Source organism: Salmonella sp. K21076, assembly GCF_039650795.1.
In the GTDB taxonomy this organism is placed as follows: Bacteria; Pseudomonadota; Gammaproteobacteria; order Enterobacterales; family Enterobacteriaceae; genus Salmonella; species Salmonella enterica.
In genome coordinates this window covers 1-57671 of sequence record NZ_JBCLYA010000047.1, presented here as the reverse complement: position 1 = coordinate 57671, position 57671 = coordinate 1, and the positions used below count along the sequence as shown (strand labels likewise).

Below are 57671 nucleotides of genomic sequence, written 5' to 3'. Positions count from 1 at the left end.
AGCATACTGCGTCGGGTGCAGCGTCAGGAACGCGGCGCCGAAGCAGGCGGAGAAGGTGGGGGTCGGTTCGGTGACGCCGCGTTCGGTGCCGGCCAGTTTAGCGGTGAAACCCGACAGGAAGTGGTACTGCGTCTGGTTAGCGGTTAAACGGGAAACCGGCGGCAACACGCCGAAAGCATCCGCCGTCAGGAAGATAACCTTGGTGGCGTGACCTGCTTTGGATACGGGCTTAACGATGTTATCGATATGATAGATCGGGTAAGAGACGCGGGTGTTTTCGGTTTTGGAACCATCGTCGAAATCTACGGTGCCGTCTTCGCGCACGGTGACGTTTTCCAGTAGCGCATCACGGCGAATCGCATGATAAATTTCTGGCTCCGCTTCTTTCGACAGTTTGATGGTTTTGGCGTAGCAGCCGCCTTCAAAGTTGAACACGCCGTCGTCATCCCAACCGTGCTCATCATCGCCAATCAGACGACGTTTCGGGTCGGTGGACAGAGTGGTTTTTCCGGTACCGGAAAGGCCGAAGAAGACCGCGACATCGCCTTTTTCACCCACGTTGGCGGAACAGTGCATTGAGGCGATACCTTTGAGCGGCAGCAGGTAGTTCATTACCGAGAACATCCCTTTTTTCATTTCGCCGCCGTACCAGGTGCCGCCAATAAGCTGAATACGTTCAGTCAGGTTGAACGCCACGAAGTTTTCCGAGTTCAGCCCTTGCTCTTTCCACTGCGGGTTGGTGCACTTCGCGCCGTTCATGACAATAAAGTCAGGTTTGAAGCCTACCAGCTCTTCGTCCGTTGGGCGAATGAACATATTTTTAACGAAGTGGGCCTGCCAGGCGACTTCCGTAATAAAGCGCACGGAAAGACGCGTATCGGCATTTGCGCCGCAGAACGCATCAACAATGAATAAGCGTTTACCGGAAAGCTGATGCGTCACCAGACCTTTCAGGTGTTGCCAGGTTTCCTGGGAAAGCGGCTTATTATCGTTTTTACCTTTACCCTTATCGGACCACCACAGCGTATCACGCGTGGTGTCGTCGCGAACAATATACTTATCCTTAGGCGAACGACCGGTAAAAATACCGGTATCAACGGCAACAGCGCCCAGGTTAGTTAACACGCCACGCTCATAGCCTTCCAGACCAGGATTAAGTTCTTCCTGATAAAGGGTGTCGTAGCTGGGATTGTAAACGATATCCTGGACGTCGTTGATACCATAAGCCTTGAGATCTTGCGGGGTTAAATTGTTAACGCGCATATCACTGCTCCTTAGCCAATATATATTACCGAAAATAGTAAGGTTTTTTGAGGTTGGTTAACCGCGACAAGGCTCATAGATTTACGTATCTGGACAAAATCACGATTGACGAAAAACACTGTGACTCCTGTCACGCAGCGGCGGTTATTATGGCAGGAAACCTACTTTTGTTGTGGAAAATGTTCTGAAAACGTTAAAAGGAAGTGTTTTTGACCGACATAATGTGACTGTAATCGCATTCATGTAAGAAAGTTACGTAACACCAACATTAACAATATCGATTCACCTCTCTGCGTTTTTTTCTGAATTATGCATGACGACGCCTGGCGGTGAACAGATGGTGCAATAATGCGGCTTTCTCATCATTCTGGATAACGACATGGAAAGTGTAGCGCTTTCACGTACTACTCGCTGGGGTATGTTGCTCACTGGTTTGCTGCAGGGCGTCTTGTGCTACCTGCTGATGGCCTGGCTGGTACCACAAAATAGCGACTGGCTGTTCTATGGTATGCCTGCGACGATAGCGTTGTCGTCAATGCTATTGCTTACCGTGGTCTCTTTTAAACAGCGCGCGCTGTGGGGCTGGCTGGGGCTGATCTTTGTGGTCGTGCTGGCAATGAGCGGCTGGCTGAAATGGCAGGTTGAGGCGGTGGAGAAATGGCGCCTGGCCGAGCTCCTCTGGCTGTATGGTCTCCGGCTTGTGTTGATGGCGATGCTGGTATTACCCTGGATGCAATATCAGTTACATTCGCAAACCGGTTCGGCGCGTTATCCCCAGTTTTATCTGCGGTTATGGCATAACGTACTGACATTGTTTATCGTCCTGGTCGCCAACGGACTGTTCTGGCTGGTGCTTCTGCTCTGGAGCGCGCTATTCAGGCTGGTGGGCATCCGCTTTTTCAGCACCCTTTTCTTTGAAACTGAAGCCTTTATTTATGTGACCATCGGCCTGATTACGGCGCTGGCGGTCATTCTCGCCCGCACGCAGTCGCGCCTTGTGGCGGCGGTGCAAAAGCTGCTGACGCTGATCGCGACGGGTTTACTGCCAGTGGTGTCGCTGCTGGCATTGCTGTTTATTGTGACGTTACCCTTTACCGGACTGGAGGCGATTTCTGCGCGTGTTTCCGCTACGGGGCTGCTATCCACGCTGACGCTGATGCTGCTGCTCCTCGTGGCGATTGTCAACGAACCGCAAAAGCGCGTATTACCCTATCCGCGCGTACTACGCGGCATGATTAGCGCCTCGCTGTGCGTTGCCCCGATATATATGCTGCTGGCGGGCTGGGCGTTATGGGTACGCATTCAGCAATACGGCTGGACGCCGGATCGTCTGTATGGCGCGCTGACGGCGTCTGTCTTGCTGGTATGGTCCTTCGGTTATCTGATCGGTCTGTTACGCCGCGGACGCGACCCTGATGAGTGGCAAGGCAAGGTGATACTGAGCGTCTCTTTGTTGACGCTGGTGATATTGCTGTTGCTGGCCTCGCCTGTACTTGATGTCTGGCGTATTAGCGTCAACAGCCATATGGCGCGTTACCATAGCGGTAAAATTACTGCGGATCAGATCAGCCTGTATATGCTGGATCACAGCGGCAAACCTGGCCAGGAAGCGCTGAAATCGTTGCGGGATGACGAGGCGTTTACGCAGAACAGAAAGCGCAATCGTGAACTGATGACGTTTTTGCAGAGAAATAAGGTCCCTCCGACGGCGGACGATTTAGCGCGGGTGGTGATGATTGCGCCCGGTAGCCAGAAGCCGGATGCCGCATTTTGGGCGTTTGTCAAAGAGCAGAGTTATTCGGACGCTTCCTGCCTTGAACCGGATGCCTGCGTGCTGGTGAGTCAGGATCTTAACGGCGACGGTCAGCCTGAGCAGGTGCTGTATAACTTTATTGTTGCCGAGAGCCAGGTCTACGGCTTAAAAGAGGGGAAATGGACGCAGAAAGCGTTCGCCCGATTGCCGGACGGGTTTTCTAAGACGCAACTGTTGCACGCGATTGCCGGGCATCGGTTAGACTCAGCCCCCAAAGCCTGGCGCGATATCATTGTTGATGGTCAGCGGTTGGATGTGGATTACTACAACGAGTAAGCTTTTTGCCGGATGGCGGCATAAATGCCTTATCCAGCCTACGGAGCGGGATGCTGTAGGCCAGATAAGCGTAGCGCCATCAGGCAATGACGCTGCCGACTACGAGGCGATTAATGAACCTGTGGATCGGCAGGAGAGGCGTTGTTACGGATCTCCGCGATATCCATCGCATTGAACAGGTAATGATTGCCGCAGTAATCGCAGTGCATATCGATTTCGCCTTCTTCCGCCAGAATGCTGTCCACTTCTTCATCCGGCAATGTTTTCAGCGCGCCCGCGCAACGTTCGCGTGAACAGGTGCATTTGAATTCAACCTCTTGCGGATCGTAGAGCGTGACTTCTTCTTCGTGATACAAACGCCACAGCACGTCATTTGCCGGTAATGTCAGCAGCTCTTCGCTTTTAATGGTTTCCGTCAACATGGCCAGATGGTCGAAATCCTCCGCCTGCGCGTTCTGTGCCGGCATCACCTGGAGCAACATTCCACCTGCCGCCGGTTTACCGTCGACATCGCCGGTACGGATAAACAGGCGCGTCGGCAACTGCTCGGAGCGCAGGAAGTAATCTTCCAGGCACGCCGCCAGAGTATCGCCTTCCAGACCCACCACGCCCTGATAGCGTTCACCCTCTTCCGGCGTAATGGTGATCACCAGATAGCCGTTGCCAACCAGCGTTTTGAGATCCGCATTGTCAGGGATATCGCCCTGAACGCGAGCCACGCCGCGCATCTGCTGCTGATTATTGCCATTGATCACCGCCAGGCTTAACGGCCCGTCGCCCTGGAGCTGTACCGTAATGTCACCGGCAAACTTCAGCGTCGCGGTCAGCAGGCTAGTGGCGACCAGCAGTTCGGCCAGTACGGTTTTCACCGACTGCGGATAGTTATGATTGTCGAGGATCTGTTGCAAGGTTTCCGAAACGGTCACCAGCTCGCCGCGAACGGCAAAGTTTTCAAACAGATAACGATGTAATTGGTCATGTTGCGGCATAATCATCTCTCTTGCGGGTGACAGTTATTCGCTGTCGCCGTGTTTAAATCGTAACAGGTCGCGGCGCTCTTTCTTGTCCGGTCGCCTGGCCGGATGCGGCATGGTCAGGGCGTTAAGCTTGCGCGCCTGCGCCATTTTTTCGCGTTTTTCCACGCTTTCCGCCGTCTCTTCATACAGAGCGACGGCTTCGCTGGCCGGACGGCGCTGTTCGGTGATGGCTTTAACGATCACCGTCCGTTCGTCATTTCCCTGACGCAGGGTAAGGGTTGCGTTCAGCTCGACGATTTTGCTCGGCTTACTGCGCTGGCCGTTGTAATGCACCTTACCGCCTTCAATCATCTCGCGGGCCAGCGCGCGGGTTTTATAAAAACGCGCGGCCCACAGCCATTTATCCAGTCTGACCTCAACGGAGGACTTTTCTTTCATGGCGTCTCCTTCACTTCAGCGAGGGGATCAGACGGCGGTAGTCGTTCAGGGACGGATGGCGCGTATAGTGCTTTTCCGCCAGACCGGAATCGGGATTCGTCACGCCAAGACAGTAGCGAATACCAAACCGGGCGGCGGCGTCGAGAATCGGTTCGCTGTCATCGATAAACAGCGTTTTCTCTGCGCTTATTCCCGTTTCCTCAGTGACAGCGCGCCATAACCGCTGATCCTCTTTGGGATAACCAAATGTGTGGGTGGAAAGTAATAAATCAAGGTGTGAGGCCAGACCGGTATGCTCCAGCTTCACCGCCAGGTTATGTGGATGCGCATTGGTGAGCAGAATCCGACGTTTTCCGCTGGCTTTTAACGCATTCAGAAACGGTACGGTATCGTCGCGCAAAACGGCGCGCGGCCCTTGCGCCGTCGTCATGGCGCAAATATCCAGACCCAGACGCTCGCTCCAGTAATCCAGACAGTACCAGTTTAGCGTATGCTGTACGGCATGATACTGCTGGCGAATATATTCCTGCGCGTCCTGCGGCGAAATACCCTGCTGCGCGCCGTAGGTTTCCGGTACCAGCTTTTGCCAGAAATAGTTATCGAACGCGAGATCGAGCAGCGTGCCGTCCATATCCAGCAAAACGGTATCCACGTTTTGCCAGTCAATATCAATATGCATGGGGAACTCCAGGGTAACGCAATTTGCGCGACAGGGTAGCATACCCTGTCGCACGGCGGCGCTATCAGATGAGATTTTCCGGAGAGACGGTTAACCTGGGATTGAGGCAGCTTTCATAGTATTCCTGGATGTCCGCCATACGGGTACGGTGGCGTTGATAACGCCTGAACGCCTGAATGCCGTTGTAGACCGCGCTCACTATCATTGCCAGCATCAGCAGCGTGGTGCCGAGGTAACGCCACCAGCCGGATTTATCGGGGATACGATGCAGGCTGATATGCTGCGTGCCGTTGGCATCGGTATACACGCTGGTGACAATGCCCTCGGCGCTAAATGGCGTCTGCATGAGCGTTTGCGCCAGACGCTGGAAGGCGCTCCACTGTTCCTGCGCGGGATAGTCATACAGCGGCGTTGACGGCCAGGCCTGATCAACCAGTTCGCTGCCTTCATCGCTGGCGATCAGGAATCCGCCGGGAGCGGGGCTATTCAGCGACTGGGCGGCACGCGCGGTCTCGCGAGAAATAAACGGCGCCGTTGAGGTCGTGACCAGATTTTCCAGCGACTCTGCGCTTACGGGGCGTAGCAGCACGTTGACGCCGTCCAGTTTGCCGGCGTTCGCGCGTTTCACCAGCGCGTTCCAGTCCTTACTGTTACCGAGATTAACCAGCGCATTTTTCAGGCGCACGCACTCGTCTTCCGCCGCGCACAAATCAGCGGTTTTCAGAACAATATCGCCAAAGTCATCTAATAATACCATGCCCGATTTTTGGATCGCGGAGCGTAAAGATGCGCTTACGCGCGAGTCGTCTTCGGGTTTTGGATGGAGCTGACGATTTACCGCCTGGCTTAGCGCCATCGCTTTATTCACCAGATCTGATTCCGGCAGCGGTAGCGCAGGCGCGTCATTCCAGATGATTTGCGAGCAATCGAACGGCATAAACGGTGAGTTAGACTGCCCGCTCCAGGTCGCCCCGGAATGAATATTACACATTCCTTTACCGCTCAGGTGCAGCGTATCGCCCACCCGTACGCCAGCCTTTTCAAGCTGTTTTACCGTTGTCGCTTCAATGGTTTGCGCGCCTTTCATCCACGATAGCGTGAACTTGATTGGCATATCCAACGGGATCCAGAACAGCAGCATAAACAACACCAGCAGCGAACCGATAGCAATAACAGTGCTGCGTAACCAGTGCTGCAACGGGAAGTTTTTCACTTCATCATGCAGGGATAAAAAACGGCCCTGGCGGGCGACATGGCGATCAAGGTAAATATCAATATCCGTTTGTTGCCCAAGATCCTGCGTAATGTAAGGTTGCCAGTGGGCAGGGTAAATAAGGTCGATGATGCCCAGGGAAATATTGTTAATCTGCTCCTGATTATTCTCCCCAAACAGTCCCCAGCGGCGGGGCGTTCCCCGCAGACAGTGAATTTCCCGCAGCGCGCTTTTCGACGGCGGCGCAAAAAGCCCCCAAAGTCCGGCTGCCAGCAGCAGGATCGCGCCGCCTATCATCCACGGTACAAAAACGTCTGGCGTTATCAGACAGAAAAAGAATAACAAAAAGGAGGCGACGATTAACAATGCTTCGCGCAAGCCAGCCGGGCGGCTGAGCGCATATTCTTCGTGGGTCTCCTGACGGATGTTCAACAGCTCAATCTGCTCGCTCTCTTCGCCGCGAATCGACGCCTGCGTAGAGGCCGTATTCTGTAGCGCGTAGCCGCGCGACTCCTGCATATACTCTTGCAGCGTATGGCCGTTTAAAGAGATCACCAGCGGCAGCGTATCCGTGAGGATTAGCTCAACGTTGTTTTCATCATTGATGTACTGTTCCCAGAAAGGCGGCAGATGGACTTCGACGGAGTCGAGGTAGTAGCGCCATTTATTAGGATCGTCAGTGGTAATGCCGTAGCGGGTGATGGAGTGGGTCAGTATCACGACACTGTTGCTTTCCGCGTTCAGCGTCAGCGAGATGGGCGCAGCACTGGCGCCTGTCGGCCCCGGAACTTGCTGGATCTGGCTAAGGTTATCGAGATAGTTTTCTACCGCGCTGCGCTCTTCGGGCAACAGTTTACGCGTTTGCGCGTCCTGAAAGGCGCTGAACCACGGTAAGCTCCCTCGTCTGGACTTTACCCGGAACCGCCATATTGCCAGTAGAGAGCAGGCCAGCAAAGCAGCTATAAAAATCAGAATGGTGCTCATGCTTTCCCCATCTTACTAAGTCTGTCAGGCGTGGTCAGTCGCACCCTGTCCAATAAACATTTTTCTGTGGTTGGCTATCGGCAAGCGTGGAGTTGAACTTGAGCATTGTAAAGCGCATCCCAGTGAAGGCAAATCATAGCAATACCACCAAAAACGGAATATCAGCAAATTCCTGGAGTTATTTCAACCTATTGACTTTTAATTTGAAATAAGAATTAATTTTTATTACGTTACATAAATGTAAATAAACGGCAATTCGCATTGCCGAAACCGTGCGGTATGTCGCACAATGACCACAGATTACACTGCAAAGATTCTCACAATGAGCAAATCATTACAAAAACCCACCATTCTGAAAGTGGAAACCGTCGCACAATCCCGACTGTTTAACGTAGAAAGCGTGGATCTGGAGTTCAGCAACGGCGTGCGTCGCGTGTATGAACGTATGCGACCATCAACCCGTGAGGCGGTAATGATTGTGCCGATCGTTGATGAGCATCTGATTCTTATTCGTGAGTATGCGGTGGGAACCGAATCCTATGAGCTGGGCTTCTCGAAAGGATTGATCGACCCGGGCGAGACCGTTTTTGAAGCGGCGAACCGGGAGCTCAAAGAAGAGGTCGGGTTTGGCGCGCATAACCTGACCTTCTTAAAAAAACTCAGCATGGCGCCCTCTTATTTTTCCAGCAAAATGAATATCGTGGTGGCGGAAGATCTCTATCCGGAGTCGCTGGAAGGCGACGAGCCTGAGCCATTGCCGCAGGTACGCTGGCCGCTGGCGCATTTAATGGATCTGCTGGAAGACCCCGATTTTAACGAGGCCCGCAACGTCAGCGCGCTGTTTCTGGTACGCGAGTGGTTGAAAGCGCAGGGCCGAATTGCCTGATGGCGCGGCGTTGATCAAGCCAACGGAAAGTTTGTCTCCCCGTTCGCCGTCATCCGCTAAACACAATAAAAAAGGCGCCGGAGCGCCTTTTTTGATCAGAACAGTTCGTGTGTTTCACCATTATCAATAATGGTGGTTCCCACCTCGTGTACCGCCTGTTGTGTCGGCTGCGTGCCTTCGATGAAATACTCTTCACGGCTGTTACCGCCGCTCGCCAGTTGTCCGGTACTGCGGTCGATATTCACCGTGACGATGCCCGGCGGCGGCGTTAGCGGCTGTTCCGGCACGCCTTCCAGCACGGCTTTCATATAGGCGTCCCATGCAGGTTGCGCGCTCTTCGCGCCGCCCTCATAGCCGGAGATTTGATCTTTGATCGCGCCGGAAGCGGTGGTGCGGCCTAAATCACGGCGGTGATCGTCAAAGCCGATCCATACGGAAGTGACGACGCCAGGACCATAGCCGGAGAACCATGCGTCTTTCGAGCTGTTGGTCGTACCGGTTTTGCCGCCGATATCGCGACGTTTAAGGTCGCGCGCCGCACGCCAGCCGGTACCCATCCAGCCGGGTTCGCCGAAGATATTGGTGTTCAGCGCGCTTTTGATCAGAAACGCCAGCGGCGTATTGATCACATGCGGCGCGTACTCCTGCGTGCCGTTTTGCGCGACCAGCGCCTGGTTTGCCTGTTCCAGCTCAGGCATCGGTACGGCGCTGTTTTGCTGCTCTTGCGAAACCGCGACCTCTTCCACATTGGTGTTTTCCAGCACGTCGGATTTCTGCGTATTGCCGTAAATGACCGGGATATCGCACTCCGTGCAGGCGATTTTCGGTTTCGCTTCGAAGATCACGCCGCCCTGATCGTTCTCAATCTTGCTGATGAAATACGGGTCGATCAGGAAACCGCCGTTCGCCATCACCGCATAACCGCGCGCAACCTGCATCGGCGTGAAGGAGGCGGAGCCCAGCGCCAGCGATTCGGTATGCACGATATTCTGCGCCGGGAAGCCGAAGCGTTGCAGATACTCCGCCGCATAGTCGACGCCCATGGCGCGCATGGCGCGTACCATCACCACGTTTTTCGACTGCCCCAGCCCCTGGCGTAAACGAATCGGTCCGGCGTACTGCGGCGGAGAGTTTTTCGGACGCCAGTCTGAACCGGCCCCGGCGTCCCAGCGGGAAATCGGCACATCGTTGAGCATACTGGCGAGCGTCAGGCCTTTATCCATTGCGGCGGTGTAGAGGAACGGTTTGATGTTCGACCCCACCTGACGCAAAGCTTGCGTCGCGCGGTTAAATTTACTCTGATTAAAATCGAAACCGCCGACCAGCGCCAGTACCGCGCCAGTTTGCGGGTTAAGCGAAACCAGCGCGGAGTTCACTTCCGGTACCTGCGCCAGCCACCAGTCGTTATCCACCTGACGAACCCAGATTTGCTGACCTGTCTGGACGACATCGGTAACTTTACGCGGCGTCGGCCCCTGCTGTGTATCCGAGCGGTAAGGCCGCGCCCAACGCATTCCTTCCATATGTAGCGAAACGGACGTACCGTCGGCAAGCGCAGCGGTCGCCTCTTGCGGATTAGCGCTGGTGACCACGGCGGGAAGCAGCGGTCCGTAGGTCGGCAACGCTTTCAACGTATCGGTAATTTTTTTACTGTCCCACGCCGTTTCGCCCACTTTCCATAGCACATTCGCCGGGCCGCTATAACCGTGGCGCATGTCATAGTCCAGCACGTTATTACGCACCGCCTGTTGCGCGGCCTGCTGCACTTTGCGGGTGATGGTCGTGTAAATACGATAACCATCTTCATAGGCGCTTTCGCCATAACGGTTATACATTTCCTGGCGCACCATTTCCGACAGATAAGGCGCGGAGAAGGCGATTTCCGGCGCGTGATAATTTGCGTCGATAGGTTCGCTACGGGCCTGATCGTACTGCGCCTGAGTGATATATCCCTCGCTTAACATTCGTGAGAGCACTACGTTACGGCGCGCCACCGCCCGATCCATCGAGTAGAGCGGGTTAAAGGTAGAAGGCGCTTTAGGTAGCCCGGCGATAACCGCCATTTCGCTTAAACTAAGCTGGTCGACCGTCTTACCAAAGTAGACCTGTGCCGCCGCGCCAACGCCATAGGCGCGGTAGCCGAGATAGATCTTGTTCAGATAGAGTTCGAGGATCTCATTTTTATTCAGCAACTGCTCAATACGAATCGCCAGAAACGCTTCCTTGATCTTGCGCATCAGCGTGCGTTCGGGGCTAAGGAAGAAGTTTCGCGCCAGTTGCTGGGTAATGGTACTTGCTCCCTGCGATGCGTGACCGGAGAAGAGCGCGACGCTGGCCGCACGGAAAATACCTACCGGGTCAATACCGTGATGCTCATAAAAGCGGCTATCTTCGGTGGCGATAAAGGCGTTGATCATTTCCGGCGGAATTTGATCGAGCGTAACGGGAATACGGCGTTTTTCGCCATATTGCGCGATAAGTTCGCCATCCGCGCTGTAAACCTGCATCGGAATTTGTAAACGCACATCTTTCAATGTCGCGACGTCAGGTAGCTGCGGCTCAATATAGCGATAAAGGCCATAAATCGAGCCTGCTCCCAGCAGGATGCAACATACTGCAAGGATCAATAAATACTTTACGAACTTCACTGGAGATTTCCCATTTAGTGTCATTTGGGCAGTTTATAAACAAACGCGCGGTAGTATAAAGGCAAGCCAGACGCATTGATATACCCGTTAACGCGACGGGTGATAAGGAGATCGACCGTTATGGCTTTTAAAACCTGGCAAATAGGATTGCATATTCAGCAGCATGAAGCGCTGGCCATCGCCGTTATTCGCGGCGCATCGGGCTGGTCCCTGCAACGTTGGTGGCGACTGCCGCTGATGAACGCCTCCACGGCAGAGGGTACGATTCCTGACCCGCAATCGCTGGCTCACGTACTGCGACCCTGGAGCCGCGAGCTGCCGCTACGTCACCGTATTTATCTCTCTTTTCCCGCAAATCGGACATTGCAACGCGCTTTTCCACATCCGCCGATGCGTCTGCGGGAACGTGAGCAAGTCGCATGGCTTTCACAAACGATGGCGCGTGAGCTGGATATGGATCCGGACTTATTGCGTTTCGACTTTCAGGACGATGCGCTGAGCCCCGCGTTCAACGTTACCGCCGTGCAAAGCAAAGAAATTTCAGAGCTGTTAACGCTGGCGCAAACGCTCAATGTACGCATCGCTGCTGTAACGCCCGATGCCTGCGCGTTACAGCGCTTGCTGCCGTTTATACCTTCGGGGCGGCAATGTCTGGTCTGGCGCGATGAAAGCCAGTGGCTGTGGGCGACGCGCTATGCGTGGGGGCGTAAATCGGCGCGAGAGGCGATGACGCTGCATGACCTTGCCGCGACGTTATCCGTCGTGCCGGAACATATTTCGTTATGCGCCGAAGGCGAATTCGACCCCTGGCGCGCCGTTACCGTCCGCCAACCGCCGGTTCCGCCGGACGGTTATCGCTTTGCGATTGCGCTGGGTTTAGCCATGGGGGAGATACGCTGATGGCGCATTCTGTCAATTTGCTTCCCTGGCGGCGCCAACATTATGTAGCGCGTCTGCGGCTGTGGTGCGTGGTATGGGGCGCGTCCCTGCTGCTGATAGCAAGCCTCGCGACGATCGCCCGGTTGGTTTTTTGGCAGGAGGGGAGGATTAATGAACTGCTACTGACGGCGGAAAACGGACGCACGACGGCGCTTGCGGCGAACATACCGCAGTTGCAGCAGCGTCAGCGACAGCAACAGGCGCGATTACAACGTCAGGCGCAGCGTGAACTGACGCAAGCCTGGCAATCTATCTTGACTGACCTTGCCAACCTGTTGCCAGAGCAGGCATGGCTGACAAGCCTCAATTATCAGCAAGAGACGCTAGAGCTGGAAGGGCTGGCGAGAACGTTTGACGCCCTGCTCACGCTTGAGACATCACTTCGTCACTATGTCAGTTTTCCGCTAAACCGCACGGGCGCCACGCGGCAGGATGCGCAAGGGCGCTGGCAGTTCCATTATCAGTTAACGAGGAGCGCCGCCCGTGAACGCGCTCTTTGATATCTGGTACGGGATGTCGCGCCGTGGTCGGGTTTTTTGTTGGTGTGCAGGCGTGCTGTGCCTGACGCTGACGGTCGCGTTATCTGTGGGCTATCCCGGCTGGAAGACGCTGGATACGCAACATGCGCGGTTAAGCCAGCAGCGCGAGGCCGCCCGGCAACAGTGGCGTCATCTGCGCCGTCTGAGCGTCGCGGCTGAACCGCTTTTCGGGCGTACCATCGAAAATCCGCGTCCTTTTTCGCCGTTAGATTTCCAGGCGCCTCCCTTGCGTTTGCTGCACTGGCAGCCATCGGCGCAGGGGGGAGAAATGGCGCTGAAAACGTCCTGGGATGCGGTGCCGTCGCTGTTTGTCCGGTTGGCCGAAAGCGAGATGAGCGTAAGTCGGTTTTCATTGCGTAGGGAGGGGGCGGAATTATTGATAACGCTGCAACTGGAGCGACTGGCGAATGAAGGTTAGCCGCGGTGTATTGCTCTGTTTTTGTTTGCTGACGTTGACGGGAATGCGCGATCCCTTCCGCCCGCCGGAAGATCGCTGCCGGATAGCGGAACTCTCGCAGTGGCGATATCAGGGCGCGGTGCGTAAAGGCGAGCGATGGACAGGCATTCTTAAAGACAGCCAGCAAAAATGGCGGCGAGTGGAAGAAGGGCAGACGCTGGAAAACGGTTGGACGATTGTCCGCCTGACGGCGGAAGCCTTAACGTTAACGACCGGTAAAAATTGTGCGCCGCCGCAGTGGCGGTGGTTACGTCAGGGAGCGGACAATGAAGCGATGGATAGCCATAATACTGATAGTCTTGATGCCCGCCGCGCAGGCGGGAAAAGCGGCGAAAGTGACGCTGGTGGTTGATGACGTTCCTGTGGTGCAGGTTTTGCAGGCTTTAGCCGAACAGGAGCGGCAGAATCTGGTGGTGTCGCCGGACGTCAGCGGGACATTATCGCTACATCTGACGGATGTGCCGTGGAAACAGGCGCTTCAGACGGTGGTCAATAGCGCGGGGCTGGTGCTGCGTCAGGAGGGGAATATTCTCCATGTTCATTCACAGGCCTGGCAGAAAGAACACAGTGCGCGGCAGGATGCCGAGCGGTTAAGGCTTCAGGCTAATTTACCGCTGGAAAACCGCAGCATTAGCCTGCAATACGCCGATGCCGGCGAACTGGCGAAAGCGGGCGAGAAACTCCTGAGCGCGAAGGGAACCATCATGGTAGATAAGCGCACCAACCGCCTGCTGTTGCGCGATAACCGCGCGGCCCTGGCGGAGCTGGAAAAATGGGTATCGCAAATGGATCTGCCGGTGGCGCAGGTGGAGCTGGCGGCGCATATCGTCACCATTAACGAAAAGAGTCTACGGGAACTGGGCGTAAAGTGGACGCTGGCTGACGCGACGCAAGCGGGCGCGGTGGGTGACGTGACGACGCTTTCCAGTGATTTATCCGTCGCCGCCGCCACCTCACGCGTCGGGTTTAACATCGGGCGCATTAACGGACGCCTGCTGGATTTAGAGCTGTCAGCGCTGGAACAAAAGCAGCAGTTGGATATTATCGCCAGCCCCCGGCTGCTGGCTTCGCATCTACAGCCAGCCAGTATCAAGCAAGGCAGCGAAATTCCTTATCAGGTTTCCAGCGGCGAAAGCGGCGCGACCTCCGTGGAATTTAAAGAAGCGGTACTGGGAATGGAGGTGACGCCCACCGTTTTGCAAAAAGGGCGCATCCGCCTGAAGTTACATATCAGCCAGAATGTTCCCGGTCAGGTACTACAACAGGCTGACGGCGAAGTGCTGGCGATAGATAAACAGGAAATTGAAACGCAGGTAGAGGTAAAAAGCGGCGAGACGCTGGCGCTGGGCGGCATTTTTTCGCGAAAAAATAAATCGGGTAGCGATAGCGTGCCGCTGTTGGGGGATATTCCCTGGCTTGGTCAGCTCTTCCGCCATGACGGCAAAGAGGACGAGCGACGCGAATTAGTGGTGTTTATCACCCCCAGACTGGTGGCGACAGAATAATTTATGCATAAAAAAGCGCTGTTTTTGCACTGAACGCATCTGCGGGATTTGACGTGCGGATGTATTTAGCATACAAGGAGTACCGATTTGAGAGTCGTGCTTTTCGTTGCTTACGCATTGATTAATGCGCTTTGCCTTGCCGAAGGTGTGCATAAGACCGATGATAAACGGCTGAATGTCCGCTGATGCAGACGTATTGGTTCTGCGGATTGCGCACAATTGTTTGAAAGTAGAGCAATTTGTAGGCCGGATATGTTGTTCTGGTCGCCATTCGGCAACGCTAACTCGGGTTTTGCAACAATCAGGCTTGGTGATTTATTCAGTTGCCAAACCCGCTTGAGTATTGAGATAATTTTCAGTCTGACTCTCGCAATATCTTATGAGGTTTCAGTTCATGTCCTGCTGCGCTGGGTGTCTGTGAAGCGGGTTTACCATTAACGAATAGTCTTAGTAGTACCGAAAAAATGGCAGAGAAACGCAATATCTTTCTGGTTGGGCCTATGGGTGCCGGAAAAAGCACTATTGGGCGCCAGTTAGCTCAACAACTCAATATGGAATTTTACGATTCTGATCAAGAGATTGAGAAACGAACCGGAGCTGATGTGGGCTGGGTCTTCGATGTTGAAGGTGAAGACGGCTTCCGTAATCGTGAAGAAAAAGTTATCAACGAATTGACGGAAAAACAGGGTATTGTGCTGGCAACCGGCGGTGGCTCTGTAAAATCGCGTGAAACGCGTAACCGTCTCTCCGCGCGTGGCGTCGTGGTCTACCTTGAAACGACCATCGAAAAACAACTGGCGCGCACGCAGCGTGATAAAAAACGCCCGCTGTTGCAGGTTGAAGCACCGCCTCGCGAAGTTCTGGAAGCGCTGGCTAACGAACGCAATCCGCTGTACGAAGAGATTGCCGACGTCACCATTCGCACCGACGATCAAAGCGCTAAGGTTGTGGCAAACCAGATTATTCATATGCTGGAAAGCAACTAATTCAAGCAGAATACGCTGGGTAAGCGGGCACAAGTAACTAAGGTGGATGTCGCGTCATGGAGAGGATTACAGTCACTCTCGGGGAACGTAGTTACCCGATCACCATCGCGGCTGGTTTGTTTAACGAACCAGCTTCATTCTTGCCGCTGAAATCAGGCGATCAGGTCATGTTAGTGACCAACGAAACCCTGGCGCCGCTTTATCTGGACAAGGTTCGCGGCGTACTCGAACGGGCGGGCGTTAACGTAGACAGCGTGATTCTTCCTGACGGCGAGCAGTATAAGAGCCTGACGGTGCTGGATACGGTGTTTACGGCGTTACTGAAAAAACCGCATGGTCGTGATACCACGCTGGTCGCGCTTGGCGGCGGCGTGATTGGCGATCTTACCGGTTTTGCGGCGGCCAGCTACCAGCGAGGCGTTCGTTTCATCCAGGTGCCAACTACCTTACTGTCGCAGGTTGATTCTTCCGTGGGCGGGAAGACCGCCGTCAACCATCCCCTTGGCAAAAACATGATTGGCGCGTTTTACCAACCCGCTTCTGTGGTTGTCGATCTTGATTGCCTGAAAACGCTTCCCGCACGCGAACTGGCATCGGGACTGGCAGAGGTGATCAAATACGGCATTATACTCGACGCAGACTTCTTCACCTGGCTTGAGGGTAATCTGGATGCGCTATTGCGTCTGGACGGCCCGGCGATGGCGTACTGTATTCGTCGTTGTTGCGAGCTGAAAGCCGAAGTTGTTGCCGCCGACGAGCGTGAAGCGGGCTTACGTGCTTTACTGAATCTTGGGCATACCTTTGGCCACGCCATTGAAGCGGAAATGGGATATGGCAATTGGTTACATGGTGAAGCCGTTGCCGCAGGTATAGTGATGGCTGCGCGCGCATCCGAGCGTTTGGGGCAGTTCAGTTCTGCTGATACGCAGCGCATCATCGCGCTACTCGAACGGGCCGGGTTGCCAGTCAATGGCCCTTGCGAGATGTCCGCGCAGGACTATTTGCCGCACATGCTGCGAGATAAAAAAGTGTTAGCGGGGGAGCTGCGTTTAGTGCTTCCGCTGACCATAGGGAAAAGTGAAGTGCGCGGCGGAGTGTCGCACGAAGTCGTTCTTAGCGCGATTGCTGACTGTCAGCAGGCGTAACAACAAGAAAGGTCAGACTGATATTGCGTAGCTGTCAGTCTTTTAGCTTCAGGTTATGTGCAATGTCGTAAGCATTAACCTTTGAGTGGGGTGTTAAATGGATGAATTCAAACCAGAAGACGAGCTGAAACCCGATCCCAGCGATCGTCGTACTGGTCGTTCTCGTCAATCTTCAGAACGCGATAATGAGCCGCAGATCAACTTTGATGACGTTGATCTGGATGCCGACGATCGCCGTCCGACGCGTACGCGTAAAGCGCGTAGTGAAGAACCTGAAGTTGAAGAAGAGTACGAATCCGATGAAGACGATACGGTGGACGAAGAGCGTGTTGAACGCCGTCCACGTAAGCGTAAAAAAGCGGCCCATAAGCCAGCCTCTCGTCAGTACATGATGATGGGCGTTGGCGTACTGGTGCTGCTGCTGTTGATTATCGGTATCGGCTCCGCGCTGAAAGCCCCCTCAACGTCTTCCAGCGAGCCGTCGGCCTCTGGCGAAAAGAGTATCGATCTTTCCGGTAACGCCGCCGATCAGGCGAATGCGACCCAGCCTGCGCCGGGCGCCACCTCCGCAGAACAAACCGCGGGCAATACGTCGCAGGATATTTCGTTGCCGCCGATTTCTTCAACGCCGATGCAGGGACAGTCGCCTGTGGTCGCTGACGGTCAGCAGCGCGTGGAAGTGCAGGGCGATCTGAATAATGCGCTGACGCAGAATCCAGAGCAGATGAACAATGTTGCGGTGAACTCTACGTTGCCGACAGAGCCTGCAACCGTCGCGCCAGTTCGCAATGGCAGCACGACGCGTCAGGCGGCGGTTAGCGAACCTGCCGAGCGTCATACCACGCGTCCGGAACGTAAACAGGCCGTCATTGAACTTAAGAAACCGCAGACCACGGCGAAAACCACCACTGCGGAACCGAAGAAACCGGTCGCGCCAGTGAAACGCACGGAACCGGCAGCGCCAGCCGCGACGCCGAAAGCGACCACCACGACGGCTGCGCCGCAAGCGACGGCAAGCGCTGCGCCGGTACAAACCGCGAAGCCGGCGCAAGCCTCGACGACGCCTGTCGCAGGCGGCGGGAAAAGCGCCGGCAACGTTGGCGCATTAAAGAGCGCGCCATCCAGCCACTACACATTGCAGCTCAGTAGTTCTTCAAATTACGACAACCTGAACGGTTGGGCGAAGAAAGAGAACCTGAAAAATTATGTGGTATACGAGACGACGCGTAATGGACAACCGTGGTATGTGCTGGTAACGGGGATGTATGCTTCGAAAGAAGATGCTAAACGTGCGGTGTCCACCTTACCTGCCGATGTGCAGGCGAAAAACCCGTGGGCAAAACCGTTGCATCAGGTTCAGGCCGATCTGAAATAATCCAGGCTGTGTCCTGCAATTGCCTGTGAGTGTCGCTGACAGCTATTTTTTTTCAGGACAGGCGCGAGGGGCGCATTTGCTACCGTCAAATGCGCCGTAAAGCAACGCGGCACAGCCTAAAGCGCAGGATGCTGTCGGAGCTTTCTCCACAGCCGGAGAAGGTGTAATTAGTTAGTCAGCATGAAAAAAAATCGCGCTTTTTTGAAGTGGGCAGGGGGAAAATACCCTCTGCTTGATGATATCAAACGACATTTGCCAAAAGGCGAGTGCCTTGTCGAACCTTTTGTGGGTGCCGGATCGGTGTTTCTTAACACCGACTTTTCTCGTTATATCCTCGCCGATATCAACAGCGACCTTATTAGCCTCTATAACATCGTGAAGTTACGTACTGACGAGTATGTACAGGCTTCGCGCGAGCTGTTTATGCCTGAAACTAACCAGGCTGAGGTCTATTACCAACTCCGTGAGGAGTTCAACACCTGCCAGGACCCCTTTCGTCGGGCGGTACTGTTTTTATATCTGAACCGCTACGGTTATAACGGACTCTGCCGCTATAACTTGCGCGGGGAATTTAATGTACCGTTTGGTCGTTATAAAAGACCTTACTTCCCGGAAGCGGAGTTGTACCACTTTGCAGAAAAAGCGCAGAATGCGTTCTTTTACTGTGAGTCATACGCAGACAGTATGGCGCGTGCGGACAAGTCGTCGGTGGTCTATTGCGATCCGCCTTATGCGCCGTTGTCCGCCACGGCTAACTTCACAGCGTATCACACCAATAGTTTTAGCCTGACGCAACAAGCGCATCTGGCGGAAATCGCTGAGAATCTGGTCAGTAACCGGATACCGGTGCTCATTTCCAACCATGATACGGCGCTCACACGCGAGTGGTATCAACTCGCAAAATTGCATGTCGTCAAAGTTAGACGCAGTATAAGCAGCAACGGCGGCACACGTAAAAAGGTGGACGAACTGCTGGCTCTGTACCAACCAGGAGTCGCAACGCCTGCAAGAAAATAATTCTCAAGGAGAAGCGGATGAAACAGTATTTGATTGCCCCCTCAATTCTGTCGGCTGATTTTGCTCGCCTGGGTGAAGACACCGCCAAAGCGCTGGCTGCCGGTGCTGATGTTGTACACTTTGACGTCATGGATAATCACTATGTGCCGAACCTGACTATCGGCCCGATGGTGCTGAAATCCCTGCGTCAGTACGGTATTACCGCGCCTATTGATGTCCACCTGATGGTCAAGCCGGTTGACCGTATCGTGCCCGACTTTGCCGCCGCTGGCGCGAGCATCATTACCTTTCACCCGGAAGCCTCCGAACATGTTGACCGCACGCTACAGCTGATTAAAGAGCACGGCTGTAAAGCGGGGCTGGTATTCAACCCGGCAACGTCGCTCAGTTATCTCGATTACGTCATGGACAAACTGGATGTGATCCTGCTGATGTCCGTGAACCCAGGCTTCGGCGGCCAGTCTTTTATTCCGCAGACGCTGGATAAACTGCGCGAAGTGCGTCGCCGCATTGATGCGTCCGGTTACGACATTCGCCTGGAAGTGGACGGCGGCGTGAAGGTGAACAATATCGGCGAGATCGCCGCAGCTGGTGCGGACATGTTTGTTGCGGGGTCGGCAATTTTCGATAAACCCGACTACAAAAAAGTGATTGATGAAATGCGCAGTGAGCTGGCAAAGGTAAGTCATGAATAAGTTGCAGAATATTCGGGGCGTCGCCTTTGATCTTGACGGTACGCTGGTGGATAGCGCGCCGGGTCTTGCCGCGGCGGTGGATATGGTGCTGTATGCGCTGGAACTGCCGGTCGCGGGCGAGGAGCGCGTGATTACCTGGATTGGTAACGGCGCAGACGTATTGATGGAACGCGCGCTGACCTGGGCTAGCCAAGAGCGCGCCACGCTGCGTAAGACTATGGGGAAACCGCCCGTTGATGAAGATATTCCTGCCGAGGAACAGGTACGCATTCTGCGTAAACTGTTCGACAGGTATTATGGCGAAGTGGCGGAAGAGGGCACCTTTTTATTTCCGCATGTCGCCGACACGCTGGGCGCGCTGCACGCCAGCGGATTGTCATTAGGTCTGGTGACGAATAAGCCGACGCCGTTCGTCGCGCCGTTGCTGGAATCGCTTGATATCGCCAAATACTTTAGCGTGGTTATCGGCGGCGATGATGTGCAAAATAAGAAGCCGCATCCAGAGCCGTTGTTGCTGGTGGCAAGCCGACTGGGCATGACGCCGGAGCAGATGCTTTTTGTCGGCGATTCGCGTAATGATATTCAGGCCGCAAAAGCGGCGGGCTGCCCTTCGGTTGGCCTGACATACGGCTACAATTATGGCGAAGTGATCGCCCTTAGCGAGCCGGACGTCATTTATGACAGTTTTAACGATCTTTTGCCCGCACTTGGGCTTCCGCATAGCGATAACCAGGAAATAAAAAATGACTAAGCCCATCGTTTTTAGTGGCGCACAGCCCTCAGGTGAATTGACCATTGGCAACTATATGGGGGCATTGCGTCAGTGGGTAAACATGCAGGATGACTATCATTGCATCTACTGCATCGTAGACCAACATGCTATTACCGTACGTCAGGACGCGCAGCAGCTACGTAAAGCGACGCTGGATACGCTGGCGCTGTACTTGGCATGTGGTATTGATCCTGAAAAGAGCACTATTTTCGTTCAGTCCCATGTGCCGGAACATGCGCAGCTTGGCTGGGCGCTGAACTGCTATACCTATTTCGGCGAGCTGAGCCGTATGACGCAGTTTAAAGATAAATCTGCGCGCTATGCGGAAAATATTAACGCCGGCCTGTTTGATTACCCGGTGCTGATGGCGGCAGACATCCTGCTGTACCAAACCAATCTGGTGCCGGTAGGCGAAGATCAGAAGCAGCATCTGGAACTGAGCCGCGATATCGCCCAGCGTTTCAACGGGCTGTATGGCGATATTTTCAAAGTACCGGAACCGTTTATTCCAAAATCCGGTGCGCGCGTGATGTCGTTGCTGGAGCCGACGAAGAAAATGTCCAAATCGGACGATAACCGTAATAACGTAATCGGCCTGTTGGAAGATCCGAAATCGGTAGTGAAGAAAATCAAACGAGCGGTCACTGACTCCGACGAGCCGCCGGTAGTGCGTTATGATGTGAAAGAGAAAGCGGGTGTCTCTAACCTGCTGGATATCCTTTCCGCCGTGACCGGTCAGAGCATTCCTGAGCTGGAAAAACAGTTTGAAGGTAAAATGTATGGCCATTTGAAAGGCGAAGTGGCGGAGGCGGTTTCCGGAATGCTGTCTGAGTTGCAGGAGCGCTATCACCGTTTCCGCAACGACGAAGCGTTCTTGCAGAAGGTGATGAAAGACGGGGCGGAAAAAGCCAGCGCACGTGCGGCCGAAACGCTGAAAGCCGTTTACGAAGCCATTGGCTTTGTGGCGAAACCGTAACGGTAATTGCTTGCCCGATGGCGCTAGCTTATCGGGCCTACCAACGAACGTAAGTTGGACAAGGCACCTGTGCCATACTGTTTATCAGACCTGTAAAAAAACCGGGAAATCCCGGTTTTTTTGTATCTGCGCAGTCGTTTCTATTATTGATCGGCAGCCGGGCCGCAACCGCCAATAATTTTAGAAATAGAAATTGCAGGGTGCAGCAAATAATCGTAGCTGCAGTTATTTTTTTTGTTTTCGATATGACCAGTACAGGCGGTAAGCGTCGCCAGAACCCCTGCCACAACGGCAATTTTTACAAATTTAAACATGTCAAAATCCTTGTTGATAAAACGAATACTACTGGTGGAATAAATATAAGATCTATTTAGCGTATAGTACGATAGCAATTAATAAACAATGCAGGTAGTCCAAATAAGGACTTTATCTTTACCAGGGAATATGATTTAAAAAAGGCCGCTTAATAATAAGCGGCCTATATTAGTGTTATATAATGTCGTTTATTTAACGAAATGTTTTCTTAACGTTAAGCATAAAGCCTTTATCGCTGATACCGTCTTCCTTCCACTGGTATGCATCCAGATGTAGCGCGGTATCATTGCTGCTATATTTCACGCCGATGGTTGCCAGGCCATTAATGCCGCCGCCTTTTTGACCGTCATCCACGCCGAACGATTGACCCGCCGCACCCTGTAATGACGCTGTACGCTGGCTCTTGCTGTAGCTCAGGTTCGGGCCGCCTTCCAGGGTAGCGGTGGCGCTCCAGCCGTCTTTCCCGGCGTAATCCAGCTTCATACCCACAATGGAATCCACCGCTGTTTCGCTGCCAGAGTTCATCGACAGGTTAAAATCGCCAGCGTTGCGCTCTTTGTAGCCATCTTCCATGGTATGACGGAATTTCACCCCGGCATACGGCGTCACTTTCAGCGCATCGTCCATCAGGGAGAAGGTTTTCGCCCCCTCGCTACGGAACTCCATGTACTGCTGACGCGCATCGGAATCGGCAATTTTGTTAACATCGCCATAGGCGACAGAACGGCTGCTGTCGAGGTTGTGTACGTCATAACGCAGGCTGTTATTCCACGCCAGACCTTCATCAAACGCCATGCTGTGCTTCAGACCAAAGAACTGGCTGTAGCCGCCGGTCAGGCCGTTGTCGCCCGCTTTTTGCGAACCATCGCCGTCCAGACGGGCGATACCGTATTCCAGCGTCAGGTTCTGGTTTGCGGTTAAGTCCAGTTTCTGACGCAGCGCCAGCATGTCGTACTGGGTGTCGTTGCCCAGCTCGGCGCGCGGGTCGCCTTTCGCCACCACGTTAAACGCCAGGCCGTCTTTAATCTGCGGCGCGGCGTCGGCCAGCATGTTGAAGCGGTTGCTTAACACCCGGGCTTCACGGAATACCGTAGTGGCCTGGCTGCCGCTTACCTGTTTCAGCGCACTGTTGAGTTCGGCGGTGGTGCCTACGTTAAGGCTGGTGTACAGCTCGTTGTTGGTGTAGCCAGCGTCCAGCGCCTGCGCCACGTCAGACACGCTACCGTCGGTTGCCACATCGGCGTAGGCGTTTTTGGTCATGGTGACGTCAACGTTGCCGTCGCTGTCCTGACTGCCCTGGGCGTTCCACACCACGCTGGTGGACTGGATAGCGGAAGCGTCGGTGAGGTTGCTGCCCTCCACCACGTTGTCAAAGCTGACGGTGGTGTCGGCGGTGCCTGCGGTGAAGCCGGTATTGATACCCACGCCTTCCATGCTGGCGTTGCTGACCTTAAGCTGGCCTGCGCTGCCGTCGGCGTTCGTGCCAACCACGTAGCCGTTCAGGTTGTTGGACGCGCCGGACGTGTCGCCGGCGGCGAAGCCGGAGGTCGTGTTGCTGCCGGGTTCAACAGGCGTTTCCGGCAACGTATAGTCGGCATAATGCGCCTCGTCGCTGTTGCCGTTATTACCGTTTGTCCCTTCGACGTTAACGCTGTCACCCTGTTTAATAATACCGGAACCCGTTACGCCATCGGCAATGACTACCGTCCCGTTATTAACCACATGCCCCGCACCCGCCACGCTAAACGCGTAAGAGTTATTGGCGTAAATATTAATTGTACCGTTGTTCTCAATGACAGCATTAGCGGTAGCATTTTTATCCAGCGCCATCGCGACCATGCCTGTGTCGGTGGTGCCTTCTGTACCTAAATTGATCGTATTGTTATTGACCAGTTGTGCATTTTTGCCGCCATACATGCCGTAAGCGTTATTACCGCTGATATTCATGGTGCCGTCGTTGACCGCTACGTAATTGTTATAGGCGGAGAAATCGACGGCGCGGCCATTATCCGCATCGTAATTGATTACGCCGTTTGACTGGTTCCAGAAGAAAGCGTGTTTATCCGGGGCATTACCTGCGCCGCCCCCCGCATAAGCAAGCACCGCAGTAGTGGCATTTACCGTACCGTCATTGATAAATGCCGCTCCCGCGCCCCAATAGTTAATCGCGCCCTTATTGGAGGTTGCCGTAAGCTCCATCGTCCCGGTGTTGTACAGCGTTCCGTTATTCGCATTCAGGTGAATGACATTTTTGTTGTTATCAAGGATTAACGTACCGGTATTAAAGAATTGCGCGAAATCATTGATTTCCAGCATGGACGCATTTTTAGCGTCAGTCGCGGAGCCAAGATAGAACGTACCGTCGTTAATGATTGCACTGTTAGCGCCAGTCACTTTTGCGCCGGAAGCCATGGTGCCATCCGTGCGTTAGTTAATACGCCGTTGGTCGTCAGGCTACGGCTGTCAATGGTGCCATTATTAACGATATCGCCGCCATTTTGCGTCAGCGCACCGTTTATGACGCCGTCATTGACAAGGTTGCCGGATACCGTGGTGTTGCTATTGATAACGCCGCTGTCGTTGTTGGTCAGCGTGCCGCTATCCAGGACGGTAATGGACTCGCCGCTGACCACTCCGGTATTATTAACGTCTCCTGTCACAATCGCTTTATTACCAAGCGTTGTACTTGTTCCGGCATCGGCAATCGTAGCGCCGTCTGTGTAAGGGATAGAAACGTCACTGTTTGTTGGATTGTACTCGTCGCTGTCCTGGCAATCGTCGCCAAAACAGACGGTGCCGTAGTTAACAATCAGGCTATTGCCGTCGGTCAGGAAAGGCTTGCCGTAATCGGCATAAATATTGATTTTGCCTGTGGTATCGTTGACAACGGTTCCGCCGTTGAGCGCCGCCATGCCTACCAGTTGATTCGGGTCGGTCCCTTCAACGCCCGCATCAGCGGTTAGATTAATTACCCCCTGGTTAATGGCGGTACCGCCGTTAAGCGCCATCATGCCGAACCCGGCGTTATTGACGTTAATGGTGCCGGTGTTGGTGGCGGTGGCATCGCCATAACCGCTGTCGGTGGTGCCTGCGACCATCGCGGCGCTGGTGACATAAAGTTTCGGTGGCGTCCAGTAAGTTTTGTCGGTGATGTTATTTTCATCATCCAGCGTCGGGACAAAGCCGTCCAGGTAGATATCACCAGCGTTGAGCGCCGTGCCTTTGCTGGCGGATACGCCGTATACCCCTGCGCCCTGCAAATATATGGTGGCGCCGGCGTCGTTACTCACCTCGCCGTAGTCCTCTGCCAGCATGGCGTACAGGGTATTTTTGTACCAGATTAGTGGGAAGTTGCCCGCGCCGGTATTTGAAAACGGAGTTAATGATGAAACTAAGGTGATTGTCCCTTCCGCTTCATTATTAACGGTGGAACCCTGGCCGTTAGCCGCGGCTATCGCATTACGGCTGGACGTCCCTGTTGTGGCATACGCGGTAATCTTGCCGCTGTTTTGTGCCTGTGCGCCGCTATCCGCCAGTAATAAAGCGACGGCGCCATCGTCAACGACAGTGCCCTGATTATTGATTGAGGAGCCCTCGCCGCTGGCGGTTAACAGGGCCTGCGTCATGTAATAATTAGAAAGAATAACCGTTTCATTGATATTAACCGTTGAGTTTTGATCTAACGTTAAGTTGCCGCCATTTCTCACATTCGCCAGCGTCACCGCGCCGCCGGGGACGGTGGCAATATTGAGCGTGGATTCACCGCTTAGCGTTACGCTACTGTCTCCGCTGATGTTTATACTGGTAACGGCTGATTCGAGGCCGTCAGCATCTTCGGTGTAGTTGATATTAATACCGCCGGCTAAGTCCACGGTATTGCCATCACCTGCCACATCAAGGCCAACGGTATTCAGATATTGTTCGTCCACGTTACTCATATCGCTGACGTTAATATTGAGCGTGCCGCTCAGGTCCACCGCATTATTGCTGCCGCTGATAGACATCCCCATAAGGGTATCGCTGCTGCCGGCCATCACGCTGTCTTTGTCATAGTCGCCGTTGACCGTGACGCTGCCGATAATATTCAGCGTGTTGTTATTCCCCGTCATGTCGAGGCCCGTCGCGCCACGATAAACGTTATCCCCGTCCTCTGTTGCGGTGACATTAATATCGCCATCCAGCGTCGCTTGCGACGCATTGCCGCTTACCAGCGCGCCGGTGCCGTTAAGGCTGATGTTAATATTCCCCTTGTTTTTGAAGGTGTTTTGTTCGCCTGCGACCACAAACCCCACTGAGTCTACATCACGCACGGTGGCGTTGCCGGTATTTTTGGCTTCATTTCCGGCGCCGTAGGTGATGATGCCCATCGCGCCGTCGGTGACCAGCAGATCGCCCGCCTGGGTCAGGCTGCTATTGTCGCCATTAATAATCGCCGCCGCAGAGCCTGCGCCATCAACGGCGATATCGCCGGTATTGGCGATACGGGCGTCGTCGCCGTCAATTCGCGTACCAATGGCGCCGCCGGAAATAGTCTGATTACCTTCATTGATAATGAGCGCATTGTCGCCGTCGATATACAGCGCCGTTGAGCCCGTGCCGCTGACGGTGGTGTCCCCGGCGTTATCGATAACCGCGTTATCGCCGGTGATGTGAGCACCGGTGCCGCCATCGGTGATGGTCATATCACCGTCATTGTTGACGCGGGCGTTATTGCCGTCAATGACGGTGCCGGTGGAGCCTGTGCCGTTGATGGTGGAGGTACCAGTATTCTTAATCGTGGCGTTGTCGCCGTCGATGATGATGGCGGTGCCGCCGCCGCTCACGGCAATGTCACCGGCGAAATTGGTGGTGGTTCCGTTGCCGGAAATCAGCGCGCCGGTGGCGTTGTCCACCGTTGAGTGGCCCGAAATGGTGTTGGTGGTGCCATCGCCAGTGATCACCATGCCGATGGCGCCGTCGGTCACACTGGAACCCCCGGTGAGCGTGTTGACGGTTCGATTGCCGGAAATAATCACGCCGGTGCGATCCTGGCCGCTGATATCCATGCCGCGATCGGAGGTATGCGATTCGCCGTCGCCGCTGATAACGGTGGTTTTATCGTCGGCAAGGATCAGATAGCCCCGGCTGTCATACTTCCAGTAGAGACCATTTTCCTGGGTGCCTTCAATCACGGCGGCATTAGCGTCGGTCACGTCCCAACCGGTGACGTTCAGCGTTTTGCCGCCCAGGGGGGTGAGCTGCCACTGGTTGTTCTGTTCTGAATAATTCCACACGGCACCCTCGAGAACGCTGCCGCTATCCAGTTTGAAGCTATCGAAGGCCAGGGTGTCTTTGCCTTTATCGATGGTGACGCCGTTGCTGAAGGTTATAACAGAGTCATCCGGGGGCGTGTCGTCGTCATCGGGCGGGGTCACATCGTCATCGCCGCTATCGTCGGGCGGGGTTACATCGTCATCGCCGCTATCGTCGGGCGGGGTGACATTGCCGCCATCGTCGGGCGTAGGGGGAATATAAGAATGAGTAGAATCTCCGCCACCGTTATTTTCAACGCCAATAACCACACCCGCGACCAATGCGGCAACGCCGCCAGCAACCCAGCCCCAGTGATTATCATTTTCAGGTAATGTAGCAAGGCAGGTCGGTGAGAGTTTTGCGCGTTTTTCTTTAGGCAGGGAGGCGATATTACTGGGACATTCTTTTTCATCATCGTTATTCTCTGCGGCGATGGCCGGAATGTAATAACTTTGCAGCGTTAAAGCGATAGCGATAGAAATAAGTTTTTTCTTTTGCATAGAGTTCATCCTTAATTAATATTTCCTTGCGTACTAAACATATGCGGATAGCGATACAGGCAATGATGAAATGGCCAGAAGAAAATTATGATTTAGTGTTTATTTTATCACCCGATAACCAGGTCAGGTCAAATTGAAGGCTTAACGATATTATTTATTGGGTGAATGAATAACGGGTGAATTTGACGAATGAAAGGGTTTTTACGCAATATAATTGCTATTTAAATTCGTTTGGTGTATTTAAAATGGATTGCTTAATTCAATTTTAAGTAAAAATAATTTTAGATTACGAGTAGTTGTAAAATAAAGCCCTGAATAACAGGGCTTTATTTTAATTAATGATTAGAGAACCAATTTAATTTATCGCGTAAGGCTACCACGCGACCAACGATAATCAGCGCCGGGCTTTCAACCTGTTGCGCTAATTCACCAAGCTGCGTCAGCACACCGTGAACGACGCGTTGCTTTACGGAGGTACCGTTTTCCACCAGCGCAACCGGCATATTGGCCTCCATACCGAATGCGATCAGTTTTTCCTGGATAGTCGCTGCCTGATTCAGCCCCATGTAGAACACCAGCGTCTGTTTTTCTGCCGCCAGGTTTTCCCAGTCCAGCTCGCCGCCGGTTTTCAGGTGACCCGTGACCAGACGTACGCTCTGTGCGTAATCGCGATGGGTTAGCGGAATACCGGAGTAGGCGGAGCAGCCGGAAGCCGCGGTAATCCCCGGTACTACTGAGAAAGGAATACCGGCATGACACAGCGTTTCCAGCTCTTCGCCGCCGCGACCAAAGATAAAGGGATCGCCGCCTTTCAGGCGTACCACGCGTTTACCTTTTTGCGCTTCACGCAGCAGGATCTGGTTGATTTCCTCCTGTGGGACGCAGTGGTAACCCGCGCGTTTCCCCACAAAGACCCGATCGGCATCGCGGCGTACCAGGTTCATAATGTCGTCGGAAACGAGGCGATCGTAAACCACGATATCCGCCTGTTGGATTTGTTGTAATCCTTTCAGCGTAAGCAGCCCGGCATCGCCCGGCCCGGCGCCGACCAGCACGACTTCGCCACGGTGATCCAGCGGCTCGCTAAACAGGTGTTCAGTTGTCGCGTTAACCGCTTTCTCATCGGCATTCGCCAGCGACTGCGCCAGCCGGTCATTGACGAAAAATTTTTCCCAGAAGCGACGACGTTCGCCCATGGTGGCAAACTGCTTTTTCACTCGGGCGCGGAGCTGTCCGGCATAGCGCGCGACCTGCCCCAGATGCTGCGGCAGCAGCGATTCCAGTTTCTCGCGCAGCAGACGCGCCAGCACCGGGGAGGTGCCGCCGGAGGAGACGGCGACCATCAGCGGCGAGCGGTCGATAATGGAGGGCATGATAAAGCTGGCGGCTTTCGGCGCATCCACCACGTTGCAGAAGATACGGCGTGATTCCGCCGCTTCGCTGACGCGCTGGTTGACGGTATCGTCGTCAGTGGCCGCGATCGCCAGCCAACACGAGTCGAGAAGCGTTTCGTCGAACGGCCCCTCAACCAGAGTCAACATGCCTTCATTTACCCATACGGTGAACTGCGGAATAAATGTTAGCGCATTGACCGTTAAACGTGCGCCTGCTTCCAGCAGTAACCGTGCTTTGCGTTCTGCGACATCGCCACCGCCGACGATCAGACAGTCGCGGTCGCGCAATTGACAAAATATAGGCAAATGGTCCACGACATTACCCCTTAATGGTTGGCTGTAGCCTTAATTTGGTTGGTTTTTTGCGGAACAGGGCGCTCCGATTTCGGCGTAGCATACCAATAACCCAATCCCATGAACACGACGCCGGACAAAGTATTGCCCAGAGTGACCCATAACAGATTGTGTCCGATTCCGGACAGGGTATAGGCATCGCTGTGATGGCCAAACCAGGAGAGGGCGAACAGCGTCATATTCGCGACGGAGTGCTCGTAGCCGGAAGCGATAAACGCCAGCAGACACCACCAGATAGCAAGAAATTTTGCCGTGCCTTCGGTGCGGATCGCCATCCAGATTGCCAGACAAACCAGCCAGTTACACAGCGCGCCTTTGAAGAACAGTACCGTGGCGGGCGCGGTGGTTTTCGCCAGCGCGACTGAGTGAACGATACTGGTATCGACCGGCAACAAACTGCCGCCGCCCCAGCTGTAAAGCAGGGCGACAAACACGGAACCAACCAGGTTGCCGAGCCAGGTTTGCGGCAGGATAGCCCACATTTGACCGTGGCTGATGGTGCCCGCTTTGACGCCCAGCGTCAGGAACATGGTGTGGCCGGTAAACAGTTCGGAACCGGCGATGATGACCAGCGTTAAGGCGATACCGAAGGTGGCTCCCATCACCAAAGGACGCACGGACGGGTCGAGCAGATTGCCGAGGGTGAAAATAAGAATGATGCCGAGACCGACATAAGCCCCGGCCATTGCCGAACTGACCCAGAAGCCGAGCGGATTATTCGCCGACAGGCGTGCGATGCGCGCAGCGTTAGCCGCACACTTATTAATAGTGTCTGTAAACATTTGATTATCCTTGAAGTATAAAAAACAAAAAAATCGTAACCGTAGGCCGGATAAGGCGTTTATGCCGCCATCCGGCAATGTGCTTTTGCAATTGCCTGATGGCGCTACGCTTATCAGGCCTACCAATAAAAGACCTACAAATACGTCAAAAAAGGGGAGGCGTTGCGCCTCCCAAAAATAATTAACCGCGCAACTGCACCACGCCGTCTTTTACCCGCGCGTCGTAATGCTTCACAGAGAACTGCTCATCTTCCATGCACAGCCCGTCGCTTAAACGAAAGCGCTGCTTTTTCAACGGGCTGGCGACCCACAGTTCGCCCTGGTGTTCCGCAATCAGCCCACGAGACAGCACACTGGCCTCAAAGAACGGGTCGATGTTGCTGATCGCAAACACCTGATCGCTATGGTAAGGACGGAAAATCGCCACCTGCTCGCCGCCTGACAGCGCGCAGACGCCGGTTCCCGGCAGGATGTCATCAATTTTGCAGATGTTTTGCCACTGGCTCATGCGTTTTCCTCCACCAGAGTGACCGGGATGCGTTCATACGGCGTGGCCGGACGATGCTGTTCGCGTTCAGGCACAACCTGGACATTTGGGTCGCGTTTGTCGCTGTTGATGAAGTGTTTGAAACGAACCTGCGCCGCTGGCGTGTTGACGGTCTCCGTCCACTCGCAGACCACCGCTGCGCGCAGGCGCGCCATCTCTTCTTCCAGATGTTCGTTCAGGCCCAGCTTATCGTCGATAATGACCGACTTCAGATATTCGATGCCGCCTTCCAGGTTATCCAGCCACGGCGCGGTACGCGTCAGCTTATCGGCGGTACGGATGTAGAACATCATAAAGCGGTCGAGGTACTTGATCAGCGTGTCGCGATCGAGATCGGCTGCCAGCAGATCCGCATGACGCGGTTTCATCCCGCCGTTACCGCAAACGTACAGGTTCCAGCCTTTCTCAGTGGCGATGATACCGACATCTTTACCCTGTGCTTCCGCACATTCACGGGTACAGCCGGAGACGCCGAATTTCATTTTGTGCGGGGTACGAATGCCTTTGTAGCGGTTTTCCAGCTCCACGCCGAAACCGACGCTGTCGCCCACGCCGTAGCGGCACCAGGTGCTGCCGACGCAGGTTTTCGCCATCCGCAGCGCTTTGGCGTACGCGTGACCGGTTTCGAAACCGGCTTCAATCAACTGACGCCAGATTTCCGGCAGATCGTCTTTTTGCGCGCCGAACAGACCGATACGCTGAGAACCGGTGATTTTGGTATAGAGGTTAAACTCGCGGGCGATACGACCCACGGCCACCAGACCTTCCGGCGTGATTTCACCACCCGCCGAGCGCGGGATCACCGAGTAGGTGCCGTCTTTCTGAATATTCGCTAGGAAGTTATCGTTAGTATCCTGTAGCGGCGTGTGCTGCGGTTTGAGGATGTATTCGTTCCAGCACGACGCCAGCAGCGAACCGACGGTTGGCTTACACACTTCGCAGCCGTAGCCTTTACCGTGTTTCGTCAGCAGTTCTTCAAAGGTTTTGATACCTTCCACGCGGATTAAGTGGAACAGTTCCTGACGAGAATAAGCAAAGTGCTCGCACAGGTTGTTGTTGACTTCAATACCCTGTTTCGCCAGTTCGGCGTTCAGTACCTGCGTCACCAGCGGGATGCAGCCGCCGCAGCCGGTTCCGGCTTTGGTTTCCGCTTTCAGCGCTGCCACGGTATGGCAGCCTTTATTGATAGCAGCGATCAGATCGCCTTTAGTCACATCGAAGCAGGAGCAGATCTGCGCGCTGTCCGGCAGTTTATCCACGCCGATAGCGGGTTTACCACTGCTCGCGTGCGACGGCAGGATCAGCGAATCCGGGTTTTCCGGCAGTTCGATGGCGTTCAGTACCAGTTGCAGCAAATTGCCGTAATCGCTGGTGTCGCCGACCAGTACTGCGCCGAGCAGCGTTTTGTTATCTTCGCTGACAATAAGACGTTTGTAGACTTCTTTGCTTTCATCGAGGTAAACGTAGCTACGCGCGCCCGGCGTGCGGCCATGCGCATCGCCAATCCCGCCGACGTCCACGCCCAGCAGCTTCAGTTTGGCGCTGAGATCCGCGCCTTCAAAGGCGTTTTCACTGCCGAGGATATGGTCAACGGCGACCTGGGCCATTTTATAGCCCGGTGCGACCAGACCGTAAACGCGGTTGTTCCAACTGGCGCACTCGCCGATAGCGTAGATATCCGGGTCGGACGTCTGGCAGGTGTCGTTAATCACGATCCCGCCGCGCTGCGCGACGGCCAGACCGCACTGGGTAGCCAGCTTGTCGCGGGGGCGAATACCGGTAGAGAAGACGATAAAATCGACTTCCAACTCGCTGCCATCGGCAAAACGCATAGTCTTACGCGCTTCGTTACCCTGCTGAACAATCTCTTGCGTGTTTTTACTGGTGTGTACACGCACGCCCATGCTTTCGATCTTGCGACGTAGCTGCTCGCCGCCCATTTGATCGAGTTGTTCCGCCATCAGCATTGGCGCAAATTCAATGACGTGCGTTTCCACGCCGAGGTTTTTCAGCGCGCCAGCGGCTTCCAGCCCCAGCAGACCGCCGCCGACCACCGCCCCGCGCTTGCTGCGGCGGGCGCAGGCTTCGATAGCGTTGAGGTCTTCAATGGTACGGTAAACGAAGCAATCCTGGGTTTCGGAGCCTTTAATCGGCGGAATCCACGGATAGGAACCGGTCGCCATGATCAGCTTGTCATAATAAACGGTACGACCCGCGCTGGAGTGAATCACTTTCTCCTGACGGTTAATGGTAATTGCGCGTTCGCCAACCAGTACCTTTACGCCGTGCTTCTCGTAAAATCCTTCACGCACCAGAGAGAGCTCTTCCGCGGTGTGGTGAGAGAAGTAGGATGACAGGTGGACACGGTCATAGGCTTTACGGGGTTCTTCACAGAACACGGTAATGTCGAACAGGCTAGCGTCGGATTTATCAAGGAGATCCTCAATAAAGCGGTGGCCGACCATACCATTACCGATAATAGCGAGTCTGACTTTGCTCATTTTTGCCTCGATTTCTTTTCTATTACCGCCTACCTTAACGATTCAGCAACCCCGCTTATTGATGTAAATCAAATTCACCTTTATATACCTCTTAATGGGTATATGGCTGATTTGTCTGGGTTTTTATAAGTGGCGGAATTGTCAGGCTTTTCAGGTTTGTACAAATAACATACAAAATGAGGGGTTTTTAGACCAACAAGCCTACCTCGTCAGGGGGGGATAGAGTGCCGGAGGGCGACGTCGCCTTATCCGGCCTACCAACAGCTTACGCTGTAGGCCGGATAAGACGCATCGCGTCGCCATCCGGCAATCATTATTAATGCGCCGCTGGCGAACTATGCTGGCGATGACGGGAGACAAAGCCGAGCGCAAAGCACATCACAAAGACCACCGCATACAGACCATTCGCGGTGAGTAACGCCGCCTGTGGGCCGCTGTGAGCCACAATCGGGCCGGTGACGACGAAGGTCAGCATCGTTCCGATGGTGCCGCAGGTCAGAATAAAGTTAACCAGCTTAGGCGAGGCCACTTTCGTTTGCTGCGATCCCAGCGTAATGATGGAGGTATAAATGGCGCTGGAGAAGAAGCCCAGCGTCAGAATAAACCACGGCATATGCGCCTGCGTGCCGGTAATAAACAGATACATCAGTATCGCCGCCATACCCGCCAGTACGGTCAGGATGCGTTGCAGATCGAAAAAGCGCAGGATAAAGCTGAACGCCCACATGCCAAACATATAGGACATCCAGAAATCACTCACCAGCGCCCCGGCGTCATTCAGGCTCATGCCGAGGCCTTTGGCGTATTCCGGCACCCAGGAGATAAAGCCCAATTGACCGAGGATATAGCACAGCGCGGCGACGGCCAGAAACAGTACGCCAATGCCCCATTTTTCTTTGACGACAGGCGCCTGAGAGTGCTGCGCATGTTTACCCAGCGCCGGAAATTCACAGCCGAAGGTCAGGATAAAAATCGCCAGGTAGACCAGGCCGATGCAGGCGTAGACCCAGTACCACTCAATACTACGCGCCAGCAGGAAGGCGGCGACCATAGGAAAAATCATCCCCGCCATGCTGAAGAAGGAGTCGGTAAACAGCAGTCGGGAACCGCGCTGACGCCCTTCATACAGTTGCGTAATCAGGAAGGTGCCAATCGACATGGTGATCCCGCTGACCAGCCCCAGCACAAACATCGCCGCTGAGAACAACGCCAGGCTATGGCTGAACATCAGCCCGGCCACCGCCAGTACCATCAGGATAAAACCAAAGCGTAGCTGTGTTTTCAGCGGGACGATTTCCATCAACCACGCATTGAGGAAGATCGAGATCAAAATCCCGGCATTCAGGAAAGTAAAGGTGTTACTCATGCTGGAAACGGGCAACTGAAAATAGTCTGCGATATTTCCCATCACCATCCCGGTGACAATCACCAGCGCCCCGGTCAGGGCGTAGGAAAGAAAGCTGATCCATGTGAGCTTGATGCGGTTGCTGTTAGTCATGTCTGGCCTTGAAGAGAAGTGAAGCGCGTGGAGGGCGCGTTAAGCGGGCAGATTTTAAGCGCTTTTGTGATGTATTTAAATAATTATTAGTGATAGTAATGTTCATTACATTTTTTAATGTGATGTTTGTCACATCATATTGCAAGGACAAGGCGTTGCGTCGTAACGTTACATTTGTTTCATGTACGTAAAATTAGGTAAAGGGCTGGCCTGGCCCAGGAAGGCTCTTTAGAATCATTCCACTTGCTTTATTTCTGCTCTCTTTAAGGAAATCTCATGCTCAAATCGACTCTGGCGGCTGTCGCAGCTGTTTTCGCTCTTTCTGCTCTTTCTCCCGTAGCGTTGGCAGCAAAAGGTGATCCTCATGTGCTGTTAACCACCTCCGCCGGGAATATTGAGCTGGAGCTGAACAGCCAGAAAGCGCCGGTTTCTGTGAAAAACTTTGTCGATTACGTCAACAGTGGTTTCTATAACAACACTACGTTTCACCGCGTTATTCCTGGCTTTATGATTCAGGGTGGTGGTTTTAACGAGCAGATGCAGCAGAAGAAACCGAATCCGCCTATTAAGAATGAAGCCGACAACGGTCTGCGTAATACTCGCGGCACGATCGCGATGGCTCGCACCGCAGATAAAGACAGCGCCACCAGCCAGTTCTTTATTAACGTCGCGGATAACGCTTTTCTCGACCACGGCCAGCGCGACTTTGGCTATGCGGTATTTGGTAAAGTGGTAAAAGGTATGGATGTCGCCGATAAAATCTCACAGGTACCGACGCACGATGTCGGGCCTTATCAGAATGTGCCGACAAAACCAGTCGTTATCCTTTCCGCGAAAGTCCTGCCATAAAACATGCCTGCGCGGGTGCGAGCCGCCCGCGTTTTCTCCCTGTCTCAGCGTAACCTGAAATTGCTGCTTATACTTGTGGTCAATCACAGGCATATTCAGGGAGGCCAGGTGAAGAAACTTACCGATAAACAAAAGTCACGCTTTTGGGAACAGCGGCGCAACGTTAACTTCCAGCAAAGCCGCCGTCTCGAAGGTATTGAGATCCCCTTAGTAACCCTGACCGCCGATGAAGCGCTGGCACGTCTTGACGAGCTTCGGAGGCACTATGAGCGATAAATTTGGCGAAGGGCGCGATCCGTACCTCTATCCGGGGCTGAATGTGATGCGTAATCGGCTGGGGATTCATCAGGCCCAGCGACTGGCGCAAGCGGCATACGAAATGACCGCGCTCCGCGCCGCTACGATTGAACTGGGGCCGCTGGTACGCGGCTTGCCTCATCTGTGCGCGATTCATCGCCAGCTCTATCAGGATATTTTCGACTGGGCAGGGCAACTGCGGGAGGTCGATATTTACCAGGGCGATACCCGTTTCTGCCACTTTGCCTATATCGAAAAAGAGGGCAATGCCCTGATGCAGGATCTGGAAGAAGAGGGCTACCTGGTTGGTCTGACGCACGAGAAGTTTGTCGAGCGGCTGGCGCATTACTACTGTGAAATTAATGTGCTTCATCCGTTTCGTTTGGGGAGCGGGCTGGCGCAGCGCATCTTCTTTGAACAACTGGCGCTACATGCAGGCTACGCGCTGAGTTGGCAAGGTATTGCGGTTGAAACATGGAATCAGGCGAACCAGAGCGGCGCGATGGGCGATCTCTCCGCTTTGCGGGCGATTTTTCAGAAAGCGATAAGCGAAGCTCGCGAAACTGAGTAAAATAGGGCGGTTCTACTGACCCGGAGCCGCCATGATCCTGCTTATCGATAACTATGATTCCTTTACCTGGAACCTCTACCAGTATTTTTGTGAACTGGGCGCGGAAGTGCAGGTTCGGCGCAATGATGCGCTGACGCTGGCGCACATTGACGCTTTGAACCCGCAAAAAATCGTTATCTCTCCTGGCCCCTGTACGCCAAATGACGCTGGCATTTCACTGGCGGTCATCCGCCATTATGCCGGACGTATTCCGATGCTGGGCGTTTGCCTGGGTCATCAGGCGATGGCGCAGGCCTTTGGCGCGTCGGTGGTGCGGGCAGCGAAAGTGATGCACGGTAAAACGTCACCTGTTACGCATAATGGACAGGGCGTGTTTCGGGGATTGCCCAGCCCGTTAACCGTGACACGTTACCACTCGCTGATTGTCGACCCTGCCACGTTGCCTGAGTGTTTTGAGATCACCGCCTGGAGCGAAACGCAGGAGATTATGGGCATTCGCCACCGCGAGTGGGATCTGGAAGGCGTGCAGTTCCACCCGGAAAGTATTCTCAGCGAACAAGGACACGCTCTGCTGGAAAATTTCCTCCGGCGTTGATTTGTGGTTGCTATTGAGTGATTTTTTATTCATATTTTGTGATTATAATTTCACTGGCATTTCTACTTAACCGGGTGGTAATGATATGGCAACTGAACAAACGGCTATTACGCGCGCAACTTTTGATGAGGTAATTCTGCCTGTTTATGCACCGGCGGACTTTATTCCGGTCAAAGGTAAAGGCAGCCGCGTATGGGATCAGCAGGGCAAAGAGTATATCGATTTCGCCGGCGGGATTGCAGTGACTGCGCTGGGCCATTGCCATCCGGCACTGGTCGAGGCGCTGAAATCCCAGGGGGAAACCTTGTGGCATACCAGTAACGTTTTTACCAATGAACCGGCGTTGTGTCTGGGACGTAAACTGATCGACGCCACGTTTGCCGAGCGCGTGCTGTTTATGAATTCCGGCACCGAAGCGAACGAAACCGCTTTTAAACTGGCGCGTCATTATGCCTGCGTGCGCCATAGCCCGTTCAAAACGAAAATCATTGCCTTCCAGAACGCCTTTCATGGCCGTTCCTTGTTTACCGTCTCTGTAGGCGGGCAGCCGAAATATTCCGACGGCTTTGGGCCGAAACCCGCCGATATTATTCACGTTCCCTTCAACGATCTTCATGCGGTGAAAGCGGTAATGGATGACCACACCTGCGCGGTGGTAGTCGAGCCGATTCAGGGTGAAGGCGGCGTGCAGGCGGCTACACCGGAATTCCTCAAAGGGTTACGCGACCTGTGTGACAAGCATCAGGCGTTGCTGGTGTTTGATGAAGTGCAGTGTGGGATGGGGCGCACCGGAGACCTGTTTGCCTATATGCACTACGGCGTCACGCCGGATATCCTCACCAGCGCCAAAGCGTTAGGCGGCGGTTTTCCGGTGAGCGCCATGCTGACCACGCAGGAGATCGCCTCGGCCTTCCATGTCGGTTCGCATGGTTCAACCTATGGCGGCAATCCGCTGGCCTGTGCGGTGGCTGGCGCGGCATTCGATATTATTAATACGCCAGAGGTACTACAAGGCATTCACACTAAGCGGCAACAGTTTGTGCAACATTTGCAGGCGATTGACGAGCAATTTGACATTTTCAGCGATATTCGCGGCATGGGGCTGCTGATTGGCGCGGAACTGAAGCCGAAGTACAAAGGTCGGGCGCGCGATTTTCTGTACGCAGGCGCGGAGGCCGGCGTGATGGTGCTCAATGCCGGAGCCGACGTGATGCGTTTTGCCCCGTCGCTGGTGGTGGAAGAGGCGGATATCAATGAAGGAATGCAGCGCTTTGCGCAGGCGGTAGGGAAGGTGGTGGCCTGATGGCGGATTGCCGGATAAGCGTAGCGCATCCGGCAGTCGGTCTTAACCTTTTGTATCCCGTAGCCGCTTACTCAGCCAGATACCGTGATGCGGACGCTGACGCCAGGCCATCGACGAAATGGTGTGCATGGTGTTCAGATGGCCAATGATGCGCTGTAAATGTTGTTCCAGAGTGCTCAATAAGCCATGTGACGGCATGTCCGGCGACTCCAGAATATTGACATCGCCGGAGCCGCCTGGCCTGTCGTACTCTAGGCGCTGCTGGCAGCGCTGAATCGCAATCTCGCAAGATTCCAGATAGCGCTGCGCCAGATCAGGCGTCAGCATGGTGTGTTCCCGCGCCAGCGTCGTCATAGCGTTGATATGCTCGACAATAAACTGGCTGTGCGTGACCCACAGTTTCATATCCGACAGATAGTGGGTATTGAATCCGGGTTCCTGCATTGCCTGATTTAACGAGTTGAATAACGTGTTATGCGCCTGGTTGACCCGCATTCTTTGATAAGCGAGCGGGGTGGCCTGCGGATCGTTACTGAGGATCAGTCGGATAGCTTCTTGATCGGCTTCCAGCGCATCATGGGCGTTTTTACGTAATAGCCCGCTTTGCCATTGCGGCCACAGCCAGACCATGCCGCCAAAGGCAATTAAACAGCCAATCAGCGTATCGATCAGCCTCGGCACAATAAACTGCTCTCCGTTTAACGTCAGTAACTGGATGGTGTATACCGCCGTCACCGTAAAGCCGACCGTCGCCCAGCCGTAGTTTTTACGAATAATCAGATAACTTGCCAGCGTTAGTACCAGCATGACCGCCAGCGTAATGCTTTCGGGAATATGTAAGTGCAGCGTGACGCCGGCAATCACCAGGCCGACCAGCGTTCCGACCGAACGGTGCAGAATACGTACGCGCGTCGCGCCATAGCTGTTTTGGGTGACAAACAGCACCGTCATGAGGATCCAGTACGGTTTAGGCAGGTGCAACGCGCTGCCCATCAGACTGGCGATGCTCATCATCACGCTGATGCGTCCGGCGTTGCGTAGCGCCGGCGATTTTAGAGACATATAATTTTTCAGCGCCGGAAGTAGCGGCAGACGACGCTGTTTATCGGCCATCAGGTCGCGGGCGTACAGCGGCCGCTGAGTACGCAGCACACGGGCGATTCGACTGAAGTGCCAATAGCAGAACTGGCCTACCGGATTTTCAGGATGCTGATTAGCGATCTTCTCCAGAGCGCCAATCTGTTTTTCCATGGAGAAGCGCGTCGGCAGACGATGATAAAGAATGTCATCCGCCAGCACGCGCAGACGGGCGGCGACCGTTTGCGCATTCCAGCGAATCACCTCTTCCGCATGGCTGCGTTCTACCAGTTTCTGTACCTCTTCCGGCTGATGCAAGCTGACGGAGATGTGCTCCTGCAAATCCATCGCTTCCTGAAAAGCCCGTAGTAGACGCTTGTAATCATTATTGTTGTGCGCCGAAAGCATATGCATCTGTTGGTAACACTGGGTAATGAGATCGACCGCTTTTTGCTGGCGTATCAGCAGGGGAGGCAGCGCTTTTTCCGGATCGATATGTTGGGTGAGCAGGCTGTATTTCGCTTCACAATAATCGGCCAGTTCACGGTATAACAAACTCAATGACTCGCGCAGCGGCTGTTCGCGCCATAGTCAGAACCAAAACCAGTTAAACACGCCGTACCATAGCGTGCCCAGCGCATAAATGAGCAGCGGCTCCCAGACGGGCATGTATCCCGCAAGGCTCAGGGTAAAGATGGCGGCAATCAGCGACGCTGGCAGTAGCCGCGCGTGAAGCGGGCTAATTTCCGCCGTCACGCCAAGCACCAGCGTGAGCCCGGTCAGGATCAACGGCAGGGGGATGGATTCCGCCAGCAGAAGTTGCGTTACCAGACTGCATCCGGCGAACAGCGACGCGCCGATGATCAGGCGTTTAAAAAAGCGTTTGTGCGGGGTATCCAGACCTGCAATGTTGCAGCAGGCGGGAACGAGAGAGAAAAGCAAGCCCAGGTGTAGCTGGCCTATCAATAAACCAACAGCCACAGGCAGGCACAGCACCAGCGTTTGCCGTAGTGCGTAATTAATCTCTGGGTGATAAATCAGTCTTCGCCACATCGATGCAAACAAAAATGGCGCATGATAAAACGCGCCATTCTGACGGGATTAACGGGTGCCGTAGACGACGATGGTCTTGCCATGCGCGGAGATCAGGTTTTGATCTTCCAGCATTTTCAAAATACGACCAACGGTTTCGCGGGAGCAGCCGACGATCTGGCCGATTTCCTGACGGGTGATTTTGATCTGCATCCCATCCGGGTGCGTCATGGCATCGGGCTGTTTCGCCAGATTCAGCAGCGTCTGAGCGATACGCCCGGTGACGTCAAGGAAGGCGAGGTTACCTACTTTTTCAGAGGTGACTTGTAAGCGACGAGCCATCTGGGAAGAGAGGCGCATCAGAATATCCGGGTTGACCTGGATTAATTGGCGAAATTTTTTGTAGGAAATTTCAGCGACCTCACATGCGGTTTTCGCACGTACCCAGGCGCTGCGTTCCTGGCCTTCTTCAAACAGGCCCAGTTCACCAATAAAATCACCCTGATTCAGATAAGAAAGGATCATTTCTTTCCCTTCTTCATCTTTGATCAGCACTGCCACGGAGCCTTTAACGATGTAGTACAGCGTTTCTGCTTTTTCACCCTGGTGAATCAGCGTGCTCTTTGACGGGTACTTATGAATGTGGCAATGAGACAAGAACCATTCAAGAGCCGGGTCTGTTTGCGGTTTGCCAAGCACCATGCGCGGTTATCCTCTGTTATAAGCTGTCTCCAGAGCCAGAAAACGGCACTGTCTCTGAGGTTGCAAAAATATACTTCCCGCTACCTGGGAAGGGGGCTACGAAAATAGATTGTAGCCTGTAATGTGATGTCCTCTGCATACATGCAGTACGTCAATGTATTACTGTAGCATCTTGTCTGTTTTAGCATAGCTTTCGCCGTGTGTCTCTTGGTGTCTCGCTTCAGCATGACCCAGGTCGCCTTCCATTGCGAGTTTTGTTGTATGCGCGTAATCTTTCAGGAAAATTGAAACATTGGAGTTACGAAATATGCAAGCGCGTGTAAAGTGGGTTGAAGGACTCACGTTCCTCGGAGAGTCCTCCTCCGGCCACCAGATTTTAATGGATGGTAACTCCGGTGACAAAGCGCCGAGCCCGATGGAGATGGTATTAATGGCGGCTGGCGGATGTAGCGCTATTGATGTGGTATCAATTCTGCAAAAGGGCCGTCAGAATGTCACCAACTGCGAAGTGAAGCTAACATCCGAGCGCCGGGAAGACGCGCCGCGCCTGTTTACGCACATTAATTTGCATTTTATCGTTACCGGCGGCGATCTGAAAGAGGCTGCCGTCGCGCGCGCTGTCGATCTCTCCGCGGAAAAATATTGCTCGGTGGCGCTAATGCTGGAAAAAGCGGTCAATATTACCCATTCGTATGAAGTGATTGCGGCGTAACACGTGATGCCGGATGGCGGCGTGGCCTTATCCGGCCTACCCGTTTTTATCTCGTAGGCCCGATAAGCGTAGCGCCATCGGGCATTTCACCGCGGTTATTCGATTTTTTTGCCTTCCATTAATCGCTGCACCAGCGGCAACATAATCAGCTCCATCGCCAGCCCCATTTTGCCGCCCGGCACCACTAATGTATTAATGTGAGAAATGAACGAGCCCTGGAGCATCGCCAGGAGCCAGGGAAAATCGATCCCTTCCAGGTTGCGGAAATGGATCACCACAAAACTCTCATCCAGCGAGGGAATACCCTTTGCGGCGAACGGATTGGACGTGTCGACGGTCGGTACGCGCTGGAAGTTGATATGGGTACGCGAGAACTGCGGCGTAATGTAATTGATGTAGTCGTCCATGGAACGCACCACGGAATCCATCACCGCTTCACGGGAGTGTCCGCGCTCGCTGGTGTCGCGGATTAGTTTCTGAATCCACTCAAGGTTGACGATAGGCACCACGCCAACCAACAGATCAACATGACGCGCGACATCATGTTGTGGGGTGACGACGCCGCCGTGCAGTCCTTCATAAAACAGCACATCGGTCGGTTCAGGAAGCGGCTGCCAGGGGGTAAACGTGCCGGGAACCTGATTCCACGGTACGGCTTCATCATAGGTATGCAGATATTTACGCGACTGGCCTTTACCCGTCTGCCCGTACTCAATAAAGGTATGTTCCAGTAGGCTGAAGTCATTGGCTTCAGGCCCGAAATAGCTGATATGCCGCCCGGCGTCACGCGCTTTGCGGATCGCCATGTCCATTTCCGGGCGGGTGTAACGATGAAAACTGTCGCCTTCCACCTCGGCGGCATGCAGATTTAACTGCGCGAAAATTTTACGAAACGCGAGGCTGGTGGTGGTGGTCCCCGCGCCGCTTGACCCTGTTACTGCTATCACCGGATGTTTGGCTGACATGGCAACTCCATGATTGAGCTTTATTAATAATGTATTGTCGGCAAAGGCGTTTTATTCGCGAAACTGCTTTTTCGGCATAATATTGACCGTTTCATGTAATTCAGACCATACCAGCACGGCCTCGCCGGATTGCAGTTGGCGTTTTACGTCAGCGACTTTTTGTTCAAGCGAACGTTCATGTTCACCATAATCGGTGCCTTCGCGCAACACAAAGCTTTCGATCAGGTTGTCCAGCGTGTCGGGGGCGAGCCCCTGCCAGGGAATGATCATGATGACGCCTCCAGGTACGTTGTCAGCCAGTCAGGAATTCGGCGTTCCAGCCACATTTCAGGGCGCAGTGGCGTACCGCCGATAAATCCTACGTGTCCGCCATGCTCAGTCAGCTGATACTCCACCTGCGGGGGCAGATCTTCCGCTTTAGGGATCACATGATGATCCATAAACGGATCGTCTTTAGCGTGAATAATCAGCGTCGGTTTAGCAATCTGGTTAAGCAACGGCATGGCGCTACACTGACGATAGTAGTCGATGGCGTCGGCAAAGCCGTGAATTTTCGCGGTGATCAGGTCGTCAAATTCGCGAATACGGCGCATTGATTTCAGTTGCGCCAGATTCACCGGCAGCGACCCGGGATACGCCGCCAGCTTGCGTGACGCATTCGCTTTTAACAGATTAAGCAAATAACGCTGATAGACGCGGGAAAACCCTTTGTCCATGTGGTAGCTACAGGCTTCGAGAACGAAAGGCGCAGAAACAATTACCGCCGCCTCGATGGGAATATCGCGGCCTTCTTTCGCCAGCAGGCACGCCAGCATATTACCGCCGAGCGAATAGCCCACGGCGGCTGTCGGAACGGCGCCGAACTCCCGCTGTAGCCAGCGTAAAAACCAGGCTCCGTCCTCCGTTTCACCGGAGTGGTAAATACGATTCAGACGGTTGGGTTCGCCGCTACAGCCGCGAAAGTGCATCACCACGCCCAGCCAGCCGCGCTTTATGCTTTGCCTGTTGCGGTTCTTCGCTCCATGCCAGATCGACAAAATCGCCGTCCGGTAGCTCCAGCCGCTGCCAGTGGGCGTTGAACTTCACTTTGCGGCGGATTAAACGTGGCAGCATAGTTTGTAAATGGCGATTACGAATGCCACGCATGGGAATAAATTCATGCGAGTCATTGACAGGCGGGGTCATTTCTGTGGACGTGATCTCAACCATAGCACCAGAACAATTGATAATTGGAAACAATACTATACCGCGCATAAGGTTCACAGATTAGTCAATATGTGATTTTACGTTCAATTGGTCGTCTGGCGAAATAAAATTGCGCCTCATTTCACCAGAGGGGGCGGTATGCAAGGCGCGCGCAATACCCCACAGAAATCGCGTGAACCTCTGCATCAGCCGAATTAATCGTGGTAGTGTGGCAACACGATAGTTATGTGACTCAAGGAGAAGGCATGTCGAAGACACTTTTACAGATCCATTTTAACTTTAGCGGCCCTTTTGGCGAGGAGATGACTCAGCAACTGGTCGGGCTGGCGGAGTCTATCAATGAGGAGCCGGGCTTCATCTGGAAAATCTGGACAGAAAGCGAGAAAAACCAGCAAGCTGGCGGCATTTACTTGTTTGAATCCGAAGAAACGGCGCAGGCTTATATTAAAAAACACACTGCGCGTCTGAAAAATCTTGGCGTTGATGAGGTGACGTTTACATTATTTGGCGTGAACGACGCGCTGACGAAAATAAATCACGGCAACCTTTGCCGCTAACTCACATAACGCAGGCTTCTGTTCCGGTGCTGCCGACCGCAACGGTAACCTTTATATCGGGACGAGTACCGAAGAGGCCTTTATGGACGAACAGTGGACAACGAACGTTCTCTTCCAGCGTGTGCAGCGTCTCGGCGGTGCGGGCGATGTTACCCTTCTCCACAAGCATCATGAAGATGGTGAGCTTGCGGAAGGTAATGTCATCGGTGATAGACAGGTTCATCGTCCGCCCCGTGCGTTAGAGCCTATCCCAGTAGGCGTAATTGTTGAAGCCAGTTTGGGGCCGGACAGCGCGCAGAAACCGTGAGGATTTCGAGCACTGCCCGGCCCTAAAATGGCGAATAAAATAGCCTAATGGGATAGGCTCTTAGTCGTTCTGCATCATCTGCTCAAGCTGCTCCTGCGCCTCAAGCCATGCCATTTCACATTCTTCCAGCCCGGATTTGGCGCTGGCCTGCAGTTGCAGACACTCGGTCATCTCCGCTTTACGGCTTGGGTCATACAGGCTGCTGTCGCCAAGCTTCTCTTCCGCCTGCGCCAGTTGGGCGTTGAGCTTTTCCATCTCTTTTTCCAGACGGGTAATCTCTTTACGCAGCGGCTGCGTTAGAGTGCGTAGCTCGGCTTCGCGACGCTTCTGATCTTTGCGTGACTGAGCGCTGTTGGCGTTGTTTTCCTTCGGTGCGTCGTCGGCCTGGTTTTCCTGCTTCTGCACGTCGCTCAGCCACTGCTGATAATCCTCCAGGTCGCCGTCGAACGGTTCGACCTTTTTGTCGTGAACCAGATAGAGGTCGTCGGTGGTGGAGCGAATCAGGTGGCGGTCGTGCGACACGACGACCAATGCGCCTTCGAAATCAATCAGCGCTTCGGTGAGCGCCTGACGCATGTCGAGATCCAGGTGGTTGGTTGGTTCATCGAGCAGTAGCAGATTTGGACGCTGCCAGACGATCAGCGCCAGTACCAGGCGCGCTTTCTCGCCGCCGGAGAAACGTTGCGTCTCTTCCGTTACTTTGTCGCCCTGGAAACCGAAGCCGCCGAGATAGTCGCGCAGCTTCTGCTCCAGTTCCTGCGGCGCCAGACGCGCCATATGCTGCAGCGGGGATTCATCGGCGCGCAGGAACTCCAGTTGGTGCTGGGCGAAGTAGCCGAGCTTAATGCCTTTGGCGAGGCCGATTTCACCGTGCAACGGTTCCAGTTCGCCCGCCAGCAGCTTGATCAGCGTCGATTTCCCCGCGCCGTTGCGGCCCAGCAGGCCGATACGCGAGCCGGGCACCAGGTTCAGCTTGATGGATTCCAGAATGATGCGATCGCCATAACCTGCGCTGACTTTTTCCATCTTCAGCAGCGGGTTCGGCAGGCTTTCCGGCGCGCGGAAGCTGAAATGGAACGGGTTGTCGACATGAGCCGGCGCAATCAACTCCATACGCTCCAGCATCTTGATACGGCTTTGCGCCTGCTTGGCCTTGGTGGCCTTGGCGCGGAAACGGTCGATGTAGCTTTGCAGATGCGCCACACGCTCCTGCTGACTCTCATACATCGCCTGCTGCTGCGCCAGGCGCGTGGCGCGCTGAACTTCAAACGCGCTGTAGTTACCGGTGTACTCGAACAGAGTCTGCTGTTCGATATGGATAATTTTATCCACTATCGGGTCAAGAAAATCGCGATCGTGGGAGATCAGAATCAGGGTGCCTGGATAGCTCTTCAGCCATTTTTCCAGCCAGATAACGGCATCCAGATCGAGGTGGTTGGTCGGTTCGTCGAGCAGCAGTAAATCGGAACGGCAAATCAGCGCCTGGGCCAGATTAAGGCGCATCCGCCAGCCGCCGGAAAAGTCGCTGACCGGACGTTCCAGCTGATCGTTAGAGAAGCCGAGGCCGTGTAACAGGCTGGCGGCGCGCGAGCGAACGGTCCATGCGTCGATGGCGTCCAGCTTACCGTGTATGGAGGCGATAGCATGCCCGTCGTTACGTTCGTTGGCGTCGTTAAGCTGCGCCTCCAGATGCCGGTATTCACGGTCGCCGTCAATGACATACTCAATCGCTGGCTGAGGCAACGCAGGTGTTTCCTGATTCACCCACGCTAATTGCCAGGTTCCGGGCAGGGTAAAACTCCCGGCATCGGCGCTGATTTCATTTTTTAGCAATGCCAGCAGGGTAGATTTACCGCAGCCGTTTTTACCCACCAGGCCGACTTTCTGGCCTGGATTAATGGTAGCCGAGGCATTGTCCAGTAGGACGCGCACGCCGCGACGAATTTGTAACGAGGAGAAAACAATCATAAGGCGCCGTATGTTCAGACTATGTTAATTTATCATTATGATAATGTAATATTCGGGCGTACCGCCGCGCTGGAGCGCAATGGTAGCTCAAAACAACAACGATACACAAAATCATTCAGGCCGCCTTTGGTGAGGGACAAGAATATCTCTCATTAATCCCCAGCGGCGGACATGGAGTACGTTTCTGAGTTGAACAAACGCTGTCAACGTAGAAGCGGCCTGAAGAATGGCATGTATCGACCCAAAACAACCGGGAGGGGGATTGATGTCTCAGCCAGCGAAAGTCTTGCTGTTGTATGCCCATCCGGAATCTCAGGACTCGGTTGCTAACCGGGTACTGCTTAAACCGGCCATACAGCACAATAACGTAACCGTGCACGATCTTTATGCGCGCTATCCTGATTTTTTTATCGATACGCCCTATGAACAAGCCCTGTTACGTGAGCACGACGTCATTGTTTTTCAGCATCCCCTTTACACCTATAGCTGTCCGGCTTTACTGAAAGAATGGCTTGATCGCGTTTTGAGTCGAGGGTTCGCCAGCGGACCAGGGGGAAACCAACTGGTGGGAAAGTACTGGCGTAGCGTGATTACGACCGGCGAGCCGGAGAGCGCTTACCGGTATGACGCGCTAAACCGCTATCCAATGAGCGATGTACTCCGCCCTTTTGAACTGACCGCGGCCATGTGCCGGATGCACTGGATGCCGCCCATTATTGTGTACTGGGCGCGCCGCCAGTCGCCGCAGACGCTGGCCAGTCATGCGAAAGCCTATGGCGAGTGGCTGGCGAATCCTGTGAGCGCGGGAGGCTATTGATGGAAGGTGCTGATTTATTGACCGCGGGAGTGTTGTTCCTCTTCGCGGCGGTAGCGGCGGTGCCGCTGGCCGCGAGGCTGGGCATCGGCGCGGTGCTAGGGTATTTGCTGGCGGGAATCGCCATCGGTCCGTGGGGGCTGGGATTTATCAGCGATGTTGACGAGATCCTGCACTTTTCCGAACTGGGCGTCGTGTTTCTGATGTTTATCATTGGTCTCGAACTCAATCCGTCACGGCTTTGGCAACTGCGGCGCTCTATCTTCGGCGTCGGCGCTGCTCAGGTGCTGTTAAGCGCGGCGGTGCTGGCGGGATTATTGATGCTTGCTGATTTCTTATGGCAGGCGGCGGTCGTCGGCGGGATTGGCCTGGCGATGTCTTCGACGGCGATGGCGCTACAACTGATGCGCGAGAAAGGCATGAATCGTAGCGAGTCCGGGCAGTTAGGGTTTTCCGTCTTACTGTTTCAGGATTTAGCGGTGATCCCCGCGCTGGCGTTGGTGCCTTTATTGGCGGGATCGGCCGACGAGCATTTCGACTGGTTTAAAGTGGCAATGAAGGTACTGGCTTTCGCGGTAATGCTGATTGGCGGTCGTTACCTGCTGCGCCCGGTATTTCGTTTTATTGCTGCGTCTGGCGTGCGGGAGGTCTTCACTGCCGCGACGCTGTTGCTGGTGTTGAGCGCCGCCTTATTTATGGATGCGCTGGGACTGTCGATGGCCCTGGGAACCTTCATTGCCGGCGTTTTACTGGCAGAGAGCGAATACCGGCATGAGCTGGAAAATGCTATCGATCCCTTTAAAGGTTTACTGCTTGGGCTGTTCTTTATCTCCGTCGGTATGTCGCTAAATCTCGGCGTACTTTATACCCATTTACTGTGGGTGGCGGCGAGCGTTGTTATTCTGGTCGTCATAAAAATGCTGACGCTGTATCTGCTGGCGCGGCTATATGGAATAAGAAGTTCTGAACGGATGCAGTTTGCCAGCGTGCTGAGTCAGGGGGGCGAGTTCGCTTTTGTGCTCTTTTCTACCGCCTCTTCTCAGCGCCTGTTTCAGGGCGATCAGATGGCGTTATTATTGGTGACTGTCACATTATCAATGATGACCACGCCGCTACTGATGAAAGGGATTGATAAGTGGTTATCGCGCCGTCTTAATGGCCCGGAAGAGAATGATGAAAAGCCGTGGGTTGAGGATGATAAGCCCCAGGTGGTTGTCGTCGGCTTTGGCCGTTTTGGTCAGGTGATCGCTCGCTTATTGATGGCGAATAAGATGCGTATCACCGTGCTGGAACGCGATATCGGCGCCGTTAATCTGATGCGCAAATATGGTTATAAAGTGTATTACGGCGACGCTACACAAGTCGAGCTGCTGCGTTCTGCGGGCGCGGAGGCGGCGGAGTCGATAGTCATCACGTGTAATGAACCGGAAGACACGATGAAGCTGGTGGCGCTGTGTCAGCAGCATTTTCCTCATCTGCATATTCTTGCGCGAGCGCGTGGACGTGTGGAGGCCCATGAGTTATTACAGGCTGGCGTCACGCAGTTTTCCCGTGAAACGTTTTCCAGCGCGCTGGAACTGGGACGTAAAACTCTGGTGTCGTTAGGTATGCATCCGCATCAGGCGCAACGCGCGCAGTTGCATTTTCGTCGGCTGGATATGCGAATGTTGCGGGAGCTGATCCCGGAGCATAGCGACATGGTACAGATTTCGCGCGCCAGAGAGGCCCGACGCGAGCTGGAGGAGATTTTTCAGCGCGAAATGCAACAGGAACGGCGCCAGTTGGATGGCTGGGATGAATTTGAGTAGAGGTGAACAATGGCAATCCGTAAACGTTTTATTGCAGGCGCGAAATGTCCGGCCTGTCAGGCGCAGGATACAATGGCGATGTGGCGTGAAAATAATGTCGATATTGTTGAATGCGTTAAGTGCGGGCATCAAATGCGGGAAGCGGATAAAGACGTTCGCGAGCATGTTCGCAAAGAAGAGCAAGTGATCGGGATTTTTCATCCGGACTAGCGATATGCCGCAGGTTTTTTTAAGCTAAGGGGTACACGGCTGCAGAATTCCGCTACAATCTGCGCCACTATTCTTCCCATGCTCAGGAGATATCATGAAAGTAGCAAAAGACCTGGTGGTCAGCCTGGCCTATCAGGTACGTACAGAAGACGGTGTGTTGGTTGATGAGTCTCCGGTGAGTGCGCCGCTGGATTACCTGCACGGTCACGGCTCCCTGATCTCTGGTCTGGAAACCGCGCTGGAAGGCCATGAAGTTGGCGACAAATTTGATGTCGCTGTTGGCGCGAACGACGCTTACGGCCAGTATGACGAAAATCTGGTGCAGCGTGTGCCTAAAGACGTCTTTATGGGCGTTGATGAACTGCAGGTAGGGATGCGTTTCCTGGCGGAAACCGACCAGGGCCCGGTACCGGTAGAGATTACCGAAGTGGAAGACGATCACGTTGTGGTTGATGGTAACCACATGCTGGCGGGCCAGAATCTGAAATTTAACGTCGAAGTTGTTGCGATTCGTGAAGCGACTGAAGAAGAACTGGCTCACGGTCATGTTCACGGCGCGCACGATCACCACCACGATCACGGTGAAGACGGCTGCTGTAGCGGTCATGGTCATGACCATGGTCACGAGCACGGCGGCGAAGGCTGCTGCGGCGGTGGTGGTAAAGGCAGCTGCGGCTGCCATTAATCCCCGTCGTCTTTCAAGCCACCGCGGTGTTGGCTACGCTTTCAAACCCCGGTCACATAGTTATCTATGTTCCCGGGGAATTTTCAAGCTTGCCGCTTTGCTGTGACTCGAAATCCTTAGGTTATTATCATTGGTTCGATAAATCATCGGGCACAAAAAAAGCGGGTATCCCCGCTTTTTTTCGTCTCAATAATGCGGCGGCGGCGTTTCTTCTGCCTGAGAGGCGATATTTGACGGCTGACTGGCTTTTAACTTTTCCGTGAGCAAACGCAGATGATTGCGCAGCTTCGCCATCTCCATTTCATGTGCGGTTACCGTCAGGTTTAGTTCTTCTATGGTAATCTCCTGGAACGCCAGACGGCTTTCCAGTTCAGCCAGACGAGCTTCCATCGTGATATCCTGCATGATGTACCTCTTTATGTTGTCTCCGTCGGCGGATTCTACTTAACTTTACCGGCTTTCACAGCAACCATTACGCGCCCTACGAAACTAATTTAAACAAAAAGAGTCTGAAAAGAAGTGATAATAGGGCGTGTTCGTATGTTGATTTGTTCTGCAACGATTTATAGTACGCTTCTTACGTAAGTTAACATGGGGCGAGATGCCCCGGCCCTGGAGATATGGATGAAATCACTGTTTAAAGCCACGCTGCTGGCAACGACGATGGCCGTTGCTATGCACGTACCGATCACTTTTGCTGCTGATGCGGCGAAACCGGCAGCTACCGCTGATAGCAAAGCAGCATTTAAAAACGACGATCAAAAAGCGGCTTATGCGCTGGGCGCCTCGCTGGGTCGTTACATGGAAAATTCGCTTAAAGAGCAGGAAAAGTTGGGCATCAAACTGGATAAAGATCAGTTGATTGCCGGCGTTCAGGATGCCTTTGCCGATAAGAGCAAACTGTCCGATCAGGAAATTGAGCAAACGCTGCAGACGTTTGAAGCACGTGTGAAGAGCGCTGCTCAGGCGAAGATGGAAAAAGACGCTGCCGATAACGAAGCAAAAGGTAAAACGTTCCGTGACGCTTTTGCTAAAGAGAAAGGCGTGAAAACCTCCTCTACCGGTCTGCTTTACAAAGTAGAGAAAGAAGGCACAGGCGAGGCGCCGAAAGATAGCGATACCGTTGTGGTGAACTACAAAGGTACGCTGATCGACGGTAAAGAGTTTGATAACTCTTACACGCGCGGCGAACCGCTCTCCTTCCGTCTGGACGGCGTTATCCCTGGCTGGACTGAAGGCCTGAAAAATATTAAGAAAAGCGGCAAGATCAAGCTGGTTATCCCACCGGCGCTGGCCTACGGTAAAACGGGCGTTCCGGGTATCCCTGCGAACTCCACCCTGGTATTCGACGTAGAGCTGCTGGATATCAAACCAGCGCCGAAAGCGGATGCTAAACCTGCCGATGCGGCTGACGCTAAAGCCGCAGATGCTGCTAAAAAATAAAAACTGAGAGCCGCCGCTTGTAATAGCGGCGGTTTTTTTTATTCAGGCCGGATATATTACTCACCATAATTTGATTTGCGGATAACGGCGCTTGCGCTGGTCGTTAAGGGCGAGACCGTAGGCTGAATGACCGCCAACGCACACGTAGTCTGAAATAGACGAGCAAATTAGTACTGGAAAGATGAACCCTCACTGTATTAATTTAATCATCCGCGTAAATAATGAGCCTGCCCTGAAAACATAACGACAGGCTCCTGAAAAGGAGTGTTTTTTTTCATGTCCAGGTCGCTTTTAACCAACGAAACCAGTGAACTTGATTTGCTGGATCAGCGTCCCTTCGAGCAAACCGACTTCGATATTCTGAAATCCTACGAAGCGGTAGTGGACGGGTTAGCGATGCTTATAGGTTCCCATTGTGAAATCGTATTGCACTCTTTGCAGGATCTAAAATGTTCAGCCATTCGTATTGCCAATGGCGAACATACGGGCCGTAAAATTGGCTCGCCGATTACCGACCTGGCGTTGCGCATGTTGCACGACATGACAGGGGCGGACAGTAGCGTGTCGAAATGCTATTTTACGCGCGCGAAAAGCGGTGTCTTGATGAAGTCGTTGACGATTGCCATTCGCAACCGCGAGCAGCGCGTCATTGGTCTACTGTGCATCAACATGAATCTTGATGTGCCATTTTCACAGATTATGAATACCTTTATTCCGCCGGAAACGCCGGAAGTCGGCTCAGCGGTTAATTTTGCCTCCTCAGTCGAAGATTTAGTCACCCAGACGCTGGAGTTCACGATCGAAGAAGTGAATGCCGATCGTAATGTCTCTAACAATGCGAAAAATCGTCAGATCGTCCTTAACTTGTACGAAAAAGGCATTTTCGATATTAAAGACGCCATTAACCAGGTAGCCGATCGTCTGAATATCTCAAAACACACGGTTTACCTCTATATTCGCCAGTTCAAAAGCGGCGATTTTCAGGGGCAGGATAAATAATGCGTTATGCCATTATGGTCACCGGGCCTGCATATGGCACCCAGCAGGCCAGCAGCGCATTGCAGTTCGCCCACGCGCTGCTCAATGAGGGGCATGAGTTAGCCAGCGTCTTTTTCTATCGGGAAGGTGTCTATAACGCCAATCTCCTGACCTCGCCGGCGAGCGATGAATATGATCTGGTACGCGTCTGGCAGAAATTGAATACGCAGCATGGCGTAGCGCTGAACATCTGTGTCGCGGCGGCGCTTCGTCGCGGTATTATTGATGAAACTGAAGCCGGCAGACTGGAGTTGCCGTCCGCCAATCTTCAGCCGGGCTTTACGCTAAGCGGACTGGGCGCGCTGGCGGAGGCTTCTCTCACCTGCGATCGGGTGGTGCAGTTTTAATGAAACGTATTGCATTTGTCTTTTCCACCGCGCCGCACGGTAGCGCCTCAGGCCGTGAAGGACTGGATGCGCTGCTGGCGACGTCAGCGCTAACGGAAGCGCTGGGCGTCTTTTTTATCAGCGACGGCGTCTTTCAGTTATTACCGGGGCAAAAACCAGACGCTGTGCTGGCGCGTGACTATATTGCTACTTTCAAGCTCTTTGATTTGTACGATATTGATCAATGCTGGATCTGCGCGGCATCGCTGCGCGAGCGTGGTCTGGAAAACGTTAATTTTGTGGTAAACGCCACGCCGCTGGAACCCGTGGCGTTACGCCGCGAGCTTGGCAACTATGATGTCATCCTGAGATTCTGAGGCGTTTATGCTGCATACCTTACCTCATTGCGCTTCGGGCGTTGATTTTCCCGCTTTGCTGCGCCTGCTAAAAGAGGGCGATGCGCTTTTGCTGCTCCAGGATGGCGTTACCGTCGCGATTGAAGGTAACCGCTTCCTTGAAAGTCTGCGCGATGCCCCCATAACGGTCTATGCCTTGAAAGAAGACATTGACGCTCGCGGCCTGGGTGGTCAAATTTCAGACAGTGTCGTCAGGGTTGACTATACTGAGTTTGTCAGACTCACGGTTAAGTATGCCAACCAGATGGCCTGGTGATGGCGGGATCGTTGTATATTTCTTGACACCTTTTCGACACCGCCCTAAAATTCGGCGTCCTCATATTGTGTGAGGGCGTTTTATTACGTGTTTACGAAGCAAAAGCTAAAACCAGGAGCTATTTAATGGCAACAGTTAACCAGCTGGTACGCAAACCACGTGCTCGCAAAGTTGCGAAAAGCAACGTGCCTGCGCTGGAAGCATGCCCGCAAAAACGTGGCGTATGTACTCGTGTATATACTACCACTCCTAAAAAACCGAACTCCGCACTGCGTAAAGTTTGCCGTGTTCGTCTGACTAACGGTTTTGAAGTGACTTCCTACATCGGTGGTGAAGGTCACAACCTGCAGGAGCACTCCGTGATCCTGATCCGTGGCGGTCGTGTTAAAGACCTCCCGGGTGTTCGTTACCACACCGTTCGTGGCGCGCTTGACTGCTCCGGCGTTAAAGACCGTAAGCAAGCTCGTTCTAAGTACGGCGTGAAGCGTCCTAAGGCTTAATGGTTCTCCGTTAAGTAAGGCCAAACGTTTTAAATTAATGTCAAACTAAACTCGTAGAGTTTTGGACAATCCTGAATTAACAACGGAGTATTTCCATGCCACGTCGTCGCGTCATTGGTCAGCGTAAAATTCTGCCGGATCCGAAGTTCGGATCAGAACTGCTGGCTAAATTTGTCAATATCCTGATGGTAGATGGTAAAAAATCTACTGCAGAATCAATCGTATACAGCGCGCTGGAGACCCTGGCTCAGCGTTCTGGTAAATCTGAACTGGAAGCTTTCGAAGTCGCTCTCGAAAACGTTCGCCCGACTGTAGAAGTTAAATCCCGCCGTGTAGGTGGTTCTACTTATCAGGTACCAGTTGAAGTCCGTCCGGTCCGTCGTAATGCTCTGGCAATGCGTTGGATCGTAGAAGCTGCTCGTAAACGCGGTGATAAATCCATGGCTCTGCGCCTGGCGAACGAACTTTCTGACGCTGCAGACAACAAAGGTACTGCAGTTAAGAAACGTGAAGACGTTCACCGTATGGCAGAAGCCAACAAGGCGTTCGCACACTACCGTTGGTAATCCCTTCGGAGTCATAGTCACCAGGCGGGCGCTTCAGGTAAGTCGCCCGTTTTGGATAACTTAACTGAACGCCTAAAGATATCAACGAGGAATCAAATGGCTCGTACAACACCCATCGCACGCTACCGTAATATCGGTATCAGTGCGCACATCGACGCCGGTAAAACCACTACTACCGAACGTATTCTGTTCTACACCGGTGTAAACCACAAAATCGGTGAAGTTCATGACGGCGCAGCTACCATGGACTGGATGGAGCAGGAGCAGGAGCGTGGTATTACTATCACCTCCGCAGCGACTACTGCATTCTGGTCTGGTATGGCTAAGCAGTATGAACCGCATCGCATCAACATCATCGACACCCCGGGGCACGTTGACTTCACTATCGAAGTAGAACGTTCCATGCGTGTTCTCGATGGTGCGGTAATGGTTTACTGCGCAGTTGGTGGTGTTCAGCCGCAGTCTGAAACCGTATGGCGTCAGGCAAACAAATACAAAGTTCCGCGCATTGCGTTCGTTAACAAAATGGACCGCATGGGCGCGAACTTCCTGAAAGTTGTTGGTCAGATCAAAACCCGTCTGGGCGCGAACCCGGTTCCGCTGCAGCTGGCAATTGGTGCTGAAGAAGGTTTCACCGGCGTTGTTGACCTGGTGAAAATGAAAGCCATCAACTGGAACGATGCCGACCAGGGCGTTACCTTCGAATACGAAGATATCCCGGCTGACATGCAGGACCTGGCTAACGAATGGCACCAGAACCTGATCGAGTCCGCCGCAGAAGCTTCTGAAGAGCTGATGGAAAAATACCTGGGTGGTGAAGAACTGACTGAAGAAGAGATCAAACAAGCTCTGCGTCAGCGCGTTCTGAACAACGAAATCATCCTGGTAACCTGTGGTTCTGCATTTAAGAACAAAGGTGTTCAGGCGATGCTGGATGCGGTAATTGATTACCTGCCATCCCCGGTAGACGTACCTGCGATCAACGGTATTCTGGACGACGGTAAAGATACTCCGGCTGAGCGTCACGCAAGCGACGACGAGCCGTTCTCTGCGCTGGCGTTCAAAATCGCTACCGACCCGTTTGTGGGTAACCTGACCTTCTTCCGTGTGTACTCCGGTGTGGTTAACTCTGGTGATACCGTACTGAACTCCGTGAAAACCGCACGTGAGCGTTTCGGTCGTATCGTTCAGATGCACGCTAACAAACGTGAAGAGATCAAAGAAGTTCGCGCGGGCGACATCGCGGCTGCTATCGGCCTGAAAGACGTGACTACCGGTGACACCCTGTGTGATCCGGAAAACCCGATCATTCTGGAACGTATGGAATTCCCTGAGCCGGTAATCTCCATCGCGGTAGAACCGAAAACCAAAGCTGACCAGGAAAAAATGGGTCTGGCTCTGGGCCGTCTGGCGAAAGAAGACCCGTCGTTCCGCGTATGGACTGATGAAGAATCTAACCAGACCATCATCGCTGGTATGGGTGAACTTCACCTAGATATCATCGTTGACCGTATGAAGCGTGAATTCAACGTTGAAGCGAACGTGGGTAAACCTCAGGTTGCTTACCGCGAAGCGATTCGCGCGAAAGTTACCGACATCGAAGGTAAACACGCGAAACAGTCTGGTGGTCGCGGTCAGTATGGTCATGTTGTTATCGACATGTACCCGCTGGAGCCGGGCTCTAACCCGAAAGGTTACGAGTTCATCAACGACATCAAAGGTGGTGTAATTCCTGGCGAGTACATCCCGGCCGTTGATAAAGGCATCCAGGAGCAGCTGAAATCTGGCCCGCTGGCGGGTTATCCGGTAGTTGATCTCGGTGTGCGTCTGCACTTCGGTTCTTACCATGACGTTGACTCCTCTGAGCTGGCGTTTAAACTGGCTGCGTCTATCGCCTTTAAAGAAGGCTTTAAGAAAGCAAAACCAGTTCTGCTTGAGCCGATCATGAAGGTTGAAGTAGAAACACCTGAAGAGAATACCGGTGACGTTATCGGCGACCTTAGCCGCCGTCGTGGTATGCTCAAAGGTCAGGAATCTGAAGTTACAGGCGTTAAGATCCACGCTGAAGTACCGCTGTCTGAAATGTTCGGATATGCAACTCAGCTGCGTTCTCTGACCAAAGGTCGCGCATCGTACACTATGGAATTCCTGAAGTATGATGATGCGCCGAACAACGTTGCTCAGGCCGTAATCGAAGCCCGTGGTAAATAAGCCGCAGGGTTAAAAACCAAAATCCCGTGCTCTCTCCTGAAGGGGAGAGCGCTATAGTAAGGAATATAGCCGTGTCTAAAGAAAAATTTGAACGTACAAAACCGCACGTTAACGTCGGCACCATCGGCCACGTTGACCACGGTAAAACTACCCTGACCGCTGCAATCACCACCGTACTGGCTAAAACCTACGGCGGTGCTGCTCGTGCATTCGACCAGATCGATAACGCTCCGGAAGAAAAAGCGCGTGGTATCACCATCAACACTTCTCACGTTGAATACGATACCCCGACCCGCCACTACGCACACGTAGACTGCCCGGGGCACGCCGACTATGTAAAAAACATGATCACCGGTGCTGCGCAGATGGATGGCGCGATCCTGGTTGTTGCTGCGACTGACGGCCCGATGCCGCAGACCCGTGAGCACATCCTGCTGGGTCGTCAGGTAGGCGTTCCGTACATCATCGTGTTCCTGAACAAATGCGACATG

Annotated in this window: 52 protein-coding genes and 3 pseudogenes (1 of these 55 running past the window's edge); 34 read left to right on the top strand and 21 right to left on the bottom strand. The window is 53.7% G+C overall.

Annotated elements, in window-relative coordinates:
• Window positions 1–1263, bottom strand: partial view of a phosphoenolpyruvate carboxykinase (ATP) gene (gene pckA, locus AAYN39_RS15220; protein WP_001265689.1) — the 5' portion only. It extends 357 nt beyond the left edge of the window; only the first 1263 of its 1620 coding nucleotides appear in the window; its start codon is at window positions 1261–1263; its stop codon lies beyond the left edge, outside the window.
• A gap of 379 nt (window positions 1264–1642) precedes the next feature.
• Between pckA and AAYN39_RS15215 the strand changes: the two genes are divergently transcribed.
• Window positions 1643–3352, top strand: coding sequence for a DUF4153 domain-containing protein (locus tag AAYN39_RS15215; protein WP_000446446.1), 1710 nt, complete (start codon window positions 1643–1645; stop codon window positions 3350–3352).
• 110 nt (window positions 3353–3462) lie between these two features.
• On the opposite strand, the gene hslO is transcribed toward AAYN39_RS15215, so the two are convergent.
• From hslO to igaA, 4 genes are all read right to left on the bottom strand, one after another.
• A complete protein-coding gene (hslO, locus tag AAYN39_RS15210; protein WP_001775502.1) occupies window positions 3463–4341 on the bottom strand; it encodes an Hsp33 family molecular chaperone HslO in 879 nt (292 codons plus the stop codon).
• 24 nt (window positions 4342–4365) lie between these two features.
• Window positions 4366–4767 carry a ribosome-associated heat shock protein Hsp15 gene (gene hslR, locus AAYN39_RS15205; RefSeq protein WP_000660720.1) on the bottom strand — a complete coding sequence of 134 codons (402 nt, stop codon included), beginning with the start codon at window positions 4765–4767 and terminating at the stop codon, window positions 4366–4368.
• 10 nt (window positions 4768–4777) lie between these two features.
• Complete coding sequence (gene yrfG, locus AAYN39_RS15200; protein ID WP_001681571.1) at window positions 4778–5446, bottom strand: GMP/IMP nucleotidase; 669 nt, start codon at window positions 5444–5446, stop codon at window positions 4778–4780.
• A 64-nt stretch (window positions 5447–5510) separates the two neighbouring features.
• Complete coding sequence (gene igaA / locus AAYN39_RS15195; protein WP_000104086.1) at window positions 5511–7643, bottom strand: intracellular growth attenuator protein IgaA; 2133 nt, start codon at window positions 7641–7643, stop codon at window positions 5511–5513.
• Between the two features lie 322 nt (window positions 7644–7965).
• Between igaA and nudE the strand changes: the two genes are divergently transcribed.
• Window positions 7966–8529 carry an ADP compounds hydrolase NudE gene (nudE, locus tag AAYN39_RS15190; RefSeq protein WP_000045725.1) on the top strand — a complete coding sequence of 188 codons (564 nt, stop codon included), beginning with the start codon at window positions 7966–7968 and terminating at the stop codon, window positions 8527–8529.
• Between the two features lie 95 nt (window positions 8530–8624).
• Here nudE and mrcA read toward each other — a convergent pair whose 3' ends face one another.
• Window positions 8625–11177, bottom strand: a complete 2553-nt coding sequence (gene mrcA, locus AAYN39_RS15185; protein ID WP_000673822.1) for a peptidoglycan glycosyltransferase/peptidoglycan DD-transpeptidase MrcA — start codon at window positions 11175–11177, stop codon at window positions 8625–8627.
• Window positions 11178–11297: 120 nt separating this feature from the next.
• On the opposite strand from mrcA, the gene AAYN39_RS15180 reads away from it, so the two are divergent.
• The 12 genes from AAYN39_RS15180 to trpS all read left to right on the top strand — a co-directional run bounded on the left by AAYN39_RS15180 (window position 11298) and on the right by trpS (window position 21583).
• Window positions 11298–12077: a hypothetical protein gene (locus tag AAYN39_RS15180; protein WP_000874746.1), complete on the top strand. Its 780-nt coding sequence runs from the start codon at window positions 11298–11300 to the stop codon at window positions 12075–12077.
• A complete protein-coding gene (locus AAYN39_RS15175) occupies window positions 12077–12616 on the top strand; it encodes a PilN domain-containing protein (RefSeq protein WP_000951390.1) in 540 nt (179 codons plus the stop codon). Before AAYN39_RS15180 ends, AAYN39_RS15175 begins: the two co-directional genes overlap by 1 nt.
• Window positions 12600–13073 carry a hypothetical protein gene (locus AAYN39_RS15170; RefSeq protein ID WP_000992480.1) on the top strand — a complete coding sequence of 158 codons (474 nt, stop codon included), beginning with the start codon at window positions 12600–12602 and terminating at the stop codon, window positions 13071–13073. Before AAYN39_RS15175 ends, AAYN39_RS15170 begins: the two co-directional genes overlap by 17 nt.
• A complete protein-coding gene (locus tag AAYN39_RS15165) occupies window positions 13063–13464 on the top strand; it encodes a HofP DNA utilization family protein (RefSeq protein ID WP_000868832.1) in 402 nt (133 codons plus the stop codon). Before AAYN39_RS15170 ends, AAYN39_RS15165 begins: the two co-directional genes overlap by 11 nt.
• Window positions 13379–14617: a DNA uptake porin HofQ gene (hofQ, locus tag AAYN39_RS15160; protein ID WP_000832818.1), complete on the top strand. Its 1239-nt coding sequence runs from the start codon at window positions 13379–13381 to the stop codon at window positions 14615–14617. Before AAYN39_RS15165 ends, hofQ begins: the two co-directional genes overlap by 86 nt.
• 464 nt (window positions 14618–15081) lie before the next feature.
• The gene (gene aroK / locus AAYN39_RS15155; protein ID WP_000818621.1) at window positions 15082–15603 is read left to right on the top strand and encodes a shikimate kinase AroK; all 522 of its coding nucleotides are present in this window, start codon (window positions 15082–15084) and stop codon (window positions 15601–15603) included.
• A gap of 56 nt (window positions 15604–15659) precedes the next feature.
• Window positions 15660–16748, top strand: coding sequence for a 3-dehydroquinate synthase (aroB, locus tag AAYN39_RS15150; protein WP_000439825.1), 1089 nt, complete (start codon window positions 15660–15662; stop codon window positions 16746–16748).
• A 97-nt stretch (window positions 16749–16845) separates the two neighbouring features.
• Window positions 16846–18123, top strand: a complete 1278-nt coding sequence (gene damX, locus AAYN39_RS15145; protein WP_000343137.1) for a cell division protein DamX — start codon at window positions 16846–16848, stop codon at window positions 18121–18123.
• A 180-nt stretch (window positions 18124–18303) separates the two neighbouring features.
• Entirely contained in the window at window positions 18304–19140 is an 837-nt protein-coding gene (gene dam, locus AAYN39_RS15140; RefSeq protein ID WP_000742132.1) for an adenine-specific DNA-methyltransferase, read from the top strand.
• 17 nt (window positions 19141–19157) lie between these two features.
• Complete coding sequence (gene rpe, locus AAYN39_RS15135) at window positions 19158–19835, top strand: ribulose-phosphate 3-epimerase (protein WP_000816285.1); 678 nt, start codon at window positions 19158–19160, stop codon at window positions 19833–19835.
• The gene (gene gph / locus AAYN39_RS15130) at window positions 19828–20586 is read left to right on the top strand and encodes a phosphoglycolate phosphatase (RefSeq protein WP_001038043.1); all 759 of its coding nucleotides are present in this window, start codon (window positions 19828–19830) and stop codon (window positions 20584–20586) included. Before rpe ends, gph begins: the two co-directional genes overlap by 8 nt.
• Window positions 20579–21583 carry a tryptophan--tRNA ligase gene (gene trpS / locus AAYN39_RS15125; RefSeq protein WP_000165562.1) on the top strand — a complete coding sequence of 335 codons (1005 nt, stop codon included), beginning with the start codon at window positions 20579–20581 and terminating at the stop codon, window positions 21581–21583. Before gph ends, trpS begins: the two co-directional genes overlap by 8 nt.
• Before the next feature lie 143 nt (window positions 21584–21726).
• Here the strand turns inward: trpS and AAYN39_RS15120 are convergent, their stop codons facing one another.
• The 7 genes and pseudogenes from AAYN39_RS15120 to tsgA form a co-directional block, all read right to left on the bottom strand.
• Window positions 21727–21897 carry a YhfL family protein gene (locus AAYN39_RS15120; RefSeq protein ID WP_000472323.1) on the bottom strand — a complete coding sequence of 57 codons (171 nt, stop codon included), beginning with the start codon at window positions 21895–21897 and terminating at the stop codon, window positions 21727–21729.
• A 193-nt stretch (window positions 21898–22090) separates the two neighbouring features.
• A pseudogene (locus AAYN39_RS15115) lies at window positions 22091–27690 on the bottom strand (autotransporter adhesin BigA).
• Window positions 27691–28025: 335 nt separating this feature from the next.
• Entirely contained in the window at window positions 28026–29399 is a 1374-nt protein-coding gene (cysG, locus tag AAYN39_RS15110) for a siroheme synthase CysG (RefSeq protein WP_000349908.1), read from the bottom strand.
• Window positions 29400–29410: 11 nt separating this feature from the next.
• Window positions 29411–30220, bottom strand: coding sequence for a nitrite transporter NirC (gene nirC, locus AAYN39_RS15105; protein ID WP_000493575.1), 810 nt, complete (start codon window positions 30218–30220; stop codon window positions 29411–29413).
• A gap of 181 nt (window positions 30221–30401) precedes the next feature.
• Window positions 30402–30728, bottom strand: coding sequence for a nitrite reductase small subunit NirD (gene nirD, locus AAYN39_RS15100; RefSeq protein WP_000084814.1), 327 nt, complete (start codon window positions 30726–30728; stop codon window positions 30402–30404).
• Window positions 30725–33268: an NADPH-nitrite reductase large subunit gene (gene nirB / locus AAYN39_RS15095; protein ID WP_000049259.1), complete on the bottom strand. Its 2544-nt coding sequence runs from the start codon at window positions 33266–33268 to the stop codon at window positions 30725–30727. Before nirB ends, nirD begins: the two co-directional genes overlap by 4 nt.
• Before the next feature lie 316 nt (window positions 33269–33584).
• Window positions 33585–34766: an MFS transporter TsgA gene (gene tsgA / locus AAYN39_RS15090; RefSeq protein ID WP_000185273.1), complete on the bottom strand. Its 1182-nt coding sequence runs from the start codon at window positions 34764–34766 to the stop codon at window positions 33585–33587.
• Window positions 34767–35042: 276 nt separating this feature from the next.
• Here tsgA and ppiA point away from each other — a divergent pair, with 276 nt between their 5' ends.
• The 5 genes from ppiA (at window position 35043) to AAYN39_RS15065 (ending at window position 38381) form a co-directional block, all read left to right on the top strand.
• Window positions 35043–35615, top strand: a complete 573-nt coding sequence (gene ppiA, locus AAYN39_RS15085) for a peptidylprolyl isomerase A (RefSeq protein ID WP_000920482.1) — start codon at window positions 35043–35045, stop codon at window positions 35613–35615.
• 108 nt (window positions 35616–35723) lie between these two features.
• Entirely contained in the window at window positions 35724–35891 is a 168-nt protein-coding gene (locus tag AAYN39_RS15080; RefSeq protein ID WP_001519136.1) for a YhfG family protein, read from the top strand.
• On the top strand, window positions 35881–36483 hold the full coding sequence (locus tag AAYN39_RS15075) for a putative adenosine monophosphate-protein transferase Fic (protein ID WP_001280679.1): 603 nt from the start codon (window positions 35881–35883) through the stop codon (window positions 36481–36483). Before AAYN39_RS15080 ends, AAYN39_RS15075 begins: the two co-directional genes overlap by 11 nt.
• Window positions 36484–36514: 31 nt before the next feature.
• Window positions 36515–37078, top strand: a complete 564-nt coding sequence (gene pabA, locus AAYN39_RS15070) for an aminodeoxychorismate synthase component 2 (RefSeq protein ID WP_000601879.1) — start codon at window positions 36515–36517, stop codon at window positions 37076–37078.
• A gap of 85 nt (window positions 37079–37163) precedes the next feature.
• Window positions 37164–38381, top strand: a complete 1218-nt coding sequence (locus tag AAYN39_RS15065) for an aspartate aminotransferase family protein (RefSeq protein ID WP_000190017.1) — start codon at window positions 37164–37166, stop codon at window positions 38379–38381.
• A gap of 42 nt (window positions 38382–38423) precedes the next feature.
• On the opposite strand, the pseudogene AAYN39_RS15060 reads toward AAYN39_RS15065, so the two are convergent.
• Window positions 38424–40511: pseudogene (locus AAYN39_RS15060) on the bottom strand (YccS/YhfK family putative transporter).
• A 48-nt stretch (window positions 40512–40559) separates the two neighbouring features.
• Window positions 40560–41192, bottom strand: a complete 633-nt coding sequence (gene crp / locus AAYN39_RS15055; RefSeq protein WP_000242746.1) for a cAMP-activated global transcriptional regulator CRP — start codon at window positions 41190–41192, stop codon at window positions 40560–40562.
• 307 nt (window positions 41193–41499) lie between these two features.
• Here crp and AAYN39_RS15050 point away from each other — a divergent pair, with 307 nt between their 5' ends.
• Window positions 41500–41904, top strand: coding sequence for an OsmC family protein (locus AAYN39_RS15050; RefSeq protein ID WP_001148917.1), 405 nt, complete (start codon window positions 41500–41502; stop codon window positions 41902–41904).
• Between the two features lie 95 nt (window positions 41905–41999).
• Here the strand turns inward: AAYN39_RS15050 and AAYN39_RS15045 are convergent, their stop codons facing one another.
• The 3 genes and pseudogenes from AAYN39_RS15045 to AAYN39_RS15035 all read right to left on the bottom strand — a co-directional run bounded on the left by AAYN39_RS15045 (window position 42000) and on the right by AAYN39_RS15035 (window position 44123).
• A complete protein-coding gene (locus tag AAYN39_RS15045; protein ID WP_001274690.1) occupies window positions 42000–42869 on the bottom strand; it encodes a phosphoribulokinase in 870 nt (289 codons plus the stop codon).
• Window positions 42870–42920: 51 nt separating this feature from the next.
• Window positions 42921–43139, bottom strand: coding sequence for a YheU family protein (locus tag AAYN39_RS15040; RefSeq protein WP_000586568.1), 219 nt, complete (start codon window positions 43137–43139; stop codon window positions 42921–42923).
• Window positions 43136–44123: pseudogene (locus AAYN39_RS15035) on the bottom strand (hydrolase). Before AAYN39_RS15035 ends, AAYN39_RS15040 begins: the two are co-directional and overlap by 4 nt.
• Window positions 44124–44320: 197 nt before the next feature.
• Here AAYN39_RS15035 and AAYN39_RS15030 point away from each other — a divergent pair.
• Window positions 44321–44632 carry a monooxygenase gene (locus AAYN39_RS15030; RefSeq protein WP_000047690.1) on the top strand — a complete coding sequence of 104 codons (312 nt, stop codon included), beginning with the start codon at window positions 44321–44323 and terminating at the stop codon, window positions 44630–44632.
• A 1-nt stretch (window position 44633) separates the two neighbouring features.
• On the opposite strand, the gene AAYN39_RS15025 is transcribed toward AAYN39_RS15030, so the two are convergent.
• Together AAYN39_RS15025 and AAYN39_RS15020 are read right to left on the bottom strand one after the other, a co-directional pair.
• Window positions 44634–44855 (bottom strand): LysR family transcriptional regulator, encoded by a 222-nt coding sequence (locus AAYN39_RS15025; RefSeq protein ID WP_001054036.1) that lies wholly within the window; start codon window positions 44853–44855, stop codon window positions 44634–44636.
• Window positions 44856–44999: 144 nt separating this feature from the next.
• Window positions 45000–46907, bottom strand: a complete 1908-nt coding sequence (locus AAYN39_RS15020) for an ABC transporter ATP-binding protein (RefSeq protein WP_000634756.1) — start codon at window positions 46905–46907, stop codon at window positions 45000–45002.
• Window positions 46908–47172: 265 nt separating this feature from the next.
• On the opposite strand from AAYN39_RS15020, the gene kefG reads away from it, so the two are divergent.
• The 4 genes from kefG (at window position 47173) to slyD (ending at window position 50424) form a co-directional block, all read left to right on the top strand.
• The gene (gene kefG, locus AAYN39_RS15015) at window positions 47173–47724 is read left to right on the top strand and encodes a glutathione-regulated potassium-efflux system ancillary protein KefG (RefSeq protein WP_000081820.1); all 552 of its coding nucleotides are present in this window, start codon (window positions 47173–47175) and stop codon (window positions 47722–47724) included.
• Window positions 47724–49529 (top strand): glutathione-regulated potassium-efflux system protein KefB, encoded by a 1806-nt coding sequence (gene kefB, locus AAYN39_RS15010; protein ID WP_000398137.1) that lies wholly within the window; start codon window positions 47724–47726, stop codon window positions 49527–49529. The genes kefG and kefB overlap by 1 nt, the downstream gene beginning before the upstream one ends.
• A gap of 9 nt (window positions 49530–49538) precedes the next feature.
• Complete coding sequence (locus AAYN39_RS15005; RefSeq protein WP_001007735.1) at window positions 49539–49739, top strand: YheV family putative zinc ribbon protein; 201 nt, start codon at window positions 49539–49541, stop codon at window positions 49737–49739.
• 94 nt (window positions 49740–49833) lie between these two features.
• Entirely contained in the window at window positions 49834–50424 is a 591-nt protein-coding gene (slyD, locus tag AAYN39_RS15000) for a peptidylprolyl isomerase (RefSeq protein ID WP_000861345.1), read from the top strand.
• A gap of 186 nt (window positions 50425–50610) precedes the next feature.
• Here slyD and AAYN39_RS14995 read toward each other — a convergent pair whose 3' ends face one another.
• Window positions 50611–50829: a protein SlyX gene (locus tag AAYN39_RS14995; RefSeq protein WP_001152702.1), complete on the bottom strand. Its 219-nt coding sequence runs from the start codon at window positions 50827–50829 to the stop codon at window positions 50611–50613.
• Between the two features lie 219 nt (window positions 50830–51048).
• Here AAYN39_RS14995 and fkpA point away from each other — a divergent pair, with 219 nt between their 5' ends.
• The 9 genes from fkpA to AAYN39_RS14950 all read left to right on the top strand — a co-directional run.
• On the top strand, window positions 51049–51867 hold the full coding sequence (gene fkpA / locus AAYN39_RS14990; RefSeq protein ID WP_000838232.1) for an FKBP-type peptidyl-prolyl cis-trans isomerase: 819 nt from the start codon (window positions 51049–51051) through the stop codon (window positions 51865–51867).
• 276 nt (window positions 51868–52143) lie between these two features.
• Window positions 52144–52866 (top strand): transcriptional regulator, encoded by a 723-nt coding sequence (locus AAYN39_RS14985; RefSeq protein ID WP_000091471.1) that lies wholly within the window; start codon window positions 52144–52146, stop codon window positions 52864–52866.
• Window positions 52866–53252, top strand: a complete 387-nt coding sequence (tusD, locus tag AAYN39_RS14980) for a sulfurtransferase complex subunit TusD (RefSeq protein ID WP_001268013.1) — start codon at window positions 52866–52868, stop codon at window positions 53250–53252. The genes AAYN39_RS14985 and tusD overlap by 1 nt, the downstream gene beginning before the upstream one ends.
• The gene (gene tusC, locus AAYN39_RS14975) at window positions 53252–53608 is read left to right on the top strand and encodes a sulfurtransferase complex subunit TusC (RefSeq protein ID WP_000820707.1); all 357 of its coding nucleotides are present in this window, start codon (window positions 53252–53254) and stop codon (window positions 53606–53608) included. Before tusD ends, tusC begins: the two co-directional genes overlap by 1 nt.
• 7 nt (window positions 53609–53615) lie before the next feature.
• Complete coding sequence (gene tusB / locus AAYN39_RS14970) at window positions 53616–53903, top strand: sulfurtransferase complex subunit TusB (RefSeq protein WP_000903398.1); 288 nt, start codon at window positions 53616–53618, stop codon at window positions 53901–53903.
• A gap of 125 nt (window positions 53904–54028) precedes the next feature.
• Window positions 54029–54403: a 30S ribosomal protein S12 gene (gene rpsL, locus AAYN39_RS14965; protein ID WP_000246815.1), complete on the top strand. Its 375-nt coding sequence runs from the start codon at window positions 54029–54031 to the stop codon at window positions 54401–54403.
• Between the two features lie 95 nt (window positions 54404–54498).
• Window positions 54499–54969, top strand: a complete 471-nt coding sequence (rpsG, locus tag AAYN39_RS14960; RefSeq protein WP_001138042.1) for a 30S ribosomal protein S7 — start codon at window positions 54499–54501, stop codon at window positions 54967–54969.
• 96 nt (window positions 54970–55065) lie between these two features.
• A complete protein-coding gene (fusA, locus tag AAYN39_RS14955) occupies window positions 55066–57180 on the top strand; it encodes an elongation factor G (protein ID WP_000124693.1) in 2115 nt (704 codons plus the stop codon).
• A 71-nt stretch (window positions 57181–57251) separates the two neighbouring features.
• The coding region (locus AAYN39_RS14950; protein ID WP_001492474.1) for a GTP-binding protein at window positions 57252–57671 on the top strand (420 nt) is incomplete at its 3' end.

Bases quoted from the DNA above. Each gene is read 5' to 3' on its own strand.
- AAYN39_RS15215 (WP_000446446.1), top strand. From the start codon at position 1,643: ATGGAAAGTGTAGCGCTTTCACGTACTACTCGCTGGGGTATGTTGCTC.
- hslO (WP_001775502.1), bottom strand. From the start codon at position 4,341: ATGCCGCAACATGACCAATTACATCGTTATCTGTTTGAAAACTTTGCC.
- hslR (WP_000660720.1), bottom strand. From the start codon at position 4,767: ATGAAAGAAAAGTCCTCCGTTGAGGTCAGACTGGATAAATGGCTGTGG.
- yrfG (WP_001681571.1), bottom strand. From the start codon at position 5,446: ATGCATATTGATATTGACTGGCAAAACGTGGATACCGTTTTGCTGGAT.
- igaA (WP_000104086.1), bottom strand. From the start codon at position 7,643: ATGAGCACCATTCTGATTTTTATAGCTGCTTTGCTGGCCTGCTCTCTA.
- nudE (WP_000045725.1), top strand. From the start codon at position 7,966: ATGAGCAAATCATTACAAAAACCCACCATTCTGAAAGTGGAAACCGTC.
- AAYN39_RS15180 (WP_000874746.1), top strand. From the start codon at position 11,298: ATGGCTTTTAAAACCTGGCAAATAGGATTGCATATTCAGCAGCATGAA.
- AAYN39_RS15175 (WP_000951390.1), top strand. From the start codon at position 12,077: ATGGCGCATTCTGTCAATTTGCTTCCCTGGCGGCGCCAACATTATGTA.
- AAYN39_RS15165 (WP_000868832.1), top strand. From the start codon at position 13,063: ATGAAGGTTAGCCGCGGTGTATTGCTCTGTTTTTGTTTGCTGACGTTG.
- hofQ (WP_000832818.1), top strand. From the start codon at position 13,379: ATGAAGCGATGGATAGCCATAATACTGATAGTCTTGATGCCCGCCGCG.
- aroK (WP_000818621.1), top strand. From the start codon at position 15,082: ATGGCAGAGAAACGCAATATCTTTCTGGTTGGGCCTATGGGTGCCGGA.
- aroB (WP_000439825.1), top strand. From the start codon at position 15,660: ATGGAGAGGATTACAGTCACTCTCGGGGAACGTAGTTACCCGATCACC.
- damX (WP_000343137.1), top strand. From the start codon at position 16,846: ATGGATGAATTCAAACCAGAAGACGAGCTGAAACCCGATCCCAGCGAT.
- dam (WP_000742132.1), top strand. From the start codon at position 18,304: ATGAAAAAAAATCGCGCTTTTTTGAAGTGGGCAGGGGGAAAATACCCT.
- rpe (WP_000816285.1), top strand. From the start codon at position 19,158: ATGAAACAGTATTTGATTGCCCCCTCAATTCTGTCGGCTGATTTTGCT.
- gph (WP_001038043.1), top strand. From the start codon at position 19,828: ATGAATAAGTTGCAGAATATTCGGGGCGTCGCCTTTGATCTTGACGGT.
- trpS (WP_000165562.1), top strand. From the start codon at position 20,579: ATGACTAAGCCCATCGTTTTTAGTGGCGCACAGCCCTCAGGTGAATTG.
- AAYN39_RS15120 (WP_000472323.1), bottom strand. From the start codon at position 21,897: ATGTTTAAATTTGTAAAAATTGCCGTTGTGGCAGGGGTTCTGGCGACG.
- nirC (WP_000493575.1), bottom strand. From the start codon at position 30,220: ATGTTTACAGACACTATTAATAAGTGTGCGGCTAACGCTGCGCGCATC.
- nirD (WP_000084814.1), bottom strand. From the start codon at position 30,728: ATGAGCCAGTGGCAAAACATCTGCAAAATTGATGACATCCTGCCGGGA.
- nirB (WP_000049259.1), bottom strand. From the start codon at position 33,268: ATGAGCAAAGTCAGACTCGCTATTATCGGTAATGGTATGGTCGGCCAC.
- tsgA (WP_000185273.1), bottom strand. From the start codon at position 34,766: ATGACTAACAGCAACCGCATCAAGCTCACATGGATCAGCTTTCTTTCC.
- ppiA (WP_000920482.1), top strand. From the start codon at position 35,043: ATGCTCAAATCGACTCTGGCGGCTGTCGCAGCTGTTTTCGCTCTTTCT.
- AAYN39_RS15075 (WP_001280679.1), top strand. From the start codon at position 35,881: ATGAGCGATAAATTTGGCGAAGGGCGCGATCCGTACCTCTATCCGGGG.
- pabA (WP_000601879.1), top strand. From the start codon at position 36,515: ATGATCCTGCTTATCGATAACTATGATTCCTTTACCTGGAACCTCTAC.
- AAYN39_RS15065 (WP_000190017.1), top strand. From the start codon at position 37,164: ATGGCAACTGAACAAACGGCTATTACGCGCGCAACTTTTGATGAGGTA.
- crp (WP_000242746.1), bottom strand. From the start codon at position 41,192: ATGGTGCTTGGCAAACCGCAAACAGACCCGGCTCTTGAATGGTTCTTG.
- AAYN39_RS15050 (WP_001148917.1), top strand. From the start codon at position 41,500: ATGCAAGCGCGTGTAAAGTGGGTTGAAGGACTCACGTTCCTCGGAGAG.
- AAYN39_RS15045 (WP_001274690.1), bottom strand. From the start codon at position 42,869: ATGTCAGCCAAACATCCGGTGATAGCAGTAACAGGGTCAAGCGGCGCG.
- AAYN39_RS15040 (WP_000586568.1), bottom strand. From the start codon at position 43,139: ATGATCATTCCCTGGCAGGGGCTCGCCCCCGACACGCTGGACAACCTG.
- AAYN39_RS15030 (WP_000047690.1), top strand. From the start codon at position 44,321: ATGTCGAAGACACTTTTACAGATCCATTTTAACTTTAGCGGCCCTTTT.
- AAYN39_RS15025 (WP_001054036.1), bottom strand. From the start codon at position 44,855: ATGAACCTGTCTATCACCGATGACATTACCTTCCGCAAGCTCACCATC.
- AAYN39_RS15020 (WP_000634756.1), bottom strand. From the start codon at position 46,907: ATGATTGTTTTCTCCTCGTTACAAATTCGTCGCGGCGTGCGCGTCCTA.
- kefG (WP_000081820.1), top strand. From the start codon at position 47,173: ATGTCTCAGCCAGCGAAAGTCTTGCTGTTGTATGCCCATCCGGAATCT.
- kefB (WP_000398137.1), top strand. From the start codon at position 47,724: ATGGAAGGTGCTGATTTATTGACCGCGGGAGTGTTGTTCCTCTTCGCG.
- AAYN39_RS15005 (WP_001007735.1), top strand. From the start codon at position 49,539: ATGGCAATCCGTAAACGTTTTATTGCAGGCGCGAAATGTCCGGCCTGT.
- slyD (WP_000861345.1), top strand. From the start codon at position 49,834: ATGAAAGTAGCAAAAGACCTGGTGGTCAGCCTGGCCTATCAGGTACGT.
- AAYN39_RS14995 (WP_001152702.1), bottom strand. From the start codon at position 50,829: ATGCAGGATATCACGATGGAAGCTCGTCTGGCTGAACTGGAAAGCCGT.
- fkpA (WP_000838232.1), top strand. From the start codon at position 51,049: ATGAAATCACTGTTTAAAGCCACGCTGCTGGCAACGACGATGGCCGTT.
- AAYN39_RS14985 (WP_000091471.1), top strand. From the start codon at position 52,144: ATGTCCAGGTCGCTTTTAACCAACGAAACCAGTGAACTTGATTTGCTG.
- tusD (WP_001268013.1), top strand. From the start codon at position 52,866: ATGCGTTATGCCATTATGGTCACCGGGCCTGCATATGGCACCCAGCAG.
- tusC (WP_000820707.1), top strand. From the start codon at position 53,252: ATGAAACGTATTGCATTTGTCTTTTCCACCGCGCCGCACGGTAGCGCC.
- tusB (WP_000903398.1), top strand. From the start codon at position 53,616: ATGCTGCATACCTTACCTCATTGCGCTTCGGGCGTTGATTTTCCCGCT.
- rpsL (WP_000246815.1), top strand. From the start codon at position 54,029: ATGGCAACAGTTAACCAGCTGGTACGCAAACCACGTGCTCGCAAAGTT.
- rpsG (WP_001138042.1), top strand. From the start codon at position 54,499: ATGCCACGTCGTCGCGTCATTGGTCAGCGTAAAATTCTGCCGGATCCG.
- fusA (WP_000124693.1), top strand. From the start codon at position 55,066: ATGGCTCGTACAACACCCATCGCACGCTACCGTAATATCGGTATCAGT.